The 57,671-nt window shown below is 65.1% G+C and carries 50 protein-coding genes, 3 tRNA genes, 2 pseudogenes and 1 riboswitch (1 of these 56 running past the window's edge); of the genes and pseudogenes, 30 read left to right on the forward strand and 25 right to left on the reverse strand.

Features of this window, described 5'->3' with window-relative positions; translation table 11 throughout:
- Both A9W99_RS12795 and A9W99_RS12800 read right to left on the reverse strand, forming a co-directional pair.
- Positions 1–851 (reverse strand): annotated as a pseudogene (locus tag A9W99_RS12795) (TIGR00374 family protein); the annotation flags it as partial.
- A gap of 93 nt (positions 852–944) precedes the next feature.
- Positions 945–1,394, reverse strand: a complete 450-nt coding sequence (locus A9W99_RS12800; protein ID WP_067377910.1) for a hypothetical protein — start codon at positions 1,392–1,394, stop codon at positions 945–947.
- A 109-nt stretch (positions 1,395–1,503) separates the two neighbouring features.
- On the opposite strand from A9W99_RS12800, the gene A9W99_RS12805 reads away from it, so the two are divergent.
- The 11 genes from A9W99_RS12805 to A9W99_RS12855 all read left to right on the forward strand — a co-directional run bounded on the left by A9W99_RS12805 (position 1,504) and on the right by A9W99_RS12855 (position 13,887).
- Positions 1,504–2,445 (forward strand): class I SAM-dependent methyltransferase, encoded by a 942-nt coding sequence (locus A9W99_RS12805; RefSeq protein WP_067378181.1) that lies wholly within the window; start codon positions 1,504–1,506, stop codon positions 2,443–2,445.
- A gap of 2 nt (positions 2,446–2,447) precedes the next feature.
- Positions 2,448–3,395, forward strand: coding sequence for a class I SAM-dependent methyltransferase (locus A9W99_RS12810; RefSeq protein WP_067378177.1), 948 nt, complete (start codon positions 2,448–2,450; stop codon positions 3,393–3,395).
- A gap of 124 nt (positions 3,396–3,519) precedes the next feature.
- Positions 3,520–4,239 carry a FadR/GntR family transcriptional regulator gene (locus A9W99_RS12815; protein WP_067377912.1) on the forward strand — a complete coding sequence of 240 codons (720 nt, stop codon included), beginning with the start codon at positions 3,520–3,522 and terminating at the stop codon, positions 4,237–4,239.
- Positions 4,236–5,033, forward strand: a complete 798-nt coding sequence (locus tag A9W99_RS12820; protein ID WP_067377915.1) for an ABC transporter permease — start codon at positions 4,236–4,238, stop codon at positions 5,031–5,033. Before A9W99_RS12815 ends, A9W99_RS12820 begins: the two co-directional genes overlap by 4 nt.
- Position 5,034: 1 nt before the next feature.
- Positions 5,035–5,907, forward strand: a complete 873-nt coding sequence (locus A9W99_RS12825; protein ID WP_067377918.1) for an ABC transporter permease — start codon at positions 5,035–5,037, stop codon at positions 5,905–5,907.
- A gap of 5 nt (positions 5,908–5,912) precedes the next feature.
- Positions 5,913–7,127: an MCE family protein gene (locus A9W99_RS12830; protein ID WP_067377921.1), complete on the forward strand. Its 1,215-nt coding sequence runs from the start codon at positions 5,913–5,915 to the stop codon at positions 7,125–7,127.
- Positions 7,128–7,137: 10 nt separating this feature from the next.
- On the forward strand, positions 7,138–8,169 hold the full coding sequence (locus A9W99_RS12835) for an MCE family protein (protein ID WP_067377923.1): 1,032 nt from the start codon (positions 7,138–7,140) through the stop codon (positions 8,167–8,169).
- Entirely contained in the window at positions 8,166–9,710 is a 1,545-nt protein-coding gene (locus A9W99_RS12840; RefSeq protein ID WP_067377926.1) for a virulence factor Mce family protein, read from the forward strand. The genes A9W99_RS12835 and A9W99_RS12840 overlap by 4 nt, the downstream gene beginning before the upstream one ends.
- The gene (locus A9W99_RS12845) at positions 9,707–11,206 is read left to right on the forward strand and encodes a virulence factor Mce family protein (RefSeq protein WP_067377929.1); all 1,500 of its coding nucleotides are present in this window, start codon (positions 9,707–9,709) and stop codon (positions 11,204–11,206) included. The genes A9W99_RS12840 and A9W99_RS12845 overlap by 4 nt, the downstream gene beginning before the upstream one ends.
- A complete protein-coding gene (locus tag A9W99_RS12850; RefSeq protein WP_067377932.1) occupies positions 11,203–12,345 on the forward strand; it encodes a virulence factor Mce family protein in 1,143 nt (380 codons plus the stop codon). Before A9W99_RS12845 ends, A9W99_RS12850 begins: the two co-directional genes overlap by 4 nt.
- A gap of 3 nt (positions 12,346–12,348) precedes the next feature.
- Positions 12,349–13,887 carry an MCE family protein gene (locus A9W99_RS12855; protein ID WP_067377935.1) on the forward strand — a complete coding sequence of 513 codons (1,539 nt, stop codon included), beginning with the start codon at positions 12,349–12,351 and terminating at the stop codon, positions 13,885–13,887.
- A 251-nt stretch (positions 13,888–14,138) separates the two neighbouring features.
- Here the strand turns inward: A9W99_RS12855 and A9W99_RS12860 are convergent, their stop codons facing one another.
- The 3 genes from A9W99_RS12860 to A9W99_RS12870 all read right to left on the reverse strand — a co-directional run bounded on the left by A9W99_RS12860 (position 14,139) and on the right by A9W99_RS12870 (position 16,870).
- On the reverse strand, positions 14,139–14,918 hold the full coding sequence (locus A9W99_RS12860) for a hypothetical protein (RefSeq protein ID WP_067377938.1): 780 nt from the start codon (positions 14,916–14,918) through the stop codon (positions 14,139–14,141).
- Complete coding sequence (locus A9W99_RS12865) at positions 14,911–15,576, reverse strand: helix-turn-helix domain-containing protein (RefSeq protein ID WP_067377941.1); 666 nt, start codon at positions 15,574–15,576, stop codon at positions 14,911–14,913. The genes A9W99_RS12860 and A9W99_RS12865 overlap by 8 nt, the downstream gene beginning before the upstream one ends.
- 103 nt (positions 15,577–15,679) lie before the next feature.
- Entirely contained in the window at positions 15,680–16,870 is a 1,191-nt protein-coding gene (locus A9W99_RS12870; protein ID WP_253869804.1) for an endonuclease/exonuclease/phosphatase family protein, read from the reverse strand.
- Between the two features lie 425 nt (positions 16,871–17,295).
- A riboswitch (SAM riboswitch) is annotated at positions 17,296–17,406 on the forward strand.
- Between the two features lie 32 nt (positions 17,407–17,438).
- Between A9W99_RS12870 and A9W99_RS12875 the strand changes: the two genes are divergently transcribed.
- Entirely contained in the window at positions 17,439–18,233 is a 795-nt protein-coding gene (locus tag A9W99_RS12875; protein ID WP_067377944.1) for a hypothetical protein, read from the forward strand.
- Between the two features lie 81 nt (positions 18,234–18,314).
- Here A9W99_RS12875 and A9W99_RS12880 read toward each other — a convergent pair whose 3' ends face one another.
- From A9W99_RS12880 to recC, 6 genes are all read right to left on the reverse strand, one after another.
- On the reverse strand, positions 18,315–19,466 hold the full coding sequence (locus A9W99_RS12880) for an FIST N-terminal domain-containing protein (protein ID WP_067377947.1): 1,152 nt from the start codon (positions 19,464–19,466) through the stop codon (positions 18,315–18,317).
- Positions 19,467–19,532: 66 nt separating this feature from the next.
- On the reverse strand, positions 19,533–22,142 hold the full coding sequence (locus tag A9W99_RS12885; RefSeq protein ID WP_371514955.1) for an SEC-C metal-binding domain-containing protein: 2,610 nt from the start codon (positions 22,140–22,142) through the stop codon (positions 19,533–19,535).
- The gene (locus A9W99_RS12890) at positions 22,094–22,804 is read right to left on the reverse strand and encodes a TVP38/TMEM64 family protein (RefSeq protein ID WP_067377950.1); all 711 of its coding nucleotides are present in this window, start codon (positions 22,802–22,804) and stop codon (positions 22,094–22,096) included. Before A9W99_RS12890 ends, A9W99_RS12885 begins: the two co-directional genes overlap by 49 nt.
- Positions 22,805–22,998: 194 nt before the next feature.
- Complete coding sequence (gene recD, locus A9W99_RS12895) at positions 22,999–24,741, reverse strand: exodeoxyribonuclease V subunit alpha (protein ID WP_067377953.1); 1,743 nt, start codon at positions 24,739–24,741, stop codon at positions 22,999–23,001.
- Complete coding sequence (gene recB, locus A9W99_RS12900; protein ID WP_067377956.1) at positions 24,738–28,028, reverse strand: exodeoxyribonuclease V subunit beta; 3,291 nt, start codon at positions 28,026–28,028, stop codon at positions 24,738–24,740. The genes recD and recB overlap by 4 nt, the downstream gene beginning before the upstream one ends.
- Positions 28,028–31,318 (reverse strand): exodeoxyribonuclease V subunit gamma, encoded by a 3,291-nt coding sequence (gene recC / locus A9W99_RS12905; protein ID WP_067378190.1) that lies wholly within the window; start codon positions 31,316–31,318, stop codon positions 28,028–28,030. The genes recB and recC overlap by 1 nt, the downstream gene beginning before the upstream one ends.
- Before the next feature lie 86 nt (positions 31,319–31,404).
- Here recC and A9W99_RS12910 point away from each other — a divergent pair, with 86 nt between their 5' ends.
- The 5 genes from A9W99_RS12910 to A9W99_RS12930 all read left to right on the forward strand — a co-directional run bounded on the left by A9W99_RS12910 (position 31,405) and on the right by A9W99_RS12930 (position 35,444).
- The gene (locus A9W99_RS12910; RefSeq protein ID WP_067377959.1) at positions 31,405–31,920 is read left to right on the forward strand and encodes a nitroreductase family protein; all 516 of its coding nucleotides are present in this window, start codon (positions 31,405–31,407) and stop codon (positions 31,918–31,920) included.
- A gap of 2 nt (positions 31,921–31,922) precedes the next feature.
- Positions 31,923–32,678, forward strand: a complete 756-nt coding sequence (locus A9W99_RS12915; protein ID WP_067377961.1) for a class I SAM-dependent methyltransferase — start codon at positions 31,923–31,925, stop codon at positions 32,676–32,678.
- Positions 32,679–32,864: 186 nt separating this feature from the next.
- A complete protein-coding gene (gene cynS / locus A9W99_RS12920) occupies positions 32,865–33,320 on the forward strand; it encodes a cyanase (RefSeq protein WP_067378193.1) in 456 nt (151 codons plus the stop codon).
- 93 nt (positions 33,321–33,413) lie between these two features.
- Positions 33,414–34,412, forward strand: coding sequence for a patatin-like phospholipase family protein (locus A9W99_RS12925; protein WP_067377964.1), 999 nt, complete (start codon positions 33,414–33,416; stop codon positions 34,410–34,412).
- A 21-nt stretch (positions 34,413–34,433) separates the two neighbouring features.
- Entirely contained in the window at positions 34,434–35,444 is a 1,011-nt protein-coding gene (locus A9W99_RS12930) for a patatin-like phospholipase family protein (RefSeq protein ID WP_067377966.1), read from the forward strand.
- Positions 35,445–35,495: 51 nt separating this feature from the next.
- Here A9W99_RS12930 and A9W99_RS12935 read toward each other — a convergent pair whose 3' ends face one another.
- The 3 genes and pseudogenes from A9W99_RS12935 to A9W99_RS12945 all read right to left on the reverse strand — a co-directional run bounded on the left by A9W99_RS12935 (position 35,496) and on the right by A9W99_RS12945 (position 37,878).
- Positions 35,496–36,191 (reverse strand): crotonase/enoyl-CoA hydratase family protein, encoded by a 696-nt coding sequence (locus A9W99_RS12935; RefSeq protein WP_067377969.1) that lies wholly within the window; start codon positions 36,189–36,191, stop codon positions 35,496–35,498.
- Positions 36,188–37,080 (reverse strand): annotated as a pseudogene (locus A9W99_RS12940) (hypothetical protein). The gene A9W99_RS12935 and the pseudogene A9W99_RS12940 overlap by 4 nt, the downstream one beginning before the upstream one ends.
- An 81-nt stretch (positions 37,081–37,161) precedes the next feature.
- Positions 37,162–37,878 carry an MBL fold metallo-hydrolase gene (locus A9W99_RS12945; RefSeq protein WP_067377972.1) on the reverse strand — a complete coding sequence of 239 codons (717 nt, stop codon included), beginning with the start codon at positions 37,876–37,878 and terminating at the stop codon, positions 37,162–37,164.
- An 89-nt stretch (positions 37,879–37,967) separates the two neighbouring features.
- On the opposite strand from A9W99_RS12945, the gene A9W99_RS12950 reads away from it, so the two are divergent.
- The 12 genes from A9W99_RS12950 to rplA all read left to right on the forward strand — a co-directional run bounded on the left by A9W99_RS12950 (position 37,968) and on the right by rplA (position 43,088).
- Positions 37,968–38,183: a type II toxin-antitoxin system VapB family antitoxin gene (locus tag A9W99_RS12950; protein WP_067377975.1), complete on the forward strand. Its 216-nt coding sequence runs from the start codon at positions 37,968–37,970 to the stop codon at positions 38,181–38,183.
- Positions 38,184–38,295: 112 nt separating this feature from the next.
- Positions 38,296–38,368, forward strand: a tRNA-Thr gene (locus A9W99_RS12955).
- Positions 38,369–38,421: 53 nt separating this feature from the next.
- Positions 38,422–38,495: transfer RNA gene (locus tag A9W99_RS12960), tRNA-Met, on the forward strand.
- Between the two features lie 46 nt (positions 38,496–38,541).
- Positions 38,542–38,709 carry a 50S ribosomal protein L33 gene (rpmG, locus tag A9W99_RS12965; protein WP_067231004.1) on the forward strand — a complete coding sequence of 56 codons (168 nt, stop codon included), beginning with the start codon at positions 38,542–38,544 and terminating at the stop codon, positions 38,707–38,709.
- Between the two features lie 48 nt (positions 38,710–38,757).
- A complete protein-coding gene (gene hadA / locus A9W99_RS12970; RefSeq protein ID WP_067377979.1) occupies positions 38,758–39,237 on the forward strand; it encodes a (3R)-hydroxyacyl-ACP dehydratase subunit HadA in 480 nt (159 codons plus the stop codon).
- Positions 39,224–39,652 (forward strand): (3R)-hydroxyacyl-ACP dehydratase subunit HadB, encoded by a 429-nt coding sequence (gene hadB, locus A9W99_RS12975; protein ID WP_067377983.1) that lies wholly within the window; start codon positions 39,224–39,226, stop codon positions 39,650–39,652. Before hadA ends, hadB begins: the two co-directional genes overlap by 14 nt.
- A gap of 2 nt (positions 39,653–39,654) precedes the next feature.
- The gene (hadC, locus tag A9W99_RS12980) at positions 39,655–40,155 is read left to right on the forward strand and encodes a (3R)-hydroxyacyl-ACP dehydratase subunit HadC (RefSeq protein WP_067377985.1); all 501 of its coding nucleotides are present in this window, start codon (positions 39,655–39,657) and stop codon (positions 40,153–40,155) included.
- A 174-nt stretch (positions 40,156–40,329) separates the two neighbouring features.
- Positions 40,330–40,402: transfer RNA gene (locus tag A9W99_RS12985), tRNA-Trp, on the forward strand.
- A 178-nt stretch (positions 40,403–40,580) separates the two neighbouring features.
- Entirely contained in the window at positions 40,581–41,054 is a 474-nt protein-coding gene (secE, locus tag A9W99_RS12990) for a preprotein translocase subunit SecE (protein WP_067377988.1), read from the forward strand.
- Between the two features lie 31 nt (positions 41,055–41,085).
- The gene (gene nusG, locus A9W99_RS12995; protein ID WP_067377991.1) at positions 41,086–41,802 is read left to right on the forward strand and encodes a transcription termination/antitermination protein NusG; all 717 of its coding nucleotides are present in this window, start codon (positions 41,086–41,088) and stop codon (positions 41,800–41,802) included.
- Positions 41,803–41,873: 71 nt separating this feature from the next.
- On the forward strand, positions 41,874–42,305 hold the full coding sequence (gene rplK, locus A9W99_RS13000) for a 50S ribosomal protein L11 (RefSeq protein ID WP_067377996.1): 432 nt from the start codon (positions 41,874–41,876) through the stop codon (positions 42,303–42,305).
- A gap of 72 nt (positions 42,306–42,377) precedes the next feature.
- Positions 42,378–43,088 carry a 50S ribosomal protein L1 gene (gene rplA, locus A9W99_RS13005; RefSeq protein ID WP_067377999.1) on the forward strand — a complete coding sequence of 237 codons (711 nt, stop codon included), beginning with the start codon at positions 42,378–42,380 and terminating at the stop codon, positions 43,086–43,088.
- A gap of 31 nt (positions 43,089–43,119) precedes the next feature.
- Here rplA and A9W99_RS13010 read toward each other — a convergent pair whose 3' ends face one another.
- The 11 genes from A9W99_RS13010 to A9W99_RS13060 all read right to left on the reverse strand — a co-directional run bounded on the left by A9W99_RS13010 (position 43,120) and on the right by A9W99_RS13060 (position 53,808).
- The gene (locus tag A9W99_RS13010) at positions 43,120–44,355 is read right to left on the reverse strand and encodes an RNA polymerase sigma factor (protein ID WP_067378001.1); all 1,236 of its coding nucleotides are present in this window, start codon (positions 44,353–44,355) and stop codon (positions 43,120–43,122) included.
- An 8-nt stretch (positions 44,356–44,363) separates the two neighbouring features.
- On the reverse strand, positions 44,364–45,065 hold the full coding sequence (locus A9W99_RS13015) for a YciI family protein (RefSeq protein ID WP_067378004.1): 702 nt from the start codon (positions 45,063–45,065) through the stop codon (positions 44,364–44,366).
- Positions 45,066–45,354: 289 nt separating this feature from the next.
- On the reverse strand, positions 45,355–46,251 hold the full coding sequence (gene mmaA4 / locus A9W99_RS13020) for a hydroxymycolate synthase MmaA4 (protein ID WP_067378007.1): 897 nt from the start codon (positions 46,249–46,251) through the stop codon (positions 45,355–45,357).
- A 74-nt stretch (positions 46,252–46,325) separates the two neighbouring features.
- A complete protein-coding gene (locus A9W99_RS13025; RefSeq protein ID WP_067378010.1) occupies positions 46,326–47,216 on the reverse strand; it encodes a cyclopropane mycolic acid synthase family methyltransferase in 891 nt (296 codons plus the stop codon).
- A 137-nt stretch (positions 47,217–47,353) separates the two neighbouring features.
- Positions 47,354–48,217: a cyclopropane mycolic acid synthase family methyltransferase gene (locus A9W99_RS13030; RefSeq protein ID WP_067378015.1), complete on the reverse strand. Its 864-nt coding sequence runs from the start codon at positions 48,215–48,217 to the stop codon at positions 47,354–47,356.
- Positions 48,218–48,388: 171 nt separating this feature from the next.
- Complete coding sequence (gene mmaA1, locus A9W99_RS13035; protein ID WP_067378019.1) at positions 48,389–49,249, reverse strand: mycolic acid methyltransferase MmaA1; 861 nt, start codon at positions 49,247–49,249, stop codon at positions 48,389–48,391.
- A gap of 72 nt (positions 49,250–49,321) precedes the next feature.
- Complete coding sequence (locus tag A9W99_RS13040; RefSeq protein ID WP_253869812.1) at positions 49,322–50,179, reverse strand: alpha/beta fold hydrolase; 858 nt, start codon at positions 50,177–50,179, stop codon at positions 49,322–49,324.
- A gap of 97 nt (positions 50,180–50,276) precedes the next feature.
- A complete protein-coding gene (locus A9W99_RS13045) occupies positions 50,277–51,623 on the reverse strand; it encodes an AarF/ABC1/UbiB kinase family protein (protein WP_067378025.1) in 1,347 nt (448 codons plus the stop codon).
- Positions 51,624–51,750: 127 nt separating this feature from the next.
- Complete coding sequence (locus A9W99_RS13050; protein WP_067378028.1) at positions 51,751–52,668, reverse strand: alpha/beta fold hydrolase; 918 nt, start codon at positions 52,666–52,668, stop codon at positions 51,751–51,753.
- A 10-nt stretch (positions 52,669–52,678) separates the two neighbouring features.
- The gene (locus tag A9W99_RS13055; RefSeq protein WP_067378200.1) at positions 52,679–53,251 is read right to left on the reverse strand and encodes a DinB family protein; all 573 of its coding nucleotides are present in this window, start codon (positions 53,249–53,251) and stop codon (positions 52,679–52,681) included.
- Between the two features lie 23 nt (positions 53,252–53,274).
- Positions 53,275–53,808, reverse strand: coding sequence for a DinB family protein (locus A9W99_RS13060; protein WP_067378203.1), 534 nt, complete (start codon positions 53,806–53,808; stop codon positions 53,275–53,277).
- A 51-nt stretch (positions 53,809–53,859) separates the two neighbouring features.
- On the opposite strand from A9W99_RS13060, the gene A9W99_RS13065 reads away from it, so the two are divergent.
- Positions 53,860–57,671, forward strand: partial view of an NEW3 domain-containing protein gene (locus tag A9W99_RS13065; protein WP_067378031.1) — the 5' portion only. Its footprint extends 367 nt past the window's final position; only the first 3,812 of its 4,179 coding nucleotides appear in the window; its start codon is at positions 53,860–53,862; its stop codon lies off the right edge, out of view.

A 57,671-nucleotide genomic window follows, 5' to 3' on the forward strand; every position in this document is an offset into this window, starting at 1 on the left:
CGCAGCCGCAACTCCCCCCCCCCGGGGCGCAGTGCGCCCCCGCTGCGCTGATGTGGGCCGTACAGCTCGACCGCCGCGGGCGCAGCGGAATCCTCGGCTGTCGCCGCCAATACAAGTGGTCCCGGTCCGGCCGGCCGGACCACTCTCAGGCCGATCACCACGAAGCCGCGTTTGGCTAATGCGCGCACCGCACCGTCCAGCGGCACCTCGAGGGCCGGCGTGCCGACGATCAACACCACCAACGCGCCGACGAACCAGCCCACGCCCAAACCGAGCAGCGAGCGGGCCGGAACGACGGCGCTGACAATGAGGTGGATCGGCACGAAGGCCAGCAGCAGCGCCCACCACCAGCGCCGCCAGCGCGCCGGCAGCCATGGACCCGAGACGGTGAGCACCGCGGCCAGCATCGCGATCCAGCGCGGGTCGTCGAGGAACTGCGCCAGCACGGTCTGCAGCCGGTCGGAAAGGTCGAAATGCCATTTGGGTGCCGCGATCCCGTTGCCGGTGATCGACAGCGGCAGGATGGCGAAGACCCCGGCGGCCGCGTACGCGCCGAGCAGCTTCCACTGCCGGGAGACGATCAACCCGATCAGGATCATGAACGGCAACGCCAGAATCGCGATGCCGTAGGCCAGGTACACCAGATTGGATTGGGTCGGGGACAGGACTCCGACGATCGAGGAGATGGATTTCTCGAGGTTCATCCACCGCGGGCGGGTGATCAGATAACTGACGATGACTATCGCGAGGAATACCGTCGCAAGCGCCAGTCGGATGATGTCGTTGGTCCGTCGGGTCAGCGGTTGCAGCAAGCTGCCGGTAACGGTGATGTCTCGCCCGTCAACGCGCATGCTGCACGATCCCTTCGGGACCTTCCGGATCAGCCGCGCTATCAGCGGCTCGCCGACAACTTAACCGCATACCTAATCGTCGTCGCTATGTTGCTATAGCGCCCCTAGCAACAAGACCGTCCAGGCCGCCGTAAGCAGCATCCCGTAGCCGATCACAAGGGCGAACCCGACACGACGCGCTGGCGCCAAACTCCCTGAGGCAAGACTGGGACGACGGCGGAGGTAAGCGAGCAGGAGGCCGAGCACCAGGATCACCGGAACGGTGATCGGCCAGCCGGCCAAGACCAGGTACGGGCCGTGGAAGAGGAAAACGCCGAACGACGCCAGCGTGGCTCCGATTGGCGACGTGCGCGCGTCGGTGTGCGATACGGCGAGGCCGAAGGCGAGCAGGAAACTGGCAAGCCAACAGACCGCACTCGCCACCACGAAAAGCGATATGAGGACGCGACCAAACGACGGCCATCGGCGAGGCGGGGCGACCGGCGGTGCGTAGTATCCGCCGACAAACCCCCGGTCCCACGGGGCCTGGTTCCACGACGTCATTGCGGTAGTCAACCATTTCAGCCGCCCGCCAGGTATTCACAGCGGGTTCACATGCAGGCCGCCTACGGTCGGTACATAGTTGTGCTAGCGAACTTTGGAGGGCGTGAGCGTGCCGAGAACAGAGAACGACACCTGGGAAATCACCGAGAGCGTGGGTGCGACGGCATTGGGCGTCGCGGCGGCCCGCGCGGCGGAGACCGAGAGTGCGACGCCGCTGATCAGCGACCCGTTTGCGCGGGTGTTTATCGACGCCGCCGGCGAGGGACTGTGGAACTGGTTCGCGTCGCCCAACCTGCCCGACGAAGTCGTCGAGCTCGAACCTGATCTCAAACCGCGGATGCAGGGCATGGTCGACTACATGGCCGCCCGGACCGCGTTCTTCGACCAGGTCTTTCTCGACGCGACCCGCGCGGGGATCTCTCAGGTGGTGATCCTGGCCGCAGGTTTGGACTCGCGTGCGTGGCGGCTGCCCTGGCCGGACGGGGTCACGGTGTACGAGCTCGACCAGCCGCGGGTGCTGGAGTTCAAGGCGTCGGCGCTTGCCGAACACGGCGCGGAGTCGACGTGCAATCTGGTCAGCGTTCCGGTCGACCTGCGCCACGACTGGCCGGCGGCCTTGCAGCAGGCCGGTTTTGACCCTTCCGCACCCAGTGTTTGGTCAGCCGAGGGGCTGTTGCCGTTCTTGCCGGCGGTCGCCCAGGAGCTGCTTTTCGAGCGCGTCCAAGCACTGGGCGCACCCGGCAGCCGGATCGCCGTAGAGGCGCCCGGCCCGGACTTTCTCGACCAGGAGCGCTATGCAAAGCGGCGCGAGTCGATGCGGCGTGTCCGCGACCTGATGGCCAAACTGCGACCTGAGGTCGACATGCCTGAGGTCGAGGATCTGTGGTATTTCGAAGAACGGGAAGACGTCTCCGATTGGCTCGGGCGGCACGGCTGGGACGTGACGGTCACGCCGGCCGAACAGCTGATGGCCAGGTATGACCGCAGGCCGCCGGAGGACGTCGAAGACGCCGCACCGCAGACTCTGTTCGTGACGGGAGAAAGGAAATGAGCGTGGCCAGAACGGATAACGACAGCTGGGAGATCACCGAAAGTGTGGGTGCGACGGCGCTGGGTGTGGCGGCCGCGCGCGCAGCCGAAACGCGAAGTGAGACACCGCTGATCAGCGATCCGTTCGCACAGGTTTTCCTCGACGCCGCCGGCGACGGGGTGTGGAATTGGCATTCCGCCCCGCAGCTGCCACCCGAACTCGTCGAAGCCGAACCCGAGTTGCCGTTGCAGATGGAGTCGATGGTCAGCTATATGGCTTCGCGGACAGCCTTTTTCGACCAGTTCTTTCTTGACGCCACCGAAGCGGGCATCCGCCAGGTGGTGATCTTGGCTGCCGGTCTTGATGCGCGGTCCTGGCGGCTGCCCTGGCCAGACGGGACGACGGTGTACGAGCTGGACCAGCCCAGGGTGCTGGAGTTCAAATCGTCGACATTGGCCGAGCACGGGGCGGAGCCGGCCTGTCATCGTGTCGCCGTTCCGGTGGACCTGCGCCAGGACTGGCCGGAAGCGTTGCGGCAGGCCGGGTTTGACTCCAGCGCCCCCAGCGCCTGGTCGGCAGAGGGCCTGATGCCCTACTTGCCGGCCGCTGCCCAGGACCTGCTGTTCGAGCGTGTTCAGGAGCTGACCGCCCCCGGCAGCCGGGTGGCTGTCGAGGCGCTGGGCCCGAAGTTCCTGGACCCTGACGCCCGCGCGAAGCGTCGTGCGCGGATGGATCGGGTTCGTGCCTTCATGTCGGTGGTCGACCCTCAGCGCGAGGTCCCCAGAACCGACGAGTTGTGGTACTTCGAGGAGCGCGAAGACGTCGGCCAGTGGTTTGAGCGCCACGGCTGGGAGGTAACGGTGACGACGACCGACGAACTCATGGCCGGTTATGACCGCAGCGCTCCCGACGAGGTGGCAGACCAGATTCCGGGGAATCTGTTCGTGACGGCCCAGCGGACGGAAGGTTAGCCGCGCCGAGACGCCCTACGGCGCCGGCGCCGGCCGGGCAAGCGGTGCACGGACCGCGCGAAAGATTTGCGACACGCCGGTGGTCTGACCACTTTACTCTCGTCACACCAGCCACACTGGCCGCATGGTGGTGCAGCCGGTGCGCCGATCGGTGCCCGAACAGGTTTTCGAGCAGATTGCCGCCGATGTACTCAGCGGAGAGATGCGACCTGGTGAAGCCTTACCCAGTGAGCGACGATTGGCAGCGGTTTTCGGGGCTTCAAGACCCGCTGTCCGGGAGGGCCTCAAGCGGCTGGCGGCGGCCAGTCTGGTGGAGGTGCGCCATGGCGGTGTCACCACTGTGCGCGATTTCCGGCGGCATGCCGGCCTGGACCTGCTGCCCCGGTTGCTATTTCGTGACGGCGAACTCGACCCCACCGTGTTCCGCAGCATTCTCGAGGCCAGGCTGCGTATCGGCCCGAAGGTCGCGGAGCTGGCAGCCGAACAACACGGACCCGAAATAGCCGAATTGCTCGCGGATTCGCTCCGCGTCCTGGAGTCCGAAGAGAACCCCCTTCAGTGGCATTGCGACACGCTCACCTTCTGGGATCATGTGGTCGATGGCGCCGGCTCAATCGTATTCCGGTTGATGTACAACGCCTTTCGCGCCGCGTATGAGCCGGCGCTGATTGCGCTGGGCACAGCGGTGGGCGCGGAGGCCAAGCGCCCGGACGCGTACCGGAAGTTGGCCGTTGCGGTATGTGCCGGCGAATCCGCCGGTGCGAGGCACGCCGCACACGAGGTGCTCGAACTCGCGAACGCGACATTGATGGCCGCATTGGACAGTCAAGGGAGCCGACCTTGACCGCCCACACGGTGATCACCACGTATCTGCGCGAGCAGATGCAGCCCGGGATCGACGCGGTCGGCGGTTTCTACCGGACCTGTGTGCTGACCGGAAAAGCGTTGTTCCGCAGGCCGTTTCAGTGGCGCGAGGCGATAGAGCAGGGCTGGTTCATCACAAGTGTCTCGTTGCTGCCGACGCTTGCGGTCTCGATTCCGCTGACGGTGCTCATCATCTTCACCCTGAACATCCTGTTGGCGGAGTTCGGCGCCGCCGACATCTCCGGCGCGGGCGCGGCGCTGGGTGCGGTCACTCAACTGGGCCCGCTGACCACGGTGTTGGTGATTGCCGGCGCCGGATCCACCGCCATCTGCGCCGACTTGGGTGCCCGCACCATACGCGAGGAGATCGACGCGATGGAGGTGCTCGGCATCGACCCGATCCACCGGTTGGTGGTACCGCGCGTCGTCGCCGCGACCATCGTCGCCACCCTGCTCAACGGAGCGGTGATCACTATCGGCCTGGTCGGCGGTTTCCTGTTCGGCGTCTTCATACAACACGTCTCATCCGGTGCCTACGTCAGCACACTGACCTTGGTGACCGGTCTGCCCGAGGTGATCATCTCGGTGGTCAAGTCGGCCACCTTCGGAATGATCGCCGGCCTGGTCGGCTGTTACCGCGGCCTGACGACCAAGGGCGGGCCCAAGGGTGTCGGCATCGCCGTCAACGAGACGTTGGTGCTGTGCGTCATCGCGCTGTTCGCGGTCAACGTGGTGCTCACCACGATCGGCGTCCGATTCGGAACGGGGCGTTAGCATGTCCGGATCAGCAGCCGTGCTGCGCGCGCGCTACCCGCGCACAGCCGCCAACCTCAACCGCTACGGCGGCGGCACGGCCCGAAGATTCGAGCAGATCGGGATTTTCGCGAGGTTCACCCGGATGAGCCTCTGGGAGATCGGGTGGGCGCTGCGCCGCTACCCCAGGGAGACGCTGCGACTCATCGCCGAGATCGGCATGGGCACCGGTGCAATGGCCGTCGTCGGGGGAACCGTTGCGATCATCGGTTTTGTCACCCTGTCCGGCGGCTCACTGATCGCAATCCAGGGCTTCGCGTCGCTGGGCAACATCGGAGTCGAGGCCTTCACCGGTTTCTTTGCGGCCCTTGCCAACACCCGCGTGGCAGCGCCCATCATCGCCGGTGTGGCACTGGCCGCGACGGTAGGTGCCGGCGCCACAGCACAATTGGGCGCGATGCGGATCAGCGAGGAGATCGACGCGCTGGAGGTCATGGGCATCAAGTCGATTTCGTTCTTGGTGTCCACCCGGATTCTGGGCGGGCTGGTGGTGATCGGTCCGCTGTACGCATTGGCTCTCGACATGGCTTTCACGTCGGGCCAGGTAGTCACCACGGTGTTCTACGGCCAGTCCAACGGGACCTATGAACACTACTTCCGGACCTTCCTGCGTCCCGAGGATGTGGGTTGGTCGGTGGTGGAGGTCGTCGTGATAGCCGTGGTGGTGATGATCACCCATTGCTACTACGGGTACACCGCCAGCGGCGGTCCGGTCGGCGTCGGGCAGGCCGTCGGACGCTCAATGCGTTTCTCGCTGGTCTCGGTGGTGGTTGTGGTCCTGCTGGCCCAGTTGGCGCTTTACGGCGTCGACCCGAACTTCAATCTCACGGTGTAACCGCCGTGACGACACCGGTGACACGGAAGACCCGTCGCGTGTGGATCTATCTCGAAGGCGTGGCTCTGCTGTTGGCCGGTGTGTTGGTTATCGCGTTGGTGTACTTGCAGTTCCGCGGAGATTTCACACCCAAGACCGAGCTGACGATGGTGGCGTCGCGGGCCGGGCTGGTGATGGAACCGGGAGCGAAGGTCACCTACAACGGGGTGCAGGTCGGACGGGTGGCCGGCATCTCGGAGATCGAGCGTGACGGCAGGCCGGCAGCCAAGCTGATGCTGCACGTGAACCCGGAGTACATCAGGCTGATTCCGGTCAACGTGGTGGCCAACATCGAGGCGGCCACGTTGTTCGGCAACAAATATGTGTCGCTCATGTCGCCGGATAACCCTAAGCCGCAGCATATCTCGCCGACCGACGTGATCGACGTGCGGTCGGTGACAACCGAGTTCAACACCTTGTTCGAGACGGTCACGTCGATCGCCGAGAAGGTGGACCCGATCGAGCTGAACTCGACGCTGTCCGCGGTCGCCCAGGCGCTGGATGGGCTGGGCGCCAAGTTCGGGGAATCGATCGTCAACGGCAATCACATTCTGGACCAGTTGAACCCGCGGATGCCGCAGGTCGGCTACGACGTGCGCCGGCTGGCGGATCTGGCTGAGATCTATGCGCGTTCGTCGCCGGACCTGTGGAACTTTCTGCGCAATGCTTTGACCACGGCGCGCACGCTGACCAGGCAGCAGCACGACCTGGATGCCGCGTTGCTGGCGGCGGTGGGCGCGGGCAAGACCGGCGAGGACATCTTCACCCGGGGCGGCCCGTACCTGTCGCGCGGCGCCGCCGACTTGCTGCCTACCGCAACGCTGCTCGACGAGTACAGCCCGGAACTGTTCTGCATGGTCCGCAACTTTCGCGACGCGGCGCCCAAGGTAGCGAATGCGGCTGGCGGCAACGGCTATTCGTTGTCAGCCGCCGGAACAATCATCGGAGCGCCAAACCCGTATGTCTATCCGGACAATCTGCCGCGGGTGAACGCTCGCGGGGGACCGGGTGGACGGCCAGGGTGCTGGCAGCCGATCACCCGGGAGTTGTGGCCGGCGCCGTATCTGGTGATGGACACCGGCGCCAGCCTTGCGCCGTACAACCACCTCGAGCTCGGCCAGCCGATGTTCACCGAATACGTCTGGGGGCGCCAGTTCGGGGAGAACACGATCAACCCATGACGAGGAATCCATGAGAGGCACCGGCACAGCAGTCAAACTCGGCATCTTGTGGTTTGTCCTGTTGGTGTTCACCGTGACGATCATCGTGGTGTTCGGCCAGATGCGCTTCAACAGCACCACCGGATACTCCGCGCTGTTCACCAACGTCAGCGGGCTACGGGCCGGGCAGTTCGTCCGCGCTGCGGGGGTGGAGGTCGGCAAAGTCGCCAAGGTGACGCTTATCGACGGGGACAAGCGGGTTTTGGTGGATTTCAACGTGGATCACACGCTGTTGCTGGACCAGGCGACGACTGCGTCGATCCGCTATCTCAACCTGATCGGCGACCGCTACCTCGAGTTGCAACGCGGGTACAGCGGCAGGCTGCTCGCCCCCGGCGGCAGGATCCCGATTGAGCACACCCAGCCGGCGTTGGATCTCGACGCGCTGATCGGTGGTTTCCGCCCACTGTTCAAAGCATTGGACCCGGACAAGGTCAACAGCATTGCCAGGTCGATCCTGACCGTGTTCCAGGGCCAGGGCGCCACCATCAACGACATCCTCGACCAGACAGCATCATTCACCGCCACTCTGGCCGAGCGAGATCAAGCGATAGGCGAGGTGATCAACAACCTGAACACCCTGCTGGCCACCACCGTCAAGCACCAGAAGGAGTTCGACCAGACCGTCGACAAGCTCGAGGTACTGATCACCGCATTGAAGAACAGGGCCGATCCGCTGGCCGCCGCGGCCGCACACATCAGCAACGCCGCCGGAACTCTGGCCGACCTGTTGGGTGAGGACCGACCGTTACTGCACAGCACCGTCGGACACCTCGATCACACCCTGCAGCCGCTGATAGACCAGCTGCCGACTCTCGACGATGTGCTGGGCAAGCTGCCGGGCGCCTACCGGATCATCGGCCGAGCTGGTGGCACATACGGCGACTTCTTCAACTTCTACCTGTGCGACCTGTCGTTGAAGGTCAACGGATTACAGCCTGGCGGCCCGGTGCGCACCATCAAGCTGTTCAGCCAGCCCACCGGGAGGTGTACGCCGCAATGAGGACGCTGACCGAATTCAACCGAGGTCGCGTAGGGCTGATGGGTGTGCTGGTCACGGTGCTTGTTATCGGTGTGGCGCAAAGCTTTACCAGCGTGCCGATGTTATTCGCGACGCCAACCTATTACGCGCAGTTCACGGACACCGGCGGACTCAGCGCGGGCGACAAGGTGGAAATCGCCGGTGTGAACGTCGGTCTGGTGCGCTCCCTGAAGATCCAGGGCAACCGCGTCCTGATCGGCTTCTCGCTTGCCGGCAAGAGGATCGGGACGCAAAGCCGGGCCGCGATCCGCACCGACACCATTCTCGGCCGGAAAAACATAGAGATCGAACCACGAGGGTCAGAGCCGTTGCGGCCCAACGGTGTTCTGTCATCGGCCCAGACCACCACGCCGTATCAGGTCTATGACGCGTTCGTGGACGTCACCAAGGCGGCGACGGGCTGGGACATCGAGGCCACCAAGCGTTCGCTGAAGGTGTTGTCGGAGACCTTCGATCAGACCGCTCCCCATTTGAGCGCTGCCCTCGACGGCGTCAAAGAGTTTGCCAACAGCATCGGTCAGCGTGGTGAGCAGATCAAGCAACTGCTGGCGAATGCGAACAAGGTGGCGCGGGTGTTCGGCGACCGCAGCGGTCAGGTCAACAACCTGCTGGTCAATGCCAACACTCTGCTGGCCGCCTTCCGGCAACGCAGTCAGGCACTGAGCATTCTGCTGAGCAACGTGTCCGAGGTGTCCACCCAGGTGACCGGCCTGATCAAGGAAAACCCCAATCTCAACCATGTGCTGGTCGAGTTGAGGACGGTCAGCGACGAACTGGTCAAGCGCAAGAATGATCTTGCCGAAGTGCTGGTACTGCTCAGCAGATACACCGCTTCGCTGACCGAGGCTGTCGGTTCCGGACCGTACTTCAAGGCGATCGTGGCCAATCTGCTGCCCTACCAGATCCTTCAGCCGTGGGTTGACGCGGCTTTCAAGAAGCGCGGCATCGACCCTGAGCAGTTTTGGCGCAGTGCCGGGCTGCCGGCGTTCCGGTTCCCCGACCCCAACGGCACCCGCTTCCCCAACGGCGCACCGCCGACGGCGCCGCCAGTGCTGGAAGGCACGCCGGCGCACCCGGGACCCGCCGTCCCGCCGGGATCGCCTTGTTCGTATACCCCGGCCGCAGACGCGCTGCCGCGACCTGGAAATCCGTTGCCCTGTGCGATGACTGACGAAGGACCTTTCGGCCCAACCCCATTCGGCTTTCCGGTGCCGATTGACGTCCAGACGTCGCCACCGAACCCCGGCGGCTTGCCGCCCACACCCGGTGTGCCGAGCGCGGGCCGACCGGGTCAGATGCCGCCGGCTGCGCCGGGCATGCCGGTGCCGCTGCCGGCCCATGCGCCTCCTGGCGCCCGCACGGAACTACCCGGGCCGGTCACCGGTCCCAGCCCGCCGGCGTTGCCACCGGCTCCGCCGCCGGGGCCCGCACCGGTCGGACCCGGGCCGCAGCTACCGGCCCCGTTCATCACCCCGGACGGGACGGGAGGTAGCTCGCAATGAGCACCATCTTCGACATACGCCAGTTGCGACTGCCGAAAGTGTCTCGCACTGCGGTGATTATCGGCTCCCTGGTAGTGGTGTTGGCGCTCCTCTCCCTTGCCGTCGGCACCCAGCTCTACCGGAAACTGACCAACACGACCGTCGTCGCGTATTTTTCCGAAACGCTCGGGCTCTACCCCGGTGACAAGGTTCAGATCATGGGCGTGCGGGTCGGTTCCATCGACAAGATCGAGCCCGCGGGCGACCGGATGCGGGTCACGTTGCACTACAACAGCAAGTACAAGGTGCCCGCCAACGCCACCGCGTCAATCCTCAATCCCAGCCTGGTGGCGTCGCGCAACATCCAGCTGTCGCCGCCCTACACCGGTGGGCCGGTGCTCAAAAACGGCGCGGAAATCCCGATCGAGCGCACCCAGGTGCCCGTCGAGTGGGACCAACTGCGCGAATCCATCAGCGGGATCCTGCGGCAGTTGGGCCCGACGGCGGAGCAGCCGAAGGGGCCGTTCGGTGAGTTGATCGAATCGGCGGCCGACAGCTTGGCCCGAAAGGGCACGCAGGTCAATGAAACCCTGAACAGTTTGTCGGACGCGTTGACCGCGCTGAACGAAGGCCGGGGAGACTTTGTCGCGATCACGCGAAGCCTGGCGCAGTTCATCAGCGCGCTGTACCAGAACGATCGGCAGTTCACTGCCCTCAACGGCAATCTGGCCGAGTTCACCGACTGGTTCACCAAGTCCGACCATGACGTCGCCGACACGGTCAAGCATGTCGACGAGGTGCTCACCACCGTCCGAAAGTTCCTGGGCGACAACAGTTCAGTCTTGGCGCGCGACGTCAACAACCTCGCCGACGCGACCACCACCATTTTGCAACCCGAGCCGCGTGACGGGCTGGAAATGGCGCTGCACGTGCTGCCCACCTATGCGGGCAACTTCAACAACATCTACTACCCGCTGCACAGCTCGCTGGTGGGGTTGTTCGTGTTCCCCAACTTCGCGAACCCGATTCAATTCATTTGCAGTACGATTCAGGCCGGCAGTCGCCTGGGCTACCAGGACTCCGCTGAGCTGTGCGCGCAGTATCTGGCGCCGGTGCTCGACGCCATCAAGTTCAACTACCCGCCCGCCGGTGTCAACCTTTTCAGCTCGGCGGCGACATTGCCCAAAGAGGTGGCTTACTCCGAGGAGCGGCTGCGCCCGCCGCCGGGATACAAGGACACCACCGTCCCGGGGATCTTCGCGCGGGACACCCCGTTCTCGCATCGCAACTCCGAACCGGGTTGGGTGGTCGCGCCCGGCATGCAGGGCATGCAGGTCCAGCCGGGTACCGCGAGCCAGCTGACGCCCGAATCGCTGGCCGAGCTGATGGGTGGGCCCAACATCGCGCCCCCGCCGCCCGGTACCAATCTGCCCGGACCGCCGAACGCCTACGACGAATCCAATCCGCCACCGCCGCCGGGTTTCCCGCCGCCCGCACAGACTAGGCCGGGACCGTGAAACGCATTGTCGGCGCCGCTCGCCGCGGGCTGGTGTTGCTGCTGACGGCAGCGGTGTTGACGTCGTGCTCCTGGCGTGGCATCGCCAACGTGCCGCTGCCGATCGGCCGTGGCACCAGTTCGAATCACCTGACCGTCTACGTGCAGATGCCCGACAGCTTGGCGCTGAACACCAACAGCCGGGTGCGGGTCGCCGACGTATGGGTTGGCACGGTTCGGGACATCAGGCTGAAGAATTGGATGGCCGTCCTGACCTTGGATCTGGATCCGAACGTGAAGCTGCCGGCGAACGCTACCGCGAAAATCGGCCAGACCAGCCTGCTAGGTACTCAGCACGTCGAATTGGCCGCGCCAAGGGATCCGTCTCCGCAGCCGTTGAAAAGTGGTGACACCATCGGCGTGGCGAACTCCTCGGCCTATCCCACCGTCGAACGGACGTTGGCCAGCGTCGCGGTGATCCTCAACGGAGGCGGCATCCCGAATCTCGACCTCATTCAAACCGAGGTCATCAAGATTCTGGACGGTCACGTCGACCAGGTTCGCGAATTTCTCAAGAAGCTGGCCACCTTCACCGCCGAACTGAACCGCCAGCGCGACAGCCTCACCCGCGCAATCGATTCGACCAATCATCTGCTGTCCGTTGCCGCTGACCACAACGACACGCTGGACCGGTTGCTCACCGACATTCCGCCGCTGATGCAGCATTTCGCCGATACCCGCGAATTATTCGCTGACGCAACGGAATCCCTGGGCCGATTCAGCGACGCGGCAAATCGGGCGCTGTTGGATACCCGGCCCAACCTGCACACGAGTCTGAAGTACTTGCAGCGACCGTTGCGGGAACTCGAGCGGTCTTCGCCGTATGTCGTCGACGCGCTGAGGCTTGGTCTCACAGCGCCGTTCAACATCGACAAAGTCCCCCAGGTGATTCGCGGCGACTATGTGAACATTTCGGGTGCGCTCGACCTGACGCTGTCCACCATCGACAACACCATGCTGAGCGGCACGGGATTCTCGGGATGGTTGCGAGCGCTCGAGCAGGCGTGGGGACGCGATCCCAACACCATGATCCCGGATGTGCGCTATACGCCGAACCCAAACGACGCCCCAGGTGGACCGCTGGTGGAAAGGGGCGAGTGAAAGATGTTGACCCGTCTCATCAAAACGCAACTGGTGTTGCTGACCGGGTTGGCGCTCATCGCGGTGCTGGTGCTGTGCGTGTACTACTTGCGGATACCGAGCCTTGTCGGCATCGGCCGGTACACCCTCTATGCTGATTTGCCGCAATCCGGCGGACTTTATCGCACGGCCAACGTCACCTATCGGGGCGTCACCATTGGGAAGGTCACCGCCGTCGCACCCACCGAGCGGGGTGTACGCGCAACGATGAGCATCGACAACGGTTTTGAGATTCCCACCGATGCGTCGGCGAATGTGCATTCGGTTTCGGCGGTCGGCGAGCAGTACATCGATCTGGTGTCGGGCCGCACCGGGGGACCGTACTTCGCCGACAGGCAGACGATCACCAAGAGCACGGTGCCCAGCCAGATCGGCCCGGCGCTGGACGCCGCAAACCACGGATTGGATGTGCTGCCGAAAGACAAGGTGGCGTCACTGCTTCGCGAGACTTCGCAAGCTGTAGGCGGATTGGGACCATCCCTGCGTCGGCTGGTCGACGCTACCCAGGCGATCGCCCACGACTTCCGGGGCAGCATCGACGACATCGACGACATCATCGCGCGTTCGGCGCCGATCATCGATAGCCAGGCCAATTCCGGTGACGACATCGCGCGCTGGGCCAGGAATCTCAATATGCTCGCCGCACAAACCGCTGCGCAGGATCCGGCGCTGAGCAGCATTCTGGCCAACGCGGCGCCGACCGCCGAGCAGGTCAACGCTACGTTCAGCGAGGTGCGGGAGTCGCTGCCGCAGACGTTGGCCAATCTCGAGGTCGTGATCGACATGCTCAAGCGCTACCACAACGGCGTCGAGCAGGCGTTGGTCTTTTTGCCACAGTCGGGGGCGATTGCCCAGTCAGTGACCTCGCAATTTCCCGGTCAGGCGGCGCTGGGTGTCGGCGCTTTGGCCCTCAATCAGCCGCCGCCGTGCATGACCGGATTCCTGCCGGCATCGGAGTGGCGGGCACCTGCGGACACCAGCACCGCGCCACTGCCCAAAGGAACCTACTGCAAGATCCCGATGGATTCGACGAATGTGGTTCGCGGAGCGCGCAATTACCCATGCGTGGATGTGCCCGGCAAGCGGGCGGCGAGCCCGCGGGAGTGCCGCAGCAACGCGCCCTATGTGCCGATGGGTACCAATCCCTGGTACGGCGACCCCAATCAGATCCTGACCTGCCCCGCGCCGGCTGCGCGTTGCGACCAGCCGGTGAAGCCGGGTCTCGTTATCCCGGCGCCCTCGGTGAACAACGGCTTCAATCCGCTGCCCGCCGATCGGCTGCCGGGGACGCCGCCGCCAGTCAGCGACCCCCTGCAGCGACCCGGGTCGGGCACCGTCCAATGCAATGGCCAGCAACCGAATCCGTGCGTCTACACCCCGATGGCGCTCTATGACGTGCAGAGTGGCAAAGCCGTTGGGCCCGACGGGGTTGTCTATTCGATTGAGAACTCCGGGAATGTCGGCGACGACGGGTGGAAGCAGATGCTGGCACCGGCGGGGTGAATTCGTCGCGCTTGGGCTCTGGCCGGTGGTGGTCACATCCGTCACACCAGTCACCGGAAAGAAAGCGGTTGTCTTTTTGCCCGACTAAGAGCGACAAATTGGTTGTGCCCGTTGGTATGTCAGGCGCTAGCGGCTGACGCAGCCGAAGCGCCCTTGTGCACAAGGTCTTCCACGAGCTCGGGTTCGTCGCGATTTAATCGGCAACGATGTTGGTGGCTCTAAGTATCGGCCACCGCCACTCGGATGACACGTCAATGTGGTGCTAAGAGCAACCGCAGCGCCGACTGGCCTTCTCTACGGATCCCCGTTGGGATTCGTTGCCACGCAGGGTGATCCGCCGGAAGGCAGTTCGCGAGCAACCTCAGCCGCTTCCTGTCGGATCCTGCGAAGCGTTCTTGTGTCACGTACGGGTCTTCGATGCAGCACAGCAAGACTGCTGCGTCGTAGAGGTGCCGGTCTCGATCGCGGGTGTCGGTTTGATAGGCCGCGGCTTTCAGGATCAGCGCGCCGAATTCGTCCGGGACGCTGATGGTTGTTGCCTGGCCTGCGATGATCTCCATGCGGGCATTGAGCGTGCGACGCAAAGCTTGAGTTCCGCCAGGAAGCTTTACCATGGGACAGCCTCGGAGTTTCTCTACTACGTTTGGCGCGGCATGGTCTGCAACTAGCACGTCGACCGTGTCCGTGGCGCCGGCCAAAAGGTCGACACGGGAATCTCCGCGGATGAACCGGTGGGCGAATTTAGTCCGTGGGTCGACGGGGGTCATCAGACGATATCCGAGTGACTCGAGCGGGTCTGCGGCTGCTGCGGATGCGCTGCGGGAGGTCTCGACGTGTAGCACGACGTCCACATCGTTAGTGACCCGGAGCGCCCTGACGCGGTGGTGCAGGGCATGCAGTTGGACCATGAGCCCACCAACAAGTGTCCATCGCTCGCTCGGTAGATGATCCGCGAGTTCGGCAACGTTCGGCCATGGCTTTTGCCAGCCGCCTGACGGTGTGACGACCTCGATGGTGCGCCGTTCACGCATTGAGCCGCTCCAATCTCTTGTCGAGGAAATTCAGGCCGGTCTGGCGCTCCCTGATGTCGAGAGATTCAGCGAGATCGAGTGCTGCGAGGGTCGGTGCATGCTCGGCCAGCGCCACTACGGTCGCCAAATCCATTGCGGTAGCCCGCAAAGTGTAGCTACCTTCGGCGTCCTCGATGAGTGCGTGGCGGGCGACAATTTTGCCTAGCTCGCCGGAAGCGACATAACCGTCCACTCTGTCTGGGGCCTCGACCAGACCGAGGACGGCGGCTGCACGGGAGGTATCGACCAATTCGTGTCGGAGTCGTTCAGCTGCCCGTGAATGTCCTTGGTATCGGTGCACTTCTGCGCGGGCGCGGGTACGGCTGACCAGTTCGATCCCGCTCACCCTGCGCAGCGTGCTCTTCAATCTCGAGCGCTGGGCAGGGCCGATCCATGGCGCGGGCAAGTCTGACAGGATCGCCACCACAGCCCACGCGGTACTTTCCGACCACGCCCGATGCCGCGAACCTTCCCGAGTGGCGATATGCCGATCGAGAGAAGTGCGGTCGATCAAGCCATGCGCGACGCGCCTGAGATCGCCTCGCGCCGCGAGGTACTGGACCTGACGCGTCGTCACGCCCAGGCGTCGCGCGGCCTCGGTTACCGTGACGAACTCCATACGGATATATTCGCTATCGCGAAGTTATCTGTCAATCGGGACGTGTATGGATTACGAAGTCAGAGCGCAGTCCCGCGAGGTGAATCTGCGGTCGCAGTGATAGTTACTCCGGTAGGTCCTCGAAACTGTTCGCAGTGGTGTACGACAGCAGCTGCGCGGCGACTAAAGTAGGCAGCTCGTCGTAGTTCACTCCGCCGACGGCAACAGATCGCTTCCACACATGGTCGAGCAAACGTTTGCCGAGTGAGCCGTTCTGAAGCAACCGCGGCCCCCAGATGCGGACCTCCTTGAGGACACCGCCTGCCCACTCGGCAGTGACAAATGTTGGTCGGAACTGCTGGACAGCGTCTTGGCCATTGAGTCCGTTCGTCATGTCGCTGAGGCTCCCGGGTGCAAGTTCGAAGCGTGCACGGACGTTCCCTTTTGGGCCGATCTCAGCGCGGGCCAGCCGGCCCTCCGGGCCGACGGTGTCGCCGATCTGGCCGCATGTGGACGAGTCAATGCCAGTTATTTTGGTGGGTACTGCAATATTGATATCCGCAACGACGCTGGCATGGTCTGACGCTCCGTTCTGTCGTGGCTCGTGCAGTATCGCAGCATCGGCGATTGCGTGCTGCAGTTGCGGGGAGACAAAGATGTAATCCACCCGAAATCCGTTGAAATCGACGGACTTCCCGGTGGTTTGGTCTTTCCGTTTCGAGTACCAGGTGTAATCTCGGACGTGCGTGTGAAGATGGCGCCACGTGTCAACAAACCCGATGTCAGCGAGCTGTGTCATGTAGTGCGACATCGCGAACATTTCGCCCTCTGCATCGATCCGTAACCCAGTGTTGAAGTCGCCGAGGATGATTGCCCGACACCCCCTGTGGTCGACGGCATACTTGATGGCGCGTTCCCACAGCAACTGCTTGCGCCTGGCACCGGAAATGGCGCGGTCATTCGAAAATCTATGGTCCTGAGTGCCCGGGATGTGTACGAGTAGTCGGTCTAGGTCTAACTCGTTGAGACGAACAGCAAGCCATCGTTCACGATCGACATCAGGCGTTACCCGCTCGGTAGCGTCTTCAAATGGCCACTTGCTAGCGACGAGAACGCCATTCCGACTAGTCTCCGGGTTCGATGTCGCGATGAATTGGTAGCCAAGCCGTTTCAGCTCGGCGCGTAGCGATGGTTCATTTCGAGTACGGAACTCAGTGAGTGCCAACAAGTCTGGGTTGACATCTTCGACGTGGCGGCAGATCGCTGAGATTCGCGATCCGCCGCCGTGGCCAATGTTCCAGTTCAGAATGCGCACTGTTGTTATCCCGTACGATCGTTGCCAACCTTCGGCGCAGACGACTAAGTTTCCTCAAAGCCCGACTGATCGAACTTCAGCGTCCTAGCGTTACAGATCGCTGAACTCAAACAGTTACTTTACCGAAGTAGCGAACAGTAATGCGTCTTCAGAGGAGCAATTGCTTCGAGGGTGAGCCGTTTACTGGGAGCGACTCCGTTGACCGAGTATGACAAGAAGACTCTGACTACCGCACTTAGACTTCCAAGCCGCCGACGAGAAGCGCTTGGATACACACTTCGGAGTGGCGCCAGCAAAAGGGCCTGGGATAACTTAACCGAAAAACGATAGGTGCACTGGCTGGCCTACATCAATTCGTGGACCTCGTGGCGTGCCGCCGCCTGAGCTCACAAACTTGTCGGTGGCCGGCGCTACGGTTGGGTCAGCTTCATGAGACGCCGTCGCCAAGCTCCGACTGGACGGCGCGCCAACCCCACGCTCGTGGGTGGCTCGGATGACGACGTGACCGGCACCGACCGTGCCGGTAAGAGCGCCACCACGGCGGAGGCTCAGACATCGGGAGGTATCAATGGCGCATTTCTCCGGCTCTTCGGAGAAATCTCAGATCATTCTGCTTGGTGACCACGACACGGTGGTGGGACACCGCGATGACTTGTCCGACTATGCGGCGCATCAGGGATGCACCATCGCCGAAGCCTTCTCGTTTGCACCGGGCGAGCCGGCAGCTCACGACGACCTGACCGAGGTTGAGGCGGTGGTCTCGGCGCTGGGCCGCGCAATCGCGTACCGCATGCACATCTGGGTTCCCTTCCCGGGTCCGGATTTTGGGCGTGAGCAACACTGGCGGCGACTGAGTTTGGTGTTGCAGCGCCACGGCCTCACTTTCCTGTTCGGTCGGGAAATCGAGCCGTGCCCCACCAGCGGCGGGTTCAGCGAGATCGATTTCGCACTGCGACGGGAAGTCCAGGCTGTCGACGAGCTGGACAATGCGGCTTTGGCTATCGCGGGAATCGAAAGCCTCAGCCGTGAAATCGAATTGGCCCTGGCCGCTAGTAGCACCACTGCGCTCGTCAGATCCGCAGCCCGCCGCGTGGCTGTGGGTGGCGGTGCCGATGCCGCTCGCGCCGATAGCGCTTCACCGCCGACGCTTCCAGCTCCGACGGCAGCGTGGGCGCATCGCCAGCCGGTGCTGAAGCGCTACGTTCGTTGGCTCGTGCACGGCTGCGGCGTCACGCAAGTTGCCACCGCTCGGGTTCTCAACTCGGCGGGACAACGCACCCCGAAAGGCCGCCTGTGGCAATCGAGTTCAGTGTCAGCCCTGCTGAACGGTCGCTACGACGGCGGCGCCGACGCCCGCCGGTGAGAAATGGAACGCTCGACGTGACTCGATGACGGTACACCGGTACCAGCATGTCGGTAGGAAGGTACCTCAATGGCTTTGAACTCACTCGGTGAACAGCGCCATCGACGCGGTAAATCCGTGCAACGCGTTGCGGCCCGCGATCGGACCGATCTCACCGGCGGCGAAGAAACCGGCGAGTGGAATCCCGCCGAGTAGATCTTCGATCGTGGAGGCGTCGTGATCGGCCACTCCGAACATCCGACGGCCACGCCCATTACAGGTGAACAACAGCGCGCCGGCGGGACGGCCGGGCATCGAGGCTCCCGCCCGCTCGACGGCCAGGCGCAGGTCTTTGTCGGCGCCTACCGCGTCACGCACCTGGAACTGCAGGGTCGCGCCGACTTCGACAACCTCGCCGATCTCGATCGCCCCGGTCGACGGGTCGGCGCCAAGCAGCCCGCGGATCAAGAAGTCCCCTTGCCCCGGAGCCGCCAAGTGCTCGTCGACAACGATCCCGACGTGCAGCCCGCGGCTGACCAGTTCCTGTTCTTCGCGGCCCAGCCCCTCAACGATTTCACGCAACCGGTGCAGTGGTGGCCTGCCGCCCAGCTCGGTGATCACCGCGCCGTCTGCGGCAGTGACGATGTAAGGATTGCCGATCGGGCGGCAGCCCTGCGACACGATCGGGATGCCGCGCATGCCGGGCAGGCGCACGCCGACGAGGCCGGACGTCACCACGTCCTGGTCACGGAACAGCCGGGTATCACCAGGTCCCCGCCCACCGCTCACTACGCCGCCCACGACGGTCGTTCCCGGAAGGTCGGCGTTGAGATGCTCGATGAGCAGGCTCGACGGGAACGTATACGGGTCGGGCAGCAGCAGGTGCAGATCCTGCGCGGTCCGGTCGAACCGGTAGCCGGTGAGCAGCCCGCCCGAGCCGGTGCGGACGAAGTCCAATTGGAACGTCTCGGTGGACAATCCGGAGGCCAACCACACGGCGACCGCAGGCTTGTCTTCGATCTCGTGGCGGCCGGCGACGACTCCTTGCGCAACGCAACCGATCAGCGCGGGCGGCTCCACGGTTTCTTGCACCGTGTCCAGGACGTCGGCAGCCGCGTCGGTATGCGCTCGCGAGCCGAGTAACACGGCCAGTGACGGCGCCTCACCCGCGAGCTCGTCGCGCGCGTGCGCGGCGGCCTCGGCCGCGGCCTGCTTTGCATTGGCCGCGGTGGAAATACCGACTCCGATCCGCACCCTTCCATGATGCGCCGCTCAACGGGATGACGACACATTCAGCGCCACGACCGTTGTGCAACGACCCTATAGGCCCAACGCGGCCCGCAGCCGGCCCACGTCCATGCCGCCGCGCCCAGCCGCATCGGCCGGGAAGCTGTCGAGGAGCTTGATCAGGTCGCCGCGCCGGGTGGGATCGTCGGCGGCCTGTCGCGGGGTATGGCCGTTGAGCGCCGGGATGGGCAAATCGAGCCACTTCGTCTCATAGTCGCGGATGAATTCCTCTACGACGGTGGATATTTCGGGATCGTCCGGATCGAGCGTGTCCTCGTCGGCCATTGAGATCTGCCCGGCCATCTCCGCGGCTTCGTGGACGTCGCGCACTGGGCGGCGAGAGTCGTCGAGCACGCTCATGTCGGGATCCAGGCGCGCCAGCGTGGCCAGCACCCGATCCATGCGCTTCTCGCTGTTGGTTTGCACCCGCAGCGCTTCGCCCTCGAAGACAAGGGTGGCCCGAATCCGCGACATGCCATCGGTGATGACGTGCTCGAACCAATGCGGCTCGTCGCCGGCCCGATCGTAGGTGTCGTCGAGCAAGGTCTCCATTTCGGCGGCATCGGTGACCTCCACGATCGCCTCGCAGATCGCCAATGGGTCGCCCTCGGTGTTGGTCAGGGTCGGCGGTGCAAACCGGCGGCTCAGCTGCGCCACCAACGACACCGGATCGGGGCCCGCGTCGAGCAGGTCGATCAGTGCGTCGCGCTCATGCAGCGCAACCGGTTCCAGGCCGCCGAAGAACTGCATGCTGTCTCCGGCCGGCACCACCCGTCCACACACCAGCTGTCCCGGTTTCAGCTGGCGGCTGGCCGTCGCCTCACGCACCTCGTGTGTGTCGCCAGTGCGCACGTCGCGCACGCTGACGGACTGTCCGCGAAGCACCTGTTCGACCTCGAAGACCGACCGCTCCACGAGTAGCCACTGCTGCGCAAGCAGCCGCTCGTCGTCGGGTAGCAGCTTTCCTCGGATCTCCAGAAATTCCTCAAATGCGCCGCCCTCGAACAGCACTGCGTCCAGCACCAGTGGATCACTCATCGCTGCAGTCAGATCGTCAGGAGCTTGAAGGGGATGGCGGCAGCGTTCGTAGCCCACCTCGGCCAGCAGCTCGTCCCATCCGGTCATCAGGGTGTGCTGGCAGGCTTTCGCGTACAGCCAACCCGCCCGCTCGGACAGCGGCAACTGCTCGCGGCCCAGATGGCATTTCTTGTATTTGCGGCCAGATCCGCACCAGCACGGATCATTTCGGCCGAGGTCGCGACGAGGCTCGGTCCGGTACCGCTCCAGTAGTTCCACCAGTGGATCGTCTGGCGAGGCTTCGGCGCGACGCAGTAGTGCCAACCCGTGCTCGACGTCGCCGCGATCGGAGGCAAACCTGGCCAGGTCCAGCAACGGCAGCGGCCACTCAGGATCCATTGACTCGGCCGCCAGTAGCTCGCGTTCGGCCGCGTCAATGTCGCCCATCCACTCCAGCGCCACCGCACGCAGCCATCGATACGCCACTCGCGCCGGGCGGGCCACTTTGGGCTCCAGAACTTCGGCGAAGACGCCGAGCGCGGCCGGCTGGCCGCGTCCCGCACCTATTGTTTCGTCCACCAGGAGTCCGGCCAGTAGCGGATCGGCAAGGGCGGCCGCGATTTCGGCGACCGGATCAGCACCCGCGTCGTGTCGCCCCGCTGCGTCGTCGGGGGCCGTGGGCACCGCATCTGGTACCACATGGTCCGCGCCGACGGCTTCCACTATCTGCGCCACCTGCTCGTACACCTGAACCAGCGTGTACAGGATGGCTGCATCGTCTTCGTCGAGGTCGTGTCGCTTTGCCAGCCTTTTGGCTCCGCGCTCGAATTCCCAAGAGGCGAAATCGAATCCGGATGGCGCAAGCCACTCGTCGCGATGTGCAAGACCGAAGTCGTCGGCGATTTCGCATAGCGGCAATAGCGGCTCGGTGAACAACGTTGGATCCTCGACACACGCCGTCCATACCGCAGAATCGAAGTACACCGGCTCGTCGGGGCCGAGTGTCGCGGCAAGCCGTGCCCCCGCAGCGCCCTGCCCGACCGCTGTCACCCGCTCGACCACCAGCGCGTCATCGCTCAGCCGCACCCCGACCAGGTCCCCCTCGGCGACGCCCAACCCCTGCAGCGTGCCCGGTGCCAACAGCAGGGCGCCATGTCCTGCCACCTCGTCGGAGATGCCGCGCTGCTCGAGCAACTCATCGTCGTAATCGGCCATGGCGACCTGCGCCGGTGACCCGTCGGTGAACCGCTGATACTGCTCGTACTCGCACAGCGTGGTGATCGGGGCGAGATCCGGAGTCACCCGCAGTAGGTCGTGGGCCACCTCGTCTGCGCCGAGCCGGTGGGTGAACACCCGACCGGCTACCTGCGCGGGCAACCAGATCCAGCGATCGTCAACCAATTGCCTTGCAGGAAACTCGATTTCGATACGAACCGCGCGCAATATCTCGTCCGGATCGGCCACGCCGCTGTCGCTCAATCGTTGCGAGAGGTCGTCCTCCGACAACGGGCCGTGTTCGGTCAGAACTCTCGCAAGGATCTGCTTCGCGTCGAACGATTTCGCCACGGAAAACCACCCTATGCCGCTGGCGGGACGGGTGGCGAACCAGCCGCCCGCCGTCGCCATTTTCGATATCCACGCCGTGCCGCGAACGCACCGACGATGGCGGTCACGCACCACACCGCGATCGCTGCGTATGCCAGCGGCGCCGACCTGTTCCGGATCGAGGCGCCCAGCGCGGTGTAGACGAATGCACGCGGCGCCGAGCCAATGAATGAGCCGACGGCCATCTGCCACAACGGAACTCCGAAAGCCCCGAAGGCATACGAAGCAAGTGCATCGGATATGCCGGGGATGAACCGCTGGCCGACGACCGCCCACAATCCATGTCGTTCCACCAGCGCGTCGATGCGGTCCGCGCGCTGCGTGCCCAGTAGTGCCCGCGCGCTGTCCCGGCCGGCCCGGCGCCCGATGCAGCTCGCGACGATAGCGGTACCCACCGCCGCACTCAGCGTCACCAAGATCCCGACCACAGGACCGAACAGCAACCCGCTGCCGGCGGCCAGGATCGAGCCCGGTACGAACACCGCGCCCAAGAGGGCCGATGCCACCACGTAGGTCAATGGCGCCGCCGGGCCCGTCGCCTGAACCACGCGACGCACCGCCTCGACGTCAATGATTCGGGCGACGGCTACCAGGTAGAACATTCCGAGCAGGAAGCCGATAAACACGCTGAGCTGCACGACGTGGCGTCGTCGGCACGTGGGTGCGGGGGCGTCGTCAACCATATCGACCGCGATTCTTCCGCACGGGCAGAAGTGTCGGACCTCCGGAGGAGACAACGCCAGCCAATTATCAGGCCCCAGGCTGCCTGTCAAGACATTCGGCAGGTCGATAGCGCCGGTGCTATCAATTTGCGAGACATGGCATGGCCTGCATTTTGGTACCAAAGTGGCAGGTGTGACGGCAGCCGCCGGACTAGTCACGGGCTCGCGCCGGCACGCAGGCGTTGCGCGAGACCGCTGGCTCGCGCCGCGCGGCGGCCGATCGCAGCCCGCACGGACGCGTCAGACCCCACGACGCGTACCTTGCCCTTCGCGCGAGTCACCGCGGTGTAGAACAACTCTCGCGTCAGCAACCGCGAGTCCTCGGACGGCAACAGCACCGTCACTTCGTCCGCTTGGCTGCCCTGGGACTTGTGGATCGTCATCGCGTGCATGGTCTCGACGTCGCTCAACCGGCTGGTTGCGAAGTCCAGCGGTCCCGTGGCACCGGCGACGGCAGCGCGCAGACCATCGGGACCTTCCACTGTCACACCGGTGTCACCGTTGTAGACCCGCAACCCATAGTCGTTCGCGGTCACCAGCAGCGGGCGCCCGGCGTACCACTCGGACCATGGCGGCAGTCCCGTATCCTCCGAAAGCCACTTCTCCACTTGCCGATTCCAGTGCCGAACGCCGAGAGGCCCATGCCGGTGGGCGCACAGCAGCCTCTGCTCGTCCAGCGCCGCGAGCGCGGCATCGGCCGCGCCCAGCATCGCCGCCTCCCGCAGCCGAAGCGCGTGCGGCAACAGGATCGACCGCAACCGATCAGTCGGGTCCTCGTCCTCGATGAACTCGATGTGTTCGTCGCCCGACCGCAGCAACGCCATCGCAGTGTCCGCGTCGCCGGTGCGGATCGCCTCCGCGAGCAACCCGATCGAGCGCCCGAATCGGTGCGACGTCCGCAGCTCCGCGACATGCACGTCATCGCGGGCTGACAGGCCGTCCACCAAGTCCGCGAGCACCGCACCGGCTTCTACCGACGCGAGCTGATCGGCATCCCCGACCAGGATCAGCCGCGCATCTGGACGTATCGCCTCCAGCAACCGAGCCATCAAAGTCAGGGACACCATCGAGGTTTCGTCGACCACAATCACGTCGTGCGGCAGCCGATTAGCACGATCATGCCGAAAGCGCGACGACGAATCGGGTCTGCGACCCAGCAGCCGATGCAGCGTCGTCGCCCGCAGCTCTACCAGCCGCGCGCGATCGGACGCATCCATCCTGGCCACCTGGTGCTGCACCGTTTCGGCCAGCCGTGCCGCGGCCTTGCCCGTCGGCGCTGCCAACGCGATCCGCGGCTGCCCCGCGCCAGCGAGCTCGGCCTGCTCGGCCACCAGCGCCAGCAGTCTCGCGACCGTGGTGGTCTTACCGGTGCCGGGCCCGCCGGTAAGGACCGTGACCGCTTGCGACAGCGCGATTTTCGCCGCCTCCCGCTGCTCCTGGTAGTCCGCTGGGAAAAGTCGCTCGCAATCGGACACTTTGACGGGTGACGTGGAGGCCAGCAGCGCCAGGAGGTCGTCACACACCTGCTTTTCCTCGCGCCAGTAGCGGTCAAGGTAGAGCAGGCGGTCGTCGTAGAGGTGGAGCAGCGGTGGGTCGGCCAATAGTGTGCTCGAGCGCACTGCGGATAGCCACTCGGCCGGATCGGGCCAGGGTAGGTCGGCGTCCAAGGTTGAGCCCACCACACCGGCGAACGTTGACAGGTCGACGCACACCGAGCCGCCCCGCAGCGCCCGCACGGCCAGCGCCACCGCCAGCGCCACCCGTTCGTCGGTCTCCTGACCCAACGAGCAGAGCCGTTGCGCAACACGCACATCGGCCACGTCGAGCACACCGGCTTCGTTGAAGGCACGCAGTACGCCGGTGGCGCCGACAGCGACCTCGACATCCGTGAGCGTCATGCCGCCCGCCTGCCCTCGTCCAGCCGATCGGAGAGCTCCACCACCAATCCGGCCGGCGGTTGCCAGCTGAACACCCCGCACGGATGCCCGTCGACCACTGGCGTATCCGCGCCGCACATGCCCCGCACGAACAAGTACAACACCCCGCCCACGTGCCGCGCCGCGTCATCGCCAGGCACCCGCCATCGCAGAAACCGGTGCAGCACAACGGTATACAGCAACGCCTGCAACGGATAATCCGAATGCAGCATGGCCTCTGCCAACCGTTCGCGGCTGTAATCGGCAGCGGTGTCGCCGAGGTGGTTTGTCTTGTAGTCGACCACCAGGTAGCGCTGGCCGGGCAGCCGCAGCACCGCGTCGATCGAGCCGGTGAGATATCCGCGCAGCGATTGACCACCCAACCCGCCCGAGGCCAATCGATCGGCGTACGACGCCAGCGGATCATCGGCGGGCAGATGCACCCGCAGCAGCTCGCCGACATCCGACAGCGCGATGTCAGGTGCGGCGCCGCGCGCATCGCCGCCGGCCAACGGAATCTCGAACTCCAACTCGCGCAAACGATCCCGCAGCCCGATCTCGCGTAGCGTCAACCCGCCGCCCAACGGTCCCAGCGGCGTGTCGTTCATGGGCACCAGCGCGGAAGCCAGCTCGGCGGCACCGACGCCGACGGGCCACCACGCCAGCTGCCGACGAACCTGCTCTGTCAGCGCGGCCGCCAAGTCGGGCGCACTCGGATCCGTGGCCTCGAGCACCGCGTGCACCAGCGACCCGAATGCCGCACCGGCCGGCATCCCGGTCAGCGGCGAAGCCAAGTCGTCGAAGTCGTTGCCGTTGCCGAGCGCGGTGACTACGACATCGTCCACCTCGTCGTCGCGCACGTCACCCTCCGGTTCGCTCTGGGTGCCGAGAAGGGCGGCGGATTCGCTCCCACGAATCAACGCCGAATAGGAGGTGCGCCGCCAGCTGATGTCTATTGCCCGATGAAAGTGCCGCACTTCGAAATGGGAATCCGGCCGCGCGGCGGGCTTGGCCGCGGGCGTCGCTATCGTCGATTCCTCCACCGAGGGTCCGCCGGCCTCGTGCCATCGGCTGAACAAGGTCCACGCGTCTTCGTCGGTGATGGCGGAGTCGCACTTGCCCGGCACCTGCGCCTCATCCACGCTGCGACCGCGCAACAGCCTGGACAAGCCGCCGTTGCGTTCGTCCCGCGACGGCGCCCACCATGCCACCACCTGTGACTGCGCCCGGGTCAGCGCGACGTAGGTGAGCCGGATGTTGTTGCGCGCCTCCTCGGTTCGGTGCAGTTCTTCGACTTGGCGACGATCGGGACTGCCCTTACCGCCGATGTGTAGACAGCGCGTTCCGTTCTCTTCGTGATACAGCAGAATGTCGCTCTTGCGGACATATCGGTTGAACGCGAACGGCAGATAGACGATCGGGAACTGCAGTCCCTTGGCCACGAAGACCGTCATGATCTGCACCGCGGCCGCATCGCTGTCCAGACGGCGATTTCGTTCGGACTCGCCGGTGCGGTCGGCGCACTGCCGCCGCAGCCAGTCCCGCAGCGCCGGCAGCCCGTAGTGCTCTCGATGCGCGATCTCGTGCAGCAGCTGCGCGATGTGGGCCAGGTCGGTCATGTGTCGCTCGCCGCCGTGTTGCGCGAGTACCCGTCGGCCCATCCCGTGCAGCTGCGCGGCTTCGAACACCGCGGCCATGCCGCGCTGCCGGGCATGCGAGGCCCACTCCCGCAGGGCGGCGGCGACCCGGTCGGTGAGCTTATCGCCTTCAATGGCAAGGGTTTCCGCGGTTTCCCCGAAGAACATGGTGCACGCCGCGGCGCGAACCAGCCCGCTGCGGTGCGGGGCATCGAAGGCTTCCAGCAGGCACAGCCAGTCTTTGGCGGCGTGCGATTCGAACACATCGGTGTCGCCGGTGTAGATCGCCGGAATACCGGCCGCGGCGAGGGCGTCGCGGCAAGCGCGTGCGTCCTTGTGCTGCTCGACGATCACCGCGATGTCCCCGGCCCCGACCGGCCGATCGTTGTAGGTGGCGCCGGAGGCGAGCAGCGATCCGATGTCGGCCGCCAGGTCCGCCGGAATATGCCGCCGCAGAACGTCGATCGGAATGTTGTCGAATTCGTCATAGCCCAGAGCGAGCCGTTTGACGACCCGCAGCCGGAACGGCGCGTCGTGCGGAGCGCCGGTTAGGCGGTGCCCGTCGTGGCGAGCATGGATTTCGTGTACGACGATGTCCGGATGGCCCAGTGCCGCGCCGCGCAGGACGGTCTGCAAGCTGTCCACCAGTGCGCGGTCGCTGCGCCAGTTAACGCCCAGCGTGTACCGGGCTCCGGCGGTGCGCGCGGCCTCCAGATAGGTGTGGATGTCACCGCCGCGGAAACCGTAGATGGCTTGCTTCGGGTCACCGATCAGAATCAGGGTGGAGTGTCCTGCGAACGCGCATTCCAGCACCCGCCATTGGATCGGATCGGTGTCCTGGAACTCGTCGACCAGCACGATGCGCCAGCGCCCGCGCATCCGCTCGCGTGCCGGTGAGTCTTCTGCCGCAAGAGCTTTGGCGAGCCCGGTCAACAAATCGTTGAAGCCGACAACTCCCAGCCGTCGCTTGCGGCGTTCGAGTTCGCTGCACGCGGCGGCGGAGAACCGCAGTCGGGCAGCCGGGGCGCTCGCCGGTTCGGGATCAAGCGGTCGCAGCTGCGCACACGGGTCGTCGACGACCTCGCGGGCGAGCGTCAGCGCCTCTCTGTAGGTGAGCACCGGCTCGTTCTCGCCGCCCCCGAACCGGGCGAGGTAGAGGTCGTCGACGATTTCGGTGACCAGATCATCGAGGCTCTCCTGAAGCGTGACGTCGGCAGCGCTATCCCCGGCAACGCCAAGCGATTTCAGCACCGACCCGCAGAATTCGTGGGTGGTCGCGATGGTGGCCGCGTCGAAGTTCGCCAGCGCGTCGCGCAGACGCGTCCGCCTTTCCTCACGCTCGCTTTCGGTGCCACGCATGAGGTGCTCGACTAGGCAGTCTTCCGGTGGGATGCGGCCCTCCAACCCGGCCAGCGCACGAAAGATCTGATCGCGCACCCGCTCCCGCAACTCCCGGCTGGCGGCACGGTTGAACGTGATCAGCAGCATCTCGTCGAGCGTCGCGCCGGTCTCGGCGAGATAGCGGGTGACCAGCCCGGCCAGCGCGAACGTCTTGCCGGTGCCGGCGCTGGCTTCCAGCACAGTGGTGGAGCCCGGCTTCGGCAACGGGCCCACCAAGTCGAACGGGTCCATCAGGGCTTCCTTTCGGCAGCCAGCAGCGGTAGCCACAACCGGGTGGCGAGCGCGCCCAACCGGGTGTCCTCACCGGGCATTTCCAGACCGGGCACCGGAGGCCCGAGCAACACGTCGAACGGAGCTTTGAATCCCCAGACCCGCACGTGCGCGGGCTCGCCGTCCTCCCCGTCGTGAAAATCGTTGGACTCCCACTCGCCGCGGGCGTACTTCACCGGATCCCGTTGGCGGTGGCGGCGTTCCGCCCACGCGTAGGACGTCTTGAGCGGCAACGCCAGCGGCTCGCGTCGGCCCGCGTCGAAAATCGCTGCCAGATCCCGCAATACGGCCACCGGATCTGGCGGCGAGCCGAGCGCACAGACCTCGATGGTGTCCTTGCTGCCACGCGCGACGCAGATGGCGGTCCAGTCGCTGTCCGGGTGACCGGCGGCCAGCGCCACCAGCGAGATCCACGCCTGCAGTTTGTGTTTGGCGGACAGCCTGGAATAGCTGACCTCGACGATGCGGTTCTCGAAGACTCGGTTGACGGTGCCGGTGACAGCGCGGCCGTCCCCGAGGTCGACAGCGATGTCATGAGCGCGCGCCTGCACCCGCTGATGGCTTTGCGCGATGCCGGCCAGCTGAGCGGCTGTTTGGCTGATCGTGTCGACCTTGCGCCAGCCCAACCGTAGCGGCGGCAGGGTACCGCGGCGCCATTCGGCGTTGATCGCGAACTTGCGGTCCCTGCCTCGCAACATGTCATGCAGCATCCGGTCGCCGACCACCCAAGCCTGTAGCGGGTCGATGTCGACGGGCATTGCATCCTCGATCCCGTCGACATCCCACGGCAACGTGCAGTCGAGTGCGCGGAAAAACCCTTTGACCGGATCTTTGAAGAAGGCGAGCAGGTCGGCCAACTCCACGTTCAGGACCGGCCCGAGGGGCAGCGGCTCGGTCAGGAAAGCTTTTGGCGCACAGCGAGTTCCGCTGGCCGCCTGGGCGGCGGCCAGCGCCGCCGGGTCGAAGGTGAAGGCCTTGTCGGGTGTCAGCGCACCCGGAGTGACGTTCTTGCGGTCGAAGGGCTGCAGCGGATGGTGGGTCAGGATGTGCTGGCGCACCGGCGTTTCCGTCGTCCGGTCCAGCGCATCGAGCACTTCAACGAGCGGGACGGCGGACGGTCGCGGGTGCCCGGTGTGCTCGTCGTTGCCCGTATAGGTGATCACGAGCGTCTCGGTGGCCGAGCACACCGCGTCGAGCAGCAACTGGCGGTCCTCCGAACGGATGTCACGCTCACCGGTCATCGGTTCGCGGGCCAGCGCGTCGTCGCCATCTGGGATGTCGAGCCGCGGGAATACGCCGTCGTCGAGCCCGACCAGGCAGACCACCCGGTGCGGCACCGAGCGCATCGGCACCATGGTGCACACGGTCAACGTGCCGGTGCGGAAGTTGGCCCGGGTCGGACGTCCGGCCAACTGCGTGGACAGCAGGGCACGTATGTCGGGTAGCCGCAGTGTTGTCGCTGCCCGGGAGCCGGCCTGCGCGACCACGTCGGCGAACTCGCGTTGCAGCTGCGCGTGTTGCCAGGCGTCGTCCGAATGTGTGAGCAGGCCGGTTCCGGTTGACAACGAGTCCAGCCAGTCAACCAATGATTTTGTGCCGCTTAGGGTTTCGATTACGCTTTGCAGGCGCTCGACGTATTCGGCGAGCCGGCCGGCTAGCTCGACGCGATTGCTGCCGACGTCGTCCAGTGGCAGCGCCGTGCCGAGCCAAGCTTGCGAGTCGTCGGACATCGCCACCCCGGTCAGGATGCGGTCGAGCCCGAACCGCCAGGTGTTGTGCACGACATTGTCCAGGCCATATGGCCGGCGGTGTTCCGGATCGAATCCCCACCGGACGTTTGCCTCGCGGACCCATTCCGTGATCGCGCCGAGGTCGTCGTCGGTAAACCCGAACCGGGCCCGCACCGGCGCGGCCTGCGCAAGGTTGAGCACCTGACTGGCGGTGGCCCGGCTGTCGGCGATGGCGAGCAGCTCGGCCGCCACTCCGAGCAGGGGATTGGTTTGCGTCAGCGCCCGGTCAGCGAGCCGCACGCGGAGCCGATGCGCTGGATGGCCGTCCCCGGCCATCTCACCCAGGCCGAATCCGGCGATTACCAGCGGTGCATAGGTTTCGATGTCGGGGCACATCACGACGATGTCGCGCGGCTCCAGCGTCGGGTCATCTTGCAGCAGGCCGAGCAGCACCTCGCGGAGCACGTCGATCTGCCGCGCCGGGCCGTGGCAGCTGTGTACCTGCACGGACCGGTCGCCGACGGCGAGCAGGCGTCCATCGGGGCGGACCGCGTTGGCGGCGATGTCGGCCTGCAGCCAGCCCAGCAATGTGTCGGGTCGTGGTTTGCCGCTCGACAGATGCAAGTATTCGTCGGTCGCCGCACCGGCTGGTAGCGCTCGCTGCAGCTCGCGCAGGTCGCGGCCCAGCGTTTCCAGCAGTGGATGGCGTGCCGCGGCTCGGCTGGTGTCCGCGTGGCGGGGCACCGCGTCGTGGAGGCAGCCGAGTGCCTGCCACAGCTCGTCGCTGGGATGCGGCAGCCACAGGTGCAGGTCGTGGTGGGTGGCCAACGCGCCGAGCAGTTCGATGTCGGTGCATGCCATGCGGGTATGCCCGAACAGCGAGAGCCGCGTAGGCAGGTCGATCGGTCCTTCGCGCAGCCGCGCGACGGCCTTCCGATGCCGGATGTGCGGCGGGTCGGCGGGCACGGCCGCAACCAGGGCGCGCCACAGCGCGGGCTGCCAGGCCAGGTCGGCATCGAGGTTGCCCGCGCTGCCGTCGAGCCAGTCGACGAGAAGCTGCGGTCGCTGTCGGGCGTAGGAGGCGAACAGCCCGGCTAGCCGGCGGCCGACCGCATAGCGACGACCGCGCCGCAGCTCCGCCTTGGCGGCGTCAGTGTCGAAGTGGCCCAAGTGTTTTGCCAGTGTGTGGCACCACGGCTCGTCGAGGCTGGTGTCGATCACCTCCAGCAGCGGCCACGTCATCGCCTCCGGTGACCAGGGATCGTCGTCGACGGAGCTGGTGATTTCGGCAACCAGCGAGCCTGGATTGCGAAACGCGATGGCGGCACAGACACCGTCGCCGCCGCCGGGGCGGCAGCCAAGTAGGTGCGAAAGCCGCTGGCTGAGCCAGCGTTCCACGCCACGGGCCGGTACCAGCACCAGTTCCTCGGCGAAGGGGTCCGGCAGGGGCTCGGCCAGCAGCGCGCCGAGGCCGTCGGCAAGCAGGTCGGTGCGCTCGGCACGGTGGAGATGAAGCGCCATCGCGGCCACCCTAGACCGCACCACCGACAGCGATGGCACGCTGGTTAGCGAGACCAGGGAACGGGAAGGTGCGAGAGAGGCGAGCGATGGAGACTTGGGATGCGATCTGTGCCCGACGCAACGTGCGGCAGTACACCTCAGAGCCGGTGTCGGACGCAGACCTGAACCGCATCGCCGAGGCCGGCTGGCGCGCGCCGTCGGCGAAAAACCGTCAACCATGGGACTTCGTCGTCGTCACCGACCGGACTCAGCTGCAGGAACTTTCCACCGTCTGGCGAGGAGCCGGCCACATCGCCTCAGCCGCCGCCGCGATTGCCTTCGTGGTACCGGTACCGCCGGACGAACGCAGAAAGGTGACAGACAATTACGACGTCGGTCAGGCAACCATGGCGATGATGATCGCCGCCACCGACCTGGGCATCGGCACCGGCCATTCGTCGGTCGGAGATCAGGGGAAGGCGCGGGCCATCCTGGGTGTCCCCGACGACCGTCTGGTGGCCTTTCTGCTCGGCATCGGATATCCCGCCGATCGCCCACTTCGCCCGATCCACAGGCCCGATCGGCGGCCCTTCGCCGAAGTCGTGCATCACGGACGCTGGTGAATATGGCAGCTCGCGAACACAACGCCGACTACGGCTACGACGGGTCCTTTCACACCGTCTCGGCGCGGACCCAGCTGCTGGGGGTAGCGGCGGGAGCGGGGGCCCTGCTGGTGGCGGCGGCCCGCAGCCTGGCCCGTGGCAGGCGGCTCACGGCGGCAATGGCCGCGTCCTTGGCGGTCGACATGATTGCGTCCGCGGCTTGGTACATCTACGCGACACGCTCGGGCAAGTTCCGCGTGTGGGACCGGCTTCTCGACGACTTGCGGCTGCGCGGCGACGAGACGGTGCTGGACCTGGGCTGCGGACGTGGTGCGGTGTTGCTTGCCGCAGCCAAGCGACTGCCCCGGGGACGGGCGATCGGCGTCGATCTGTGGCAAGCCGACCAGACCGACAACTCGCCGCAGGCCACCCGGAAAAATGCCGAGCTGGAAAACGTCGCCGACCGCATCGAGCTGCATACCGCCGACATGACCGCGCTGCCGTTGCCCGACGAGAGCGTCGACGTGATCGTCAGCAGCCTGGCCATCCACAACATTCCGACCCCGGCTGGTCGCCGACAGGCACTGCAAGAGGCGATTCGGGTGTTGCGGCCGGGTGGCCGGCTGGCTATTGCGGACCTGTGGGAGACCCGTCAGCATGCCGAGTACTTGCGGGAACTGGGCTGGCGAAATGTGCGGCGCCGCAACCTGGGATGGCGCATGTGGTACGGCGGGCCCTGGTTTTCCACTCGTCTGGTCAGCGCGACCAAGCCGGACTGAGCAGGCGGCGTCGATGCCGTCGAAACTGCGCCCAGGGTGGAGGTGACGGCCTTCGGGTAGCCCTGAACGCAGGTTCGACGCCACCAGCGCAGACTCGACGAGTGCGGGTGGTCGAGCTTGCTCGGCTCAGCGGTGGGTATGAACCGGCAGGAACCGGGTATGTCCGCGGACGTGCATGCTGGATTCATGAACCGAAACGAGATTACCGAGCAGATTGTGGTTGCCCGGCTGGCCAAGGGGCTGAGCTGGCAGGAGCTGGCCGACGCCATCGGAAGGCCCGCCGTATGGACCACGTCGGCCTTGCTCGGCCAGCACCCGATACCCACCGAGCTCGGCAAGGTCCTGGTGGAGATGCTCGGTCTCGAAGAGTCGGCCGTGCCGGTGCTGGCGGCGCCGCCGATGCGCGGCGGACTGCCCAGTGCGGTGCCCACCGACCCGACCATCTACCGCTTCTACGAAGCGCTTCAGGTATACGGCGGGGCCATCAAGGAACTCATCCACGAACAGTTCGGCGACGGCATCATGAGCGCCATCAACTTCAGCGTGGACATCCAGAAGAAACCGCACCCTTCCGGTGACCGGGTGGTGGTGACGTTCGACGGGAAATACCTTGCCTACGACTGGGTTTCGGCAGGTAGTTGACGACGGCGGGCGGCCGTCCTTCGAGGCGTGTCGCAGAAGCGGGCGAACCCGGTGCGCCGACACCCCACCTAGCTCGAACACTGAGGGAGACAAATGACGACTTCGTTGAAGGCGGATCTCGTGCTGTCCGGTGGGGGTGTGAAGGGCATCGGGCTGTCGGGCGCTGTCGTCGCACTTATGGACGCCGGCTACGAGATCCCGCGCATCTCGGGCACCTCAGCCGGCTCGGTTGTCGGCGCGATCTTGGCCGCCGGGTTCGAGCAACTGACCTCCGAGGAGGTCAGGCAGCTCACAATGACAGTGCCCTACCGTAAATTCCTTGACCCGACACACATCACCGGGATCCCGATACTCGGCCCGGCCTGGGGTCTACTCAGCGAAGAAGGTATCTACAAAGGCGATTTCGCGCACGACTGGATTCGGTCTCAACTGAAAAACCTGGGTGTCAACACCTTTGGCGACCTTGCCCTGGGCGACGACGCCCTACCGGCGGAACGGCGCTACCGGCTGGTGGTAACCGTCGCTGATGTGACCACCGGCCAACTGGTGCGGTTGCCCTGGGACTACCGTCGGGTCTACGGTCTCGATCCCGATGAGCAGCAGGTCGCCGATGCGGTTCGCGCCTCGATGTCCATTCCGTTCTTCTTCCACACTGTCAAACTGACAAGTGCCAGCGGGTTGACGTCCACCCTGGTCGACGGTGGGGTGCTGTCGAACTTTCCGATCGACTCGTTCGACCGGCCCGACGGCAGACCGCCGCGATGGCCCACATTCGGAGTAACACTGCTGCCCAATCTTCCGCAGGGCAATGACAAGGTGATCCCGGCGTTGGCGCCGTTGCATTGGCTCGGCGGGCCCACCCTATTGGAAGACGTGCTCACCACGATGATCGTGGGCCGGGATCAGGCCTACCTCAACCAGCCGTGGGTCAGCGCGCGGACAATCCGCGTGGACTCGACCGACATCGGTTTCCTCGACTTCGACATCAAGGAAGAGCAGATGGGAGCGCTCTACCACAAGGGCTACGACGCGGTCGAGGCGTTCCTGTCCACCTGGAACTGGACGCAATACCTCGAACGCTTCCGCAGATGAAGTGGGTGGAAAGGAATTCCAATGGCCGACGATCCGAAATACGCCGACCTTATTCTCTCCGGCGGAGGCGTCAAGTTCATTGGTTTGGTGGGTGCGATCGTCAGGCTGATGGAGGAGGGATATTCGTTCCAAAGGGTGTCCGGCGTCTCGGGAGGCTCAGTGGTGGCCGCGATCGTCGCGGCCGCATCCAAAGACGATCAGCTGACCAGTGAGCAAGTCAAAGAACTCGGATTGTCTGTGCCGCTGCATAAATGGCGCGACTGCGCGCCGATCCCATTCCTCGGTCCGGCGCTGGGCCTGCTGCGTGACTCTGGTCTGTATCGCGGTGACTTCGCCCACGACTGGGTCCGGGGCGAGCTAAAGAACCTAGGTGTCACCAAGTTTGGTGATCTGGCCATCGATGACGACAACCTCCTCGAGGAGCGGCGCTACCGGGCTGTGGTCACCGTCGCCGACCTGACGACCGGACAGCTCGTTCGGTTGCCGTGGGACTACCGCCGCCTTTACGGTCTCGATCCCGACGAGCAGTCCGTCGCTGACGCAGTGCGCGCCTCAATGGCAATCCCGTTCTTTTATCGCCCGGTGACCTTGCGCAGCGCCACCGGAGTCGAGTCCACCCTGGTCGACGGTGGCTTGCTGTCGACCTTTCCGATCGACTCGTTGGATCGGCCGGACGCCAAAGCGCCACGCTGGCCGACATTTGGGATCACCGTGGTTCCCAAGCTCTTCGAGGGTATTGAGAGTGCCCTCCCGGGGTTGCGGCCGCTGCGTCGTCTTGGGCCGCCAACGTTGCTGGAGAAGCTGATACTGACCATGGTGCTCGGTCACGATCTGACCCGCCTGAATGAGCCGTGGGTCAGCGCTCGCGCTATCCGGGTGGTTTCGACCGAAGTCAGTGCACTGGACTTCAATATTTCGAGAAAGCGTCTTGAGGAGCAGTACGACAAAGGGTACGTGGCTGCGCGAGAGTTCTTGTCTACCTGGGACTTTCCGGCGTACCTAAACCGGTTCCGGCGATACCAGGGCGTCTAGCGGCGATCGCGAGCGCGGCGGGGCCGGGCGTGGCGGGTCGTCGCCATGGACCTAGATTCCGAACTCGGCTTCTATTCCGTCGATTCCGGCGCGGATGGCCTTGAGCGCATCGGCACGCGCGCGCAGCTTGGTCGCGGCGTGAGCCTGCTGGTTGAGACCGGCGAATTCCTGCGCGGCTTCTTCGGCGCGGCTGCGCACCATCTCGGGCAGCACGATCTCGTCGACGAAGCCTGCGGCAAGCGCGGTTTCACCGAAGAACGTCTTGGCAAGCCCGGCGGCTTGCTGGTAGGCCGACTGGGTCAGCCGCAGCTTCATGATCTCCAGCGCGGCATAGGGGATCGTCATGCCGATCGCGACTTCGTTGGCCTGAATGTTGTACGCGTGGGCGGCCACCCGGTGGTCGCCGGACGACAACAGGAATGCCCCCATCGCGATGGCATGGCCGGTGCATGCCATCACCACCGGCGTGGGGTAGGACAACAGGCGATACGACAGCTCGAAGCCGCCGCGCAGCATGTCGATCGCCGGCTGTACCTGGCCGGAGGTAAGGATTTTCAGGTCGAAGCCGCCGCTGAAGACCCGCTCGTTACCCGTGATCACCAGGGCCCCGACGGCATCGCTGTCGGCCTGGTCGATCGCTTCGTTGAGGGCCTGCTGCATGGTCGGGCCCAGCGCGTTCACCTTGCCGTCGTCCATCCTGATGACCGCGATGGAGTCCTTCTTGGTGTACAAGACGGGGCCACTCATGGGGTACTCCTTCGCTTAACGCTTCGGGGTGCGCCGAACAGCACGCGCCGGCCGACCGTCACACGCGCTGGTTGCGATGCTTGCCCAGTTCGTCGTCGGCGGCACCCCAACGCAGGTTGACGTCGGTAGGGTGATCGAGCTGCCGAACGCGCCACCGGTCCTGAGTCTCCTGGACGGCGGCGTTGATTCGATCGATTTCGGTGCGGAACACCTCGGGACGTGTTTCCTTGCTCGCGTAGTGGAAGTAGGTGAGCAGGCTGCGCAGCAGTTCCAGCTTCTGCTTCTCCCGCTTCGCCAGATCATGCGACGTCATCAACTCGATGCGCTGAACGGGCGGCAGGGCATCCCAGTCCAGTACGACCTTGGTCTCCAGCGGTTTGCGCGGGCGCTTCCAGAACCGCCACCCCTTCGGTTGCTCGGGGCGGTCGTAGTAGATGACGGACCCCTCGAACCGGGACTCGATGGCATTGCCGATCTCGGCGCGGTCGAGAGCGGAGTCCCACACCATCCGCCATTCCTGGCCGGGCGCCAGCGTGGGCAACTCGCGGGGGAGTTGTAGTTCGACGACGTCGGCGTAGCCGTCGGAGGCGTTTTCGTATGCCGCCACGGTCGGTGGGGTCGGAAACGAAAATCGAATGTCATAGGCGGCGGTGCGGCCGAAATTGCGGACCACGACTTCGATCACATGCCAATCGGTGACATGCGGTTCCATCAGCATGCCGACATGGGGCCGAATTTGCTCAGCGGCCAGCTGGCGGTTTCTCCGGATCTGATAATTGCTGAAGACAAGCGCCACGATGCCGAGCGCGAGCGCCGCCCACACCGACCACACCAGCCAGGCGTTGGACCCAAAGTCTGTGGCCCCGGGCCAGCCTTGGACCCACCCCATTGAATCCACCTCCCGCTTATACCACAGTTATCGTGGGCGCCAAATTCGGTAAAACGATGGTCGGGATGCTTTTCGCGTCCCTCAACCGCCCATCAACATTCGCCACTGGTCGAGATTTCTGGCGCGATACACGTAGTTGGAGCGCTTGACCTCCGACAACGACGCGCTTGGTTCGGCTGCATACCAATGGCCCGGGAACACTGTCGGGTCGCCGGGGAGCTGGGCGAGTTGCTGCAGGCTGCGGTACATCTCGTCGGCGTCGCCACCTGGAAAGTCGGTGCGGCCACAGCCTTCCAGGAACAGGGTGTCACCGGCGACCAGCCGGCCGTCCAGCAGAAAACACTGGCTGCCCGGCGTGTGACCGGGCGTGTGCAGCAGCTCGATTTCGATGTCGCCGATGCTCACCTTGTCATGGTTCTCATGCGTGGTCAGGTCGCCCAGACCGATCCCGGTGACCCGCGAAACCCAAACTGCCTCATGGCTGTTGACGTGTACCGGCACCTCTTTGCGGTCCAGCAATTCGGCCAGGCCCTTCAACTCGAAGCCCATCATCGACCCGCCCACATGGTCCGGGTGATGATGAGTCACCAGCACGCCGGACAGGTGCAAGCCGTCGGCCTCGAGCGCGTCGAGCAGATCACCGGCGGCGTAGGCCGGATCGACCACCACACAGTCGCCGGTTTCCCGATCGCCGATCAGGTAGGCGAAATTGCGCATCTGCATCGCGAACATGTCGCCCGCGGCGAAATCACGACCGGAAAGCAGTTGACGGAAGTACAGCCGGTCTGAATCTGACACCCTCCCAGACTATGACCCTGCCAGTCGACCTACCATTTCGGGCACGTCATCGGGTTAAAGGCCCTCGAGTTCGGAGGTAGTTCCTGGCCATGCTCAAGAAGGTCGAGATCGAGGTTGACGACGACCTGGTCCGAGAGGTCATCCGCCGATACCGCGTGCTTGACACGCAAGGTGCCGTGCATCTGGCGCTGCGATCTCTCCTTGGGTTGGCGGGTGAAGGAAACACCGGAAACCCGGACGAGGAGTTCGACGAGTTCAGCGATCCGACCGCCTGGGTTCGACCGCCCCGCGGTGACGGGGGCTAGTGGGCGTGCTACTGCGGCTCGTGCGCGTGGTTTGGTGACGTTGCGCGCCAGGCTGTAACCTCTGTTAGGCCCTTGAAAGCGCACCCGCACGGCTGGTCGCTACGGGTGAACGGCCCCCTTAGCTCAGTCGGTAGAGCGTTTCCATGGTAAGGAAAAGGTCAACGGTTCGATTCCGTTAGGGGGCTCGGCGGACGCCGAGCAGGGCTGGCGGCCCCGACCCTGAACGGGGTGGACCAGAGGCGATGTAGCTCAGTCGGTTAGAGCGAACGACTCATAATCGTTAGGTCGCCGGTTCGAGTCCGGCCATCGCTACAACAAAAAAACGACACGTGCGAAAGAGACCTGAGAGAGAACCGTCATGGCTTCCAGTACCGATGTGCGGCCGAAGATCACATTGGCATGCGAGGTGTGCAAGCACCGTAACTACATCACCAAGAAGAACCGCCGCAATGATCCCGACCGGATGGAGCTGAAGAAGTTCTGCCGCAATTGCGGCAAACACCAGCCACATCGCGAGACACGGTAGTCGGTCCAAACCGTATTTGCCGGGAATTACTAGGTAGGTTTTACAGCCGTGGCTTTGACTACAGACATTGTCGGGATGCATTACCGCTATCCCGACCACTACGAGGTGGAGCGGGAAAAGATCCGCGAGTACGCGGAGGCCGTGCAAAACACCGACGGCTCATTCTTCACGGAGGATGCGGCCTCGGAACTCGGCTACAAAGCGCTGGTGGCGCCCCTCACCTTTATTTGTGTGTTCGGTTACAAGGCACAGTCGGCGTTCTTTCAGCACGCCAACATCGCGGTCCAGGACTCGCAAATCGTCCAGGTCGATCAGGTGCTGAAATTCGAGATGCCGATCGTGGCCGGCGACAAGCTGTACTGCGACGTCTGGGTGGATTCGATGCGGGAGGCGCACGGCACCCAGATCATCGTGACCAAGAACATCATCACCAACGAAGCGGGTGAGATTGTGCAGGAGACCTACACGACCCTGGCGGGCCGTGCCGGTGAGGACGGAGAAGAGGGATTTTCTGATGGCGCTGCGTGAGTTCAGTTCGGTCAAAGTTGGAGACCAGCTTCCCGAGCGGATCTACCCGCTGACCCGCGGGGACCTGGTGAACTACGCCGGGGTGTCGGGTGACTTGAACCCAATCCACTGGGACGACGAGATCGCCAAGGTCGTCGGGCTGGACACCGCGATCGCCCACGGCATGCTGACCATGGGGATCGGCGGCGGCTACGTCACCTCGTGGGTCGGCGACCCGGGTGCGGTCACCGAGTACAACGTGCGGTTCACCGCCGTGGTGCCGGTACCCAACGACGGCAAGGGTGCCGAGCTGGTCTTCAACGGCCGGGTGAAGTCGGTCGATGCGGACAACAAGTCGGTGACGATCGCTCTCACGGCGACCACTGACGGGAAAAAGATCTTCGGCCGGGCCATCGCCTCAGCGAAACTGGCGTAAGCATGGCGCTCAAAACTGATATCCGCGGGATGATCTGGCGGTATCCGGACTCCTTCGTCGTGGGGCGCGAGCAACTCCGCGCTTTCGCCAGCTCGATCAAGTGCGAACATCCGGCTTACTACAACGAGGACGCGGCGGCCGAACTCGGTTATGACAACATCGTCGCACCGCTGACGTTCGCGACGATCCTCGCGAAGCTGGTCCAGACCGACTTCTTCCAGAACGTCGACGTGGGCATGGAGACTATGCAGATCGTCCAGGTTGATCAGCGGTTCGTGTTCCACAAGCCGATTCTCGCCGGCGATGTGCTGTGGGCCCGGATGGACATTCATTCGGTCGACGAGCGGTTCGGCGCCGACATTGTCGTGACGAGAAACATCTGCCACAACGACAAGGGTGAGCTGGTCCTCGAGGCCTTCACAACGCTGATGGGCCAGCAGGGCGACGGCTCCGCGCGGCTCAAATGGGACAAGGAATCCGGCCAGGTCATCAGAACCGGGTAAACATCGGATTTCCTGCGCTCAACGGGTATCTAGTACACTCGGGCGTCGGGGTTTCCCCAGCATCTGCGCCCTTTCGCGACGAGTCCGTGAATCGACCGAGGGGAGGGCGCGCGTGTCATGTGGGCCCCGACGCCGGGAGGCCTGGCCGGACTGGGTCCGTCCTGCCAACCGCGAAGGGGCGTAGCTCAACTGGCAGAGCAGCGGTCTCCAAAACCGCAGGTTGCAGGTTCAAGTCCTGTCGCCCCTGCTGAAGGCCGTCCGGCGACGATGCAGGCCGGGGCGGCCTGAGGAGGAGCCGGACAATGGGGCAGCGCGGCGACGATGCGGGCCGGGACGGGCCTGCGGAGGGGCCGGATACAGGTAGCGTGACATAGGTGGACACTGGGAATGGCCCGGCGGATAGCTAGCGAACAAAGGAGCATGCGGTGAGCGACGAAGGCGACGTTGCCAACGACGCCGCAAGCGACGGCGGCGAGACCGAGGAAAGCGGCGGTCGGACGGCTTTGGTGACAAAACCTGTGGCGCGGCCGCAGCGCCCCACCGGCAAGCGGACCCGTCAGAAGGCAGCTGACGCCGACGCGGACGCCGAGTCATCGGGCGACGTCGAGGTCGCCAAGGAAGAGAAATCAAAGAAGTCCGCAAAAGGTGCGAAGGCCAAGAAGGCACAGAAATCCGCCAAGACAAAGAAGAAAGCTGGCGCCGCTTCGGCGAACCCGATCATCTTCGTTTTCAACTACCTGAAGCAGGTAGTCGCCGAAATGCGGAAGGTGATCTGGCCGAACCGCAAACAGATGCTCACCTACACCTCGGTGGTGCTGGTGTTTCTGGCCTTCATGGTGGCACTCGTCGGGCTCGCCGATTTCGGCCTAGCCAAGCTGGTGCTACTGGTGTTCGGCTGAGGCTTGAGAGTGACAGGAAGGACTGCAAACCGTGACTACCTTCGACGGTGACACGTCCGCGGGTGAGGCGGTCGACGTGCAGGAAGCCGGCACCGAACAGGTCGCCGAGGCTCCGCCCGAAGAACTGGACCCGGCCGCCGCGCTCAAGGCAGAGCTGCGTAGCAAGCCCGGCGACTGGTATGTGATCCACTCCTACGCCGGTTACGAGAACAAAGTGAAAGCCAACCTGGAAACCCGCGTGCAGAACCTTGACGTCGGCGACTACATCTTCCAGGTGGAGGTGCCCACCGAAGAGGTCACCGAAATCAAGAACGGCCAGCGCAAGCAGGTCAACCGCAAAGTGCTGCCCGGCTACATCTTGGTGCGGATGGATTTGACCGACGACTCGTGGGCCGCGGTGCGCAACACGCCCGGGGTCACCGGGTTCGTCGGCGCGACATCGCGTCCGTCGGCTCTCGCGCTCGACGACGTGGTGAAGTTCCTGTTGCCGCCGGGAGCGACGAAGAAGGCCGCCAAGGGTGCGGCCAGCACCGCTGCCGCCACCGAGACCGGCGGGCTGGAGCGTCCGGTTGTCGAGGTCGACTACGAGGTGGGCGAATCGGTGACGGTGATGGACGGACCGTTTGCCACGTTGCCCGCCACCATCAGCGAGGTCAACGCCGAGCAGCAGAAGCTCAAGGTGCTGGTCTCGATCTTCGGCCGTGAAACGCCGGTGGAACTCACCTTTGGCCAGGTCTCCAAGATCTAGCCGATCGCACGCCATACGAGGCCGAATCCCAAGGCCGGACAAGGCAGTACAAGGAAGGATAGCGACACCCTATGGCCCCGAAGAAGAAGAAAGTCGTCGGGCTGATCAAGCTGCAGATCGTGGCTGGGCAGGCCAACCCTGCGCCGCCCGTCGGCCCCGCGCTCGGCCAGCACGGCGTCAACATCATGGAGTTCTGCAAGGCGTACAACGCCGCCACCGAGAACCAGCGCGGCAACGTCATCCCGGTGGAGATCACGGTCTACGAGGACCGCAGCTTCACGTTCACCTTGAAGACCCCGCCCGCTGCGAAGCTGCTGCTCAAGGCGGCGGGTGTGGGTAAGGGTTCGGCGGAGCCGCACAAGAACAAGGTCGCCAAGGTCAGCTGGGACCAGGTTCGCGAGATCGCCGAGACCAAGAAGTCCGACCTCAACGCGAACGACATCGATGCGGCCGCCAAGATCATCGCCGGCACCGCGCGGTCGATGGGCATAACCGTCGAGTAGTTCTCAGCAGCCCGTGGGAGGGCCAGCTTCGGCCCGCTTGGTAACCACGACCCAACACAGATTGGACAGTCAATGAGCAAGAACAGCAAGGTATATCGCGCGGCCGCCGAGAAGGTTGATCGCAGTAACCTGTACACCCCGCTGGAGGCGGCCAAGCTTGCCAAGGAGACGTCGTCGAGCAAGCAGGACGCGACCGTCGAGGTGGCGATCCGGCTCGGCGTCGACCCGCGCAAGGCCGACCAGATGGTCCGCGGCACTGTCAACCTGCCGCACGGCACGGGTAAGACCGCCCGGGTTGCGGTGTTCGCGGTCGGCGAGAAAGCCGAGCAGGCCGAGGCCGCCGGAGCTGACATCGTCGGCAGCGACGACCTGATCGAGAAGATTCAGGGCGGATTTCTGGACTTCGACGCCGCCATCGCGACGCCGGACCAGATGGCCAAGGTCGGTCGTATCGCCCGGATCCTGGGTCCGCGCGGCCTGATGCCGAACCCGAAGACCGGCACCGTCACCCCCGACGTCGCCAAGGCCGTGACCGACATCAAGGGCGGCAAGATCAACTTCCGCGTCGACAAGCAGGCCAACCTGCACTTCGTCATCGGCAAGGCGTCGTTCGACGAGAAGAAACTTGCGGAGAACTACGGGGCGGCGCTCGACGAGGTGTTGCGGCTCAAGCCGTCGTCGTCGAAGGGGCGGTACCTGAAGAAGGTCACCGTGTCGACGACGACCGGGCCGGGCATTCCGGTCGATCCTTCCGTCACCCGCAACTTCACCGCGGAGGTCTAGTCCGGCCGCCGAGTGTGCATCCTGCGACGCCTCACCGGCGTGTTGCGTCGCGAGATTCACATTCGGCGATACGCCGCCGCAGGAAGTCGCGGCCCGGCTCGGATCCGTTGCACTGCAACGCCTCTCGGTACCAGATAAGAGCTTCTTTCCGGCGTCCCGCCCGTCGCAACAAGTCGGCGCGCACCGAGGCAGCCAGATTTGAACGGGCAAGCCGGGGATCGTGCGCCACCTTCTCCAATGCGGCTAGGCCGGCATCTGGGCCATCGCGGAAACCTACCGCCAGGGCGCGGTTGGCCAGCACCACCGGCGAGTCGGTCATCTGCAACAGTCGATCGTATGCGGCGCAGATGGCGGTCCAGTCGGTCTGCTCCCAGGACGGCGCCGTCGCGTGCAGAGCGGCGATCACCGCTTGAGGCAGATACGGCCCGGTCGAGCCCCGCGCCCGCCGCAGCCGATCCAGGCCGCGGCTGATGCGGCCGCCGTCCCACCTCCAACGGTCCTGCTCATCGAGCGGAACCAGCGCGCCCGCACTGTCAACCCGGGTCGCCCGACGCGAATCATGCAGCAGCACAAGGGCCGCCAAGGCGTGCGCCTCCGGCTCCTGCGGCAGCAGCGCACACAGCTCCGCGGCCAGCCGGACACCCTCGTCGCACAGTTCGTCTCGGATGGCCGACGGGCCGGCGGTCGACCAATAGCCCTCGGTGAAAACCGAGTAGATGCAGCTGAGCACGTGCGGCGTGCGCTCTGGCAGTAGTTCGGCGGGCGGCACTCGCAGCGGGATGTTGGCATGCCGGATCTTGTTCTTGGCTCGCGTGATTCGTTGACTGACGGCACCCTCGGCCTGGAGTAGCGCGCGAGCGATCTCGGCGACGGTCAACCCGGACACCAGGCGCAGCGTCAGCGCCAGTTGCGATTGCCGGTCCAGCGCCGGGTGCGCGCAGGTGAACATCATGCGCAGCTCGTCGTCGCGCACCGGATGCGGGTCACTGTGATCGGTACGCGCTCGAATATCGTCAAGCACTGCCGCCAATTCCTTTCCCGGACGGGCAGATTCGCGGCGTAGCCGATCCCGCACCCGATTGCGGGCGACCGTCACCAGCCACCCGCCGGGACTGTCCGGCACCCCGTCGCGGGCCCAGGTACGAAGAGCCTCGGCACAGGCTTCCTGAACGGCGTCTTCGGCGATGGTGAGGTCACCCGACCACCGGGCCAGGGCGGCCACCGCCGGGCCCCACTCGCGCCGGAAGACGCCGCTCAGGTCGCTCATCCCAGGGCCTATAGGTGAGAGACTCCCGCCAGCTGGCGCAGCTGTACGGCCGAGGCGGGAATCATCGCGGCTAATTTGACCGCCTCGTCACGATCGGTGGCGGTGAGCACATAGAACCCGGTGGCGATCTCGGCCCCTTCTGCATACGGTCCGTCCGTCAGCAGCACCTGGCCGTCGCGGACGCGTACCGTCGTCGCCGTCGCCGGCTCGTGCAGTGCGGCACCGCCGACAATGTGATCGCCTGCGGCGGTGGCGAATTCACCGTGCCGAGCCGCCTCCGCCTGCCACTCCGGAGTGCCCGGCGTGTGCACGGATGCGGGTGGTTCCTGTAGCAGCGCCAGCCATTGGCCGCTGCCCGCGCGCGTCCATTCGGCATCGAAGACGTGGTAGGCGGGCCGAACCTCGATCGCGCCGTAGGTAGCGACCGGAATATCGCGTGCCAACGCCAGTGCCTCGTCGAGGTTCTCCGCTTCGAATACGTAGTAGCCGCACGCTACCTCGGCGCCTTCGGGGAATGGGCCGTCGGTGACGAGCGGCGCGTTCGGGCCGCCTGTGATGCGCACCGCGGCGGCCGCGGGCATCAGGGCGTCACCGGCCCGGATTGCCGACGCTGCTTTCGCGTGAAAGCTCTCGAATGCCGCCATCATGGAGTCGCGCTCGTCAGGTGTGAGTTCCGGCTCCCGGCTGATCAACAGCGCCAAGTACTGCATTTGTGGTCACCTCCGATAGTGAGCGAAACCCTGTGTTCCACTCTCTACCTATCCGACGAACAGCGCGCCCACAATCCGACAGGTCTGGTGCGTCTTTGACGCCTCTACTCCCCTTAGCCACAGGTGTCACTTCAGCACCGGCGCGGCTGCCACCAGTCGTTTCCGGAAAGCGCTATCGCCGGCGCTAGCACATCTCTACCGATCGGACGAAACCAGTGCTGGCGCTTGGCCACCATATGATCGCCTTTTTCTGGTACCCGACTGGCAGGTGTGACGCCACCAGCAGAAACTAAGCAGCGGCCCCCGGCTTCAGGTAGGTCACCAGGCTGCAGTCCAGCATCTCGTCGGTGAAGTAGTGCTCGCAGCCGCGCAGGTACTTCATGTACCGGTTGTAGACCTCTTCGGAGGTGACCTCAATGGCCTTCGCCTTGTTGGACTCGAGCGTGTCGCCCCAGATGCGCAACGTCTTGATGTAGTGCGGCCGCAGCGAAAGAGCCTCGGGCACAATAAAACCGGCCTTTTCGCCGTGTTCGACCATCATCTCGGTGGACGGCAACCGCCCGCCCGGGAAGATCTCGGTGATGATGAACTTGATGAATCGGGCCGTCTCGAAGCTCAACTTCTTGCCGCGCGCAGCCATCTCGAACGGGTGATAGCTGACGCTGCTCTGCACGGTCATCCGGCCGTCCTCCGGCATGATGTCGAAGCACCTCTTGAAGAAGTCGTCGTAGTTCTCGTGCCCGAAGTGTTCGAACGCTTCGATCGACACGATCCGGTCGACCGGTTCGCCGAAATCTTCCCAGCCCTGCAACCGCACCTCGCGCGAGCGGTTGGTGTCGATGCTGTCCAGCACCTGCTGACAGCGGGCGTGCTGGTTCTTCGACAGGGTCAGCCCGACGACGTTGACGTCGTACTTCTCGACGGCCCGCTTCATGGTGGTGCCCCAGCCGCAGCCGATGTCCAGCAGCGTCATGCCCGGCTTGAGGTCCAGCTTGCTCAGGTTGAGGTCGATCTTGGCGTACTGGGCATCCTCGAGCGAAATCTCCGGCGGCTCGAAGTAGGCGCAACTGTAGGTCCGGGTCGGGTCCTGGAAGAGGGCGAAGAAGTCGTCGGAGACGTCGTAGTGCGCCTGGATGTCTTCGGAGCGGGTCCGGATCTTCGTCGGGCCAGCCTGGTTGTCAGCCATTGTCGTTCTGTTCTCCTGAATGAATTTCGCGCTTCTGACGCACGCACCGACGTGCCACCATACGTGCCGCTTGACTACTTCTCCAAGGTGAACTGGTTGCAGTCGACGTAGCCCATGCGAAACGCCTTGGCGCAGCCGGTCAGGTACTTCATGTAACGCTCGTACATTTCTTCGGACTGTAGCGCGATGGCCTCGTCCTTGCGGGCTTCCAGGGCCTGCGCCCAGAAGTCGAGAGTCTTGGGAAAGTCGGTCTGCAGCGACTGGACGTCGGCCACTCTGAAACCGACCTTCTCGCAGTGCTCCTGAACGGTTTCGATCATCGGCAGCCGGCCGCCGGGGAAGATGTCGGTGACGATGAACCTGATGAACTTGGCCATCTCCATTGTCAATGGAATGCCTCGCTCCATCACCTGTTTGACGTGCAACCCCGTGATCGAGTGCAGCAGCATCCGTCCGTCGGCGGGCAGGGCCTCGTACACGAACTTGAAGAAATCGTCGTACCGGTCGTAGCCGAAGTGCTCCAGCGCCTCGATGGTGACGATGCGGTCCACCGGCTCGCTGAACTCGCACCAGTCGTTCAGCAGCACCCGATACGACCGATTCGTGTCCACTCCGTCGAGCACCTGCCGGCAGTAGGCGTGCTGGTTTTTGGACACGGTCAGCCCGACGACGTTGACGTCGTATTTCTCCAGGGCGCGTTTCATGACTGAGCCCCAGCCACAGCCAACGTCGAGCAGCGTCATTCCGGGCTCCAGCGCCAGCTTGTCCAAGGTCAGGTCGATCTTGGCGAGCTGTGCTTCTTCCAGGGTCATGCCCTCGCGCGGAAAGTACGCGCAGCTGTAGGTGCGAGTCGGATCCACGAACAGCGCGAAGAATTCGTTGGAAATGTCGTAGTGCGCCTGGACGTCTTCGTCGTTCGGCCGGGTCGGCCGGGTGTTGACAGAGCCCCTTGGGTTTTTAGACATGAGTGCTCCCTAGTGCTCCCATTGTTGACGGGCACCTTCACGAGGTAGCCATCCCCGCGACCCTACACGCGGCGAGGCGCATCCCTGGCATTTGAGGACGCGTGACTCGGGTTTTCTCGATCGAAGTCCCGCAATCACTATTTCTCCAGGGTGAATTGGTTGACGTCGATGTAGCCGACGCGGAATCCGTTGGCGCAGCCGGTCAAGTACTTCATGTACCGCTCGTACACCTCTTCGGACTGGATCTCGATGGCCGCGTCCTTGTTCGCCTCGAGCGCCGCGGCCCACAGGTCGAGGGTTCTGGCGTAGTGCGGTTGCAGCGATTGCCGGCGCGTCAGCGTGAAGCCCGCTTTCGACGAGTGGTCCTCGACCTTCTCGATCGAAGGCAACCGGCCGCCGGGGAAGATCTCGGTGACGATGAACTTGATGAAGCGAGCCATCTCGAACGTCAGCGGTATGCCGCTTTCGACGCACTGCGGGCCCGTCAACCCGGTGATGGTGTGCAACAGCATCACGCCGTCATCCGGCAGCGCGCGATAGGCCATCTCGAAGAAGTCGTCGTAGCGGTCGTGGCCGAAGTGCTCGAACGCGCCGATCGACACGATGCGGTCGACGGGCTCGTCGAACTCTTCCCAGCCGTTCAGCAACACTCGCTTGCTGCGCGGGCTGTCCAGCTCGTCGAACGACTTCTGCACATGGGCGGCCTGGTTTTTGGACAGCGTCAAGCCGATCACGTTGACGTCATACTTCTCGATCGCCCGGCGCATGGTGGCACCCCAGCCGCAACCGACGTCGAGCAGCGTCATCCCCGGCCGCAGTCCCAGCTTGCCCAGCGCCAGGTCGATTTTCGCGAGTTGGGCTTCCTCCAGCGTCATGTCGTCGCGCTCGAAATAGGCGCAGCTGTAGGTCTGGGTGGGGTCGAGGAACAGCCGAAAGAACTCGTCGGACAGGTCGTAATGCGCCTGCACATCGGCGAAGTGCGGCGTCAGCTTCTGAGCCATGATGTTGTGTGCCTTCCTGGGCCGTTTGGGCCGTTCTGGGTTTGTTCCAGGCCCCCGGGTGCGCTGTCGCGAGGCACACCGATTCTCCGGCGCTACTGTCCGGAAATGGTATCCGATTCAGGGCGCGACACTAAACCGTACAAGCGTTTTCGCAGCTCAGGCGGTGTGCCGTTATTTCGTCAGGGTGAATTGGCCGACGTTGATCAGTCGTCTGCGGAAACGGTCTGCGCAGCCGGTCAAATAGTGCATGAAGTTGTTGTAGGTCTCTTCGGACTGCACCGCGATGGCACGATCGCGGTTGGCCTCCAGGTTGGCTGCCCACATGTCCAGCGTCCGCGCATAGTGTTGCTGCATCAATTGGGTCTCTTCCAGGAAAAACCCTGCGGCCTTGGAATTTTCGATGATGTCGTCTTCCGACGGGAGTTCGCCGCCGGGAAATATCGACTCCCGCAGGAATTTCAGGAAGCGGATATCTTTCATCATCAGCGGAATGCCCTGCTCGTGCAGCCACCTGCGGTCGTAAGTGAACAAGCTGTGCAACAACATTCGGCCGTCGTCGGGAAGGATCTCGTAGGAGCGCTCGAAAAATGCCGGGTAGCGCTCCTTTTTGAAGGCGTCGAACGCCTCGATGGTGATGATGCGGTCGACTTTCTCGTCGAACTCCTCCCAACCCTGCAACCGAGCCTCGGCATGCCGCTGCGTTGGGATGGCTGCCAGCCTGGTCTTGCTGCGCTCACAGTGGTTGCGGCTCAGCGTGATTCCGATGACGTTGACGTCGTACTTCTCCACCGCACGGACCAGCGCTCCGCCCCACCCGCATCCGACGTCGAGCAATGTCATCCCCGGCTCGAGATTCAGCTTGTCCAGCGCCAGGTCCAACTTAGCCAGCTGTGCTTCTTCCAGCGTCATGTCGTCGCGCTCGAAGTAGGCGCAGGTGTAGACCCAGGTGGGATCGAGGAATAGCCCGAAGAAGTCGTCAGAAATGTCGTACGCCGACTGCGACTCTTCGTAATACGGTGTCAATTTGGACATCTTGCGACAACCTCCCGCCTGATAACCGTACAACCCTGTGAGGCATGTCTGTCGTACCCACGAGGCAAAGTGTCAAGCATTCTGCTCGGCCGCAACGAAGTTGCTTCGCAGCTCGTTGATGACCCGATCCCACAGTTGCTGCGGCAGATCATGACCCATTCCGTCAAATAACACCAATCGAGCTCCTTCTATTGCGCGCGCGACCGCACGGCCGCCGAGTGGCCGCATCAGCTTGTCTGCCCGGCCGTGGATCACCACGGTCGGTGCGGCGATGCGCCGGTCATAACGCAGCAGGCTGCCGCTGCCCAGGATCGCGCTGAAGTGCCGCGCAACCCCCCAGGGATAGTAGCTGCGGTCGTAGCTCTCGGCGGCCTCGGCACGGACTTGTTCCACGGGCGCGCGGTAGGCCGGACTGCCGATGATCTCGGTGACGCGCACCGCGTTCTCGACGATGACGTCGCGCGGCGAATCCGGTGGGGGTCCCTTGAGAAGCGCCAGCAGGGCACGTGGCGCCGGCGGCGGCAAGAACGGGCGATTGTTGCTGGAGAAAATCACTGCCAGGCTCTTCGTCCGTTCGGCGAAACGCGCGGCGAAGATCTGTGCGATCATCCCGCCCATCGAAGCGCCGACGATGTGGGCTCGCTCGATTCCGAGGTGATCCAGCACAGCCGCGGCGTCGTCCGCCATGTCCTCCAGGGTGTAAGCCGCGCGCCCGGGCAGGCCGATCCAGAAGCGCAGCATCCGGGCCGGCAGCGGCTGGCCGCCGCCGCGCCGCTCGGTCTTGTCGGAAAGGCCGACGTCCCGGTTGTCGTATCGAATGACCCGCAGGCCGTTGTTGACGAGTTGTTCGCAGAAAGCGGTGCGCCACAGCAGCAGCTGAGCGCCCAGGCCCATGATCAGCAGTACGGGCGGATCGGCGGGGTCGCCCATGTCCTCGTAGTAGAGCTTCAGCTCGCCGGCTGATCTCCCACCAGATGTCGCCCCTGATCTCGCAAAGCCGCTGCGGACCTCCACCTGCGCCCCCTCCTCAGGCCTCGACATCGGGTTGATGCTCCCGGCTGACCTCGACCATGAAGTTCGCGAAATACCCGGTCAGTTGCGGGTCGGACATCATCTGCCACTTGGGCGCCAGCAACTTCATGTACCGCTCCACGTACAGGAACTGCTTGCCGATCAGCACCAGCTCGCGTGGCAGCTTGACGTCGTAGGCGTCGGCCAGCGTCGACAGCTGTCGGCCGATGTCGGCATAGGACATGTCGCCCAGCGTCGTCATGGTCAGCGGTGTGGCGAAGCTGGCGAGGTCCTTGGCGGCCTGCTCTTCGGGCTTCATCGTGCCGACCGCGCCCATCAGCACGACGATCTTTCCTGCCGCGGCGTGGTCCTTCTTCACCAGCAGCGCGTACACCAGTTCGCGCAGCAGCCAGCGGGTGCGGGGATCGATGCGGCCCATGATCCCGAAGTCGAAGAACACGATGCGGCCCTGGTCGTCGACGTAAAGGTTGCCGGCGTGCAGGTCGCCGTGGAAGAGGCCGTGCCGCAGACCGCCCTCGAACACCGAGAACAGCAGCGCCTTGACCAGCTCGGTGCCGTCGAAGCCGGCCTTGCGAATGGCGGCGACGTTGTCGATGCGAATGCCGTGCACCCGCTCCATCGTCAGCACCCGCTCGCCGGTGAAGTCCCAGTGGACTTTCGGCACCCGGATGTTCTTGCCCAGCGGGGAAGCGTGCAGATGGGACACCCAGGCCTCCATCGACTGCGCCTCCAGGCGGAAGTCCAGCTCTTCGGCCAGGTTGTCGGAGAAGTCGGCGACCACGTCCTGCGCGGACAGCCGACGACCCAGCTTGGCCAGTTCGACGGCCTGGGCGAAGCGCTTCAGGATCTGCAGGTCGGCGGCGACCCGGCGGCGGATTCCCGGCCGCTGAATCTTGACGACCACCTCCTCGCCGGTCTTGAGGGTCGCGTAGTGCACCTGGGCGATCGATGCCGACGCGAACGGCTCTTCCTCGAAGCTGGCGAACAACTCGGACGGCTCACCGCCGAGCTCCTCGGCTAACAGCGTGTGCACTTCTTGTGTGTCGGCCGCCGGCACCCGGTCGAGCAGCCCGCGGAATTCGCGGGACAGTGTCTCGCCGAACGCTCCGGGGCTGGAGGCGATGATCTGCCCGAATTTGACATACGTCGGCCCCAGGTCGGCGAAGGTATGCGGGATCTCCCTGATCACCTTCTGCTGCCACGGCCCCTTCCCAGGCAGCTTGGTGACGACCCGGGCGGCGGTGCGGGTGACCTGCCAACCAGTGGCGGCTACCCGGGCTGCTTCGACCGGCAACGGCACCCGGTCGAGCTTGGCCACCTCGCGGTGTTTAGTGGAGCTCATTTGAGCAGTGTGCCAAATTCCGGTAGTCAACTCCCAATTCCCGTGAGCCCGCTCACGTGCCGCCTAACGTGCAATCACTGCGAAAATCCGGCCTGAAATTCGTCGTGCTTACACGCTCGGTGATTGGCTAATCCGCTCGCGCAAAGTTCTCGGTGAGTATTTCCAGAATCGGCCGCCACACCGGTTCGGGAAGATCGTGACCCATGCCGTCGACCACCACGAACCTGGCGCCGGGGATGGCCGCGGCGACCGCGCGCCCGTTACGCGGACGCACCATCGGGTCCGCCGAACCGTGCAGCACCACGGTCGGCGCGGTGATCGCCTTGCTGTAGCCGAGCAGGCTGCCGGTGCCCAGCACGGCGTCGAATTGGCGCAGCATGCCGGGCGGGTAGGTGCAGCGGTCTGCGAGTTGCCGCACGCGGTCTCGGAGCTGGGTTTCGGACGGCAGGAAGTTCGGTCCGTTGAACACCGCGATGTTACGGACCTCGAAGGACAGCTTCTCCTCGGCTGATGCGTCGTTGGCCGGTGTGTCGAACGCCAGCTTGATGACCCGCCAGGCCGGCGGCGCGGACAGCGGCTTGCCGGTGGTGGACATGATGATGCCCAGCGACGCCACCCGGCCCGGCTCGGTGGCGGCCAGGATCTGCGCGATCATGCCGCCCAGCGACGCGCCGACGACATGTGCGCGCTCGATGCGCAGGTGGTCCAGCAGCGCCACCACGTCTCGGGTCATGTCGACCAGGGTGTAGGGCACGGGACTGGGCCTGCCGAACAAATAGCGGCCGATCCGTCGATAGAGCGGGCCTTTGGCGCGTAGCCCGTGCATCTTGGCCGACAGCCCGGTGTCGCGGTGATCGAACCGGATGACGCGGTAACCGGAGCCGACGAGCTGCCGGCAGAAGCCGTCGGGCCACATGGGCAGCTGCGCGCCGAGGCCCATGATCAGCAGCACCGGCGGGTTGTCCGGATCGCCGAGCTCCTCGTAATAGAGGTCGACGGTCCCGTCGGGGGTCACGCGACGCGCTAGCCCGCTGCTGGTTATCACGCTGTCCTCGTCATCCCGGAGACCAGGGCTTGACCCAGCCTTCGATCTCCCAACCCTCGCGCCCGGCGATCAACTCGTACATGGTGGCGCCGTCGATGCTCTCCCGGATGATGTCCGCGTGTCCGGCGTGGCGGGCCAGCTCGTTGATCACATGCAGGATCACCCAGCGCACCGACCAGGCTTCCAGGTTCTTCGGAAACCACGGGATGTCGTGCGGAACGGGCACCCGGGCATCGAGGTCGGCGGTTTCCACCAGCCGCAGTGATGTCGCGTTCTGTTCTTCGAAAGCGCGCAGCAGTCCGTCCAGCGTCTCGTCCGGCCGCATCACGTGCTGGTCGGCGAATTCCCTGGCGATTTCTTCGAAGGGCCGGGTGTCCTTGGGCGGCAACCCCGGGGCCGCGGCCACCCGGGCCATCCAGGTGCGCTGCATGCCGGTTGCGTGCTTGACCAGTCCGCCGATCGACAGCGCGCTGACCGAGGGCGTGGACCGGGCGTGTGCGTCGGTCAGGCCGTAGGACACCGCGAAGTAGGCGCTTTGGTGATAGGCCAGGTATTCGCGCAGGGCGCTGCGCTCGTCGGCCACGGGCGGGGCGAGTGCGGGCATTCTCAATCCTTTTCTCGGCCGGTTTGGCGATGCAGGTAGAGGTCTCGGAGACAAGCGATTTCGGCGCCGTGGTGAATGGCCTCCCGATTGATGTGCAGGATCAGCTCGGATAGTGGGTGCTCGGCGTATTGCCCCTCGGCCGGACCGCAGGGCCGGTTCAGGCCGTCAGCCGACACTGACCGCACACCGGTGTTCCATGCAGCGTAGGTCTGATCGAGTTGCCGCAGGGCGGTGGCGGCGTCGGTGGCGTAGTCCCAACTCTCGTAGTCGGCGGGCGGTCCGCCGAAATGGTGGTAGCAGCGCATGGCGAATACGCCCACGATGATGTGGGCCATGCGCCAGGCGATCGTGGTGAACGGCGCCGGACTGGGCGGTGGGAACGCGAAATCGACCGATCCGTCCGATTGGACGCTCCAGCAGTCGGGCACCGGCTGCCAGAAGTATTCGTCGTCGGTGAGCCCGTTAAGGCGCGGGCGCAGCTGCGCGTGCCAGTGCCAGTCAAGCTGGTCGGCCAGTTGTGTGGTCAGGTCCGCCATGACGCCGAGCATTCCATGACAAGGTGACAAGTCTGGTCGTAAGGTGCGGTCATGCAGGTGGTTTCGGCGGAGACGACCGAGCTGTTCGTCGGGCCGCCGGACGCGCCGCTGCAGCTGGCGCGGGTCGTCGTCAGCGGGTGCACCGAGCCCACGCCCATCCGAGTCGACGGCGACGGGCTGGTCGGAGAGGCCGTCGCCGAGGCCGGCGACGGGGCCGTCGAGGTTCCCGTCACGGTAAAAAACCCGGTCGTCGGTCAGCGGCGGGCCGCGCGGGCACACGCCGGCGAGTCCAGCCACACTTTCGAGTTCACGATCGCCGAGCCCGGCTGGACGATGTACATGGTCAGCCACTTCCACTACGACCCGGTGTGGTGGAACACCCAGGCCGGCTACACCAGCCAGTGGCACGAAGACCCGCCCGGACGGGCCCGTCAAACCAACGGCTTCGAACTCGTGCACGCCCATTTGGAGATGGCTCGCCGCGAGCCGGAGTACAAGTTCGTGCTCGCCGAGGTGGACTACCTCAAGCCGTATTGGGACACCCGCCCCGAGGATCGCGCCGACCTGCGCCGCTTCCTCGCCGAAGGACGCGTCGAGGTGATGGGCGGCACCTACAACGAACCCAACACCAACCTCACCAGCCCGGAAACGACGATCCGAAACCTGGTGCACGGCATCGGGTTTCAGCGCGAGGTGCTGGGCGCCGACCCGGCCACCGCGTGGCAGCTCGACGTCTTCGGCCACGACCCGCAATTCCCCGGGATGGCCGCCGACGCCGGGCTGACGTCGAGTTCCTGGGCGCGCGGGCCACATCACCAGTGGGGCCCTGCGCAAGGTGGGGACGTTGACCGCATGCAGTTCTGCAGCGAGTTCGAGTGGATTTCGCCGTCCGGCCGCGGGCTGCTCACGCACTACATGCCGGCGCACTATTCGGCGGGCTGGTGGATGGACTCGTCGACCTCGCTGGCCGAGGCCGAGGCCGCCACTTACGCGCTGTTCGACCAACTCAAGAGGGTCGCGCTGACCCGCAACGTGCTGCTGCCGGTCGGCACCGACTACACCCCGCCAAACAAGTGGGTCACCGCCATTCACCGCGACTGGAACGCTCGGTATACCTGGCCCCGGTTCGTGTGCGGCCTGCCGCGGGAGTTCTTCGCGGCGGTGCGCGCCGAGCTGGCAGAGCGAGGGCAGGTGCCCTCGCCGCAGACCCGGGACATGAACCCGATCTATACCGGCAAGGACGTGTCGTACATCGACACCAAACAAGCCAACCGCGCCGCCGAGAACGCCGTCCTGGACGCCGAACGGTTCGCGGTGTTCGCGGGGCTGCTGACCGGGGCGGAATATCCCCAGGCGGCGCTGGCCAAGGCCTGGGTGCAGCTGGCCTACGGCGCCCACCACGACGCCATCACCGGTTCGGAGTCCGACCAGGTCTACCTCGACCTGTTGACCGGCTGGCGCGACGCGTGGGAGCTGGGCAGCGCGGCGCGGGACAACTCGCTGGCGCTGCTGTCCGGCGCCGTGGATGTTCCCGACGACACGCTGCTGGTGTGGAACCCGCTGACCCACCAGCGCACCGACGTGGTCACCGCCCGGCTCGACGCACCGCTGCACTCGCAGGTGCGAGTGCTCGACAGTGACGGCGAAGAGGTGCCCGTCCATGTCGAGCACGGCGGGTGCTCGATCACCTGGCTGGCGCGCGATGTGCCGTCGATGGGGTGGCGCGCCTACCGGCTGGCCCCCGGGCACGGCTCGAACGGCTGGGAGCCGGTGCCCGGTAACGAGATTGCCAACGAGCACTACCGGCTAGCCGTCGACCCGACGCGGGGTGGTGCGGTGTCTTCGCTGTTTCACGTATCCGGCCATGGCGGCCGCGAGCTCATCGCCGACGGCAAGGTCGGCAACGAGCTCGCGGTCTACGAGGAATACTCCTCCCACCCGACTCAGGGCGAGGGCCCGTGGCATCTGCTGCCCAAGGGGCCGGTGGTCGGCTCGTCGGAATCGGCCGCCGAGGTGCAGGCATACCACGGCCCGCTGGGTCAGCGGCTCGTCGTCCACGGCCGGATCGGCACGCTGCTGCGCTACACCCAGACGGTCACGCTGTGGCGGGACGTGGCGCGCGTGGACTGCCGCACCACCATCGACGAGTTCACCGGCGTCGACCGCCTGCTCCGGCTGCGCTGGCCGTGTCCGGTGCCGGGCGCGATGCCGGTCAGCGAGGTTGGCGATGCCGTCATCGGGCGTGGCTTCGCGCTGCTACATGACGGGCCGCACTCGGTGGACACCGGGCGGCACCTGTGGACGCTGGACAACCCCGCCTACGGGTGGTTCGGGCTTTCGTCGGCGGTACGGATCCGTCTCGCCCCCGACACGATGCGGGCGGTGTCGGTCGCCGAGGTGGTGTCGCCCTCGGAGACGACGTCGGGGCCGCTGGCCCGCGACCTGATGGTCGCGCTGGTCCGGGCGGGCGTGACGGCCACCTGCAGCGGCGCGGACAAACCTCGCTACGGCAACCTCGACGTCGACTCCAATCTGCCGGACGCGCGCATCGCGCTGGGTGGCCCGACCCGCAACGCGTTCACCAAAGCCGTACTGGCCGAAGCCGACCCGGCCTACACCGCCGAACTCCAGCGGCAACTCGCCAAAACCGGGCGGGCCAGGATGTGGGTGCCGGCCGCGAAACCATTGGCCGCGGTGTGGGTGCCCGGCGCCGACCTGCGTGCGCCGCGCGCCCTGCCGGTGCTGGTCATCGACGGCCGCGACGACGAAAGGCTGCGGGCTGCGATCGCGTCGCTGACCGACGACCTCACCGACGCCGAGATCGCGGTGTCACAGCAAGCACCGCCGGAACCCGAACCCTTCGAAGCCCGCACCGTCGCGCTGCTCAACCGCGGGGTGCCGAGCTTCGCTGTCGACTCCGACGGCACCCTGCACACCGCGTTGTTACGCTCCTGCACCGGCTGGCCGTCCGGCGTGTGGATCGACGAGCCGCGCCGCACTGCGCCGGATGGCTCCAACTTCCAACTTCAGCACTGGACACACGCTTTCGACTACGCCCTGGTCTGCGACGACGGCGACTGGCGGCGCGCCGGGATCCCGGTGCGCAGCGCGCAGTTTTCGCATCCGCTGCGCGCGGTCACCCCGCACAAGCGGGGCGGCAAGTTGGCACCGGCCGGCTCGCTGCTGCAGGTCGAGCCCATCGAATCGGTGCACGTCGGCGCACTCAAAGCCGCCGGCAACCCGATGGCCGGCGGCAGCGCTGACCGCGTCGACCCTGCCGTGGTGGCCCTGCGCCTGGTGGAGACCACCGGCGCCGGCGCCCGCGTCACCGTCGGCTCCCAGCTCGGCAAGGTGAAAGCCCTGCAGCTGGCCGACCTACTGGAAAGGTCGCAGCGACGCAAACGGGCGATCGACCTGCACGGCTATCAGGTCGCCACCGTGCTGGCCCGGATCGACATGCCTAAGGTGCTGGCCGGTACCAGCGAAGTCGCCCCGCAAGCCGAGGCGGCCCAGCCGCTCTTCGCGCGTTATTGGCTGCACAACCGCGGCCCGGCGCCGGTCGGCGGGTTGCCCGTCGTCGCTCATCTGCACCCGGCGTCGGTGACCGCCGAGCCGGGCGGGGAGGTGGTGTTGCGTCTCACCGCGGCCAGCGACAGCAGCGATTACACCCTGACCGGCGAGGTGGAGATCGTGTGCCCGGGTTGGTCGGTGACGCCCGCCCTGCTGCCGTTCACGTTGTGCGCCGGCGAGCACCTGGAGGCCGACGTTGTGCTGACGATTCCGGCCCAGACCGGGCCGGGACTGTATCCGGTCCGGGCTCAACTGCGCGTCACCGGCGACTACGTGCCGGCCGCTTGGTGTCA

This window comes from Mycobacterium sp. 1164966.3 (genome assembly GCF_001665395.1).
In the GTDB taxonomy this organism is placed as follows: domain Bacteria; phylum Actinomycetota; class Actinomycetes; order Mycobacteriales; family Mycobacteriaceae; genus Mycobacterium.

Coding starts and splice junctions, on each gene's coding strand:
- A9W99_RS12800 (WP_067377910.1), bottom strand. CDS start 1,394: ATGACGTCGTGGAACCAGGCCCCGTGGGACCGGGGGTTTGTCGGCGGA.
- A9W99_RS12815 (WP_067377912.1), top strand. CDS start 3,520: ATGGTGGTGCAGCCGGTGCGCCGATCGGTGCCCGAACAGGTTTTCGAG.
- A9W99_RS12825 (WP_067377918.1), top strand. CDS start 5,035: ATGTCCGGATCAGCAGCCGTGCTGCGCGCGCGCTACCCGCGCACAGCC.
- A9W99_RS12835 (WP_067377923.1), top strand. CDS start 7,138: ATGAGAGGCACCGGCACAGCAGTCAAACTCGGCATCTTGTGGTTTGTC.
- A9W99_RS12840 (WP_067377926.1), top strand. CDS start 8,166: ATGAGGACGCTGACCGAATTCAACCGAGGTCGCGTAGGGCTGATGGGT.
- A9W99_RS12845 (WP_067377929.1), top strand. CDS start 9,707: ATGAGCACCATCTTCGACATACGCCAGTTGCGACTGCCGAAAGTGTCT.
- A9W99_RS12855 (WP_067377935.1), top strand. CDS start 12,349: ATGTTGACCCGTCTCATCAAAACGCAACTGGTGTTGCTGACCGGGTTG.
- A9W99_RS12860 (WP_067377938.1), bottom strand. CDS start 14,918: ATGCGTGAACGGCGCACCATCGAGGTCGTCACACCGTCAGGCGGCTGG.
- A9W99_RS12865 (WP_067377941.1), bottom strand. CDS start 15,576: ATGGAGTTCGTCACGGTAACCGAGGCCGCGCGACGCCTGGGCGTGACG.
- A9W99_RS12875 (WP_067377944.1), top strand. CDS start 17,439: ATGGCGCATTTCTCCGGCTCTTCGGAGAAATCTCAGATCATTCTGCTT.
- A9W99_RS12885 (WP_371514955.1), bottom strand. CDS start 22,142: ATGGCGACGGCGGGCGGCTGGTTCGCCACCCGTCCCGCCAGCGGCATA.
- A9W99_RS12890 (WP_067377950.1), bottom strand. CDS start 22,804: ATGGTTGACGACGCCCCCGCACCCACGTGCCGACGACGCCACGTCGTG.
- recD (WP_067377953.1), bottom strand. CDS start 24,741: ATGACGCTCACGGATGTCGAGGTCGCTGTCGGCGCCACCGGCGTACTG.
- recB (WP_067377956.1), bottom strand. CDS start 28,028: ATGGACCCGTTCGACTTGGTGGGCCCGTTGCCGAAGCCGGGCTCCACC.
- recC (WP_067378190.1), bottom strand. CDS start 31,318: ATGGCGCTTCATCTCCACCGTGCCGAGCGCACCGACCTGCTTGCCGAC.
- A9W99_RS12910 (WP_067377959.1), top strand. CDS start 31,405: ATGGAGACTTGGGATGCGATCTGTGCCCGACGCAACGTGCGGCAGTAC.
- A9W99_RS12915 (WP_067377961.1), top strand. CDS start 31,923: ATGGCAGCTCGCGAACACAACGCCGACTACGGCTACGACGGGTCCTTT.
- cynS (WP_067378193.1), top strand. CDS start 32,865: ATGAACCGAAACGAGATTACCGAGCAGATTGTGGTTGCCCGGCTGGCC.
- A9W99_RS12925 (WP_067377964.1), top strand. CDS start 33,414: ATGACGACTTCGTTGAAGGCGGATCTCGTGCTGTCCGGTGGGGGTGTG.
- A9W99_RS12930 (WP_067377966.1), top strand. CDS start 34,434: ATGGCCGACGATCCGAAATACGCCGACCTTATTCTCTCCGGCGGAGGC.
- A9W99_RS12935 (WP_067377969.1), bottom strand. CDS start 36,191: ATGAGTGGCCCCGTCTTGTACACCAAGAAGGACTCCATCGCGGTCATC.
- A9W99_RS12950 (WP_067377975.1), top strand. CDS start 37,968: ATGCTCAAGAAGGTCGAGATCGAGGTTGACGACGACCTGGTCCGAGAG.
- rpmG (WP_067231004.1), top strand. CDS start 38,542: ATGGCTTCCAGTACCGATGTGCGGCCGAAGATCACATTGGCATGCGAG.
- hadB (WP_067377983.1), top strand. CDS start 39,224: ATGGCGCTGCGTGAGTTCAGTTCGGTCAAAGTTGGAGACCAGCTTCCC.
- hadC (WP_067377985.1), top strand. CDS start 39,655: ATGGCGCTCAAAACTGATATCCGCGGGATGATCTGGCGGTATCCGGAC.
- rplK (WP_067377996.1), top strand. CDS start 41,874: ATGGCCCCGAAGAAGAAGAAAGTCGTCGGGCTGATCAAGCTGCAGATC.
- rplA (WP_067377999.1), top strand. CDS start 42,378: ATGAGCAAGAACAGCAAGGTATATCGCGCGGCCGCCGAGAAGGTTGAT.
- A9W99_RS13010 (WP_067378001.1), bottom strand. CDS start 44,355: ATGAGCGACCTGAGCGGCGTCTTCCGGCGCGAGTGGGGCCCGGCGGTG.
- A9W99_RS13015 (WP_067378004.1), bottom strand. CDS start 45,065: ATGCAGTACTTGGCGCTGTTGATCAGCCGGGAGCCGGAACTCACACCT.
- mmaA4 (WP_067378007.1), bottom strand. CDS start 46,251: ATGGCTGACAACCAGGCTGGCCCGACGAAGATCCGGACCCGCTCCGAA.
- A9W99_RS13025 (WP_067378010.1), bottom strand. CDS start 47,216: ATGTCTAAAAACCCAAGGGGCTCTGTCAACACCCGGCCGACCCGGCCG.
- A9W99_RS13030 (WP_067378015.1), bottom strand. CDS start 48,217: ATGGCTCAGAAGCTGACGCCGCACTTCGCCGATGTGCAGGCGCATTAC.
- mmaA1 (WP_067378019.1), bottom strand. CDS start 49,249: ATGTCCAAATTGACACCGTATTACGAAGAGTCGCAGTCGGCGTACGAC.
- A9W99_RS13040 (WP_253869812.1), bottom strand. CDS start 50,179: ATGGGCGACCCCGCCGATCCGCCCGTACTGCTGATCATGGGCCTGGGC.
- A9W99_RS13045 (WP_067378025.1), bottom strand. CDS start 51,623: ATGAGCTCCACTAAACACCGCGAGGTGGCCAAGCTCGACCGGGTGCCG.
- A9W99_RS13060 (WP_067378203.1), bottom strand. CDS start 53,808: ATGGCGGACCTGACCACACAACTGGCCGACCAGCTTGACTGGCACTGG.